Annotated in this window: 52 protein-coding genes, 1 tRNA gene and 2 riboswitches (2 of these 55 only partly in view); of the genes, 38 read left to right on the forward strand and 15 right to left on the reverse strand. The window is 67.5% G+C overall.

Annotated features, from left to right (window positions below; translation table 11 throughout):
• Nucleotides 1–575: the 5' portion of a phosphoserine transaminase gene (gene serC, locus ABIC21_RS07060; RefSeq protein ID WP_354349700.1), read on the reverse strand. It extends 553 nt beyond the left edge of the window; the window shows 575 of its 1128 coding nt (coding positions 1–575); its start codon is at nucleotides 573–575; the stop codon falls past the left edge of the window.
• 265 nt (nucleotides 576–840) lie between these two features.
• Between serC and ABIC21_RS07065 the strand changes: the two genes are divergently transcribed.
• The 9 genes from ABIC21_RS07065 to ABIC21_RS07105 all read left to right on the forward strand — a co-directional run bounded on the left by ABIC21_RS07065 (nucleotide 841) and on the right by ABIC21_RS07105 (nucleotide 11332).
• Complete coding sequence (locus tag ABIC21_RS07065) at nucleotides 841–1536, forward strand: iron-dependent transcriptional repressor DtxR (protein WP_354349701.1); 696 nt, start codon at nucleotides 841–843, stop codon at nucleotides 1534–1536.
• Between the two features lie 153 nt (nucleotides 1537–1689).
• Nucleotides 1690–1896: riboswitch (cyclic di-AMP (ydaO/yuaA leader) on the forward strand.
• Between the two features lie 4 nt (nucleotides 1897–1900).
• Nucleotides 1901–2722, forward strand: coding sequence for a M23 family metallopeptidase (locus tag ABIC21_RS07070; protein WP_354349702.1), 822 nt, complete (start codon nucleotides 1901–1903; stop codon nucleotides 2720–2722).
• Between the two features lie 148 nt (nucleotides 2723–2870).
• Nucleotides 2871–3029, forward strand: a riboswitch (cyclic di-AMP (ydaO/yuaA leader).
• 309 nt (nucleotides 3030–3338) lie between these two features.
• Complete coding sequence (locus tag ABIC21_RS07075) at nucleotides 3339–4073, forward strand: NlpC/P60 family protein (RefSeq protein ID WP_354349703.1); 735 nt, start codon at nucleotides 3339–3341, stop codon at nucleotides 4071–4073.
• 220 nt (nucleotides 4074–4293) lie between these two features.
• Entirely contained in the window at nucleotides 4294–4794 is a 501-nt protein-coding gene (locus ABIC21_RS07080) for an HNH endonuclease (RefSeq protein ID WP_307463529.1), read from the forward strand.
• A gap of 60 nt (nucleotides 4795–4854) precedes the next feature.
• Entirely contained in the window at nucleotides 4855–5580 is a 726-nt protein-coding gene (gene mobA, locus ABIC21_RS07085; RefSeq protein ID WP_354349704.1) for a molybdenum cofactor guanylyltransferase, read from the forward strand.
• Nucleotides 5564–5851 (forward strand): DUF6457 domain-containing protein, encoded by a 288-nt coding sequence (locus ABIC21_RS07090; protein ID WP_354349705.1) that lies wholly within the window; start codon nucleotides 5564–5566, stop codon nucleotides 5849–5851. Before mobA ends, ABIC21_RS07090 begins: the two co-directional genes overlap by 17 nt.
• Nucleotides 5848–7257 (forward strand): molybdopterin molybdotransferase MoeA, encoded by a 1410-nt coding sequence (locus ABIC21_RS07095; RefSeq protein ID WP_354349706.1) that lies wholly within the window; start codon nucleotides 5848–5850, stop codon nucleotides 7255–7257. Before ABIC21_RS07090 ends, ABIC21_RS07095 begins: the two co-directional genes overlap by 4 nt.
• 77 nt (nucleotides 7258–7334) lie before the next feature.
• Nucleotides 7335–8216, forward strand: a complete 882-nt coding sequence (gene fdhD, locus ABIC21_RS07100) for a formate dehydrogenase accessory sulfurtransferase FdhD (RefSeq protein WP_354349707.1) — start codon at nucleotides 7335–7337, stop codon at nucleotides 8214–8216.
• A gap of 92 nt (nucleotides 8217–8308) precedes the next feature.
• Nucleotides 8309–11332, forward strand: coding sequence for an alpha-mannosidase (locus tag ABIC21_RS07105; RefSeq protein ID WP_354349708.1), 3024 nt, complete (start codon nucleotides 8309–8311; stop codon nucleotides 11330–11332).
• A gap of 229 nt (nucleotides 11333–11561) precedes the next feature.
• Here the strand turns inward: ABIC21_RS07105 and ABIC21_RS07110 are convergent, their stop codons facing one another.
• The 4 genes from ABIC21_RS07110 to ABIC21_RS07125 all read right to left on the reverse strand — a co-directional run bounded on the left by ABIC21_RS07110 (nucleotide 11562) and on the right by ABIC21_RS07125 (nucleotide 13849).
• Nucleotides 11562–11933 (reverse strand): hypothetical protein, encoded by a 372-nt coding sequence (locus tag ABIC21_RS07110; RefSeq protein WP_354349709.1) that lies wholly within the window; start codon nucleotides 11931–11933, stop codon nucleotides 11562–11564.
• Nucleotides 11930–12265, reverse strand: coding sequence for a hypothetical protein (locus tag ABIC21_RS07115; RefSeq protein ID WP_354349710.1), 336 nt, complete (start codon nucleotides 12263–12265; stop codon nucleotides 11930–11932). Before ABIC21_RS07115 ends, ABIC21_RS07110 begins: the two co-directional genes overlap by 4 nt.
• Before the next feature lie 121 nt (nucleotides 12266–12386).
• Nucleotides 12387–13121: a hypothetical protein gene (locus ABIC21_RS07120; protein ID WP_354349711.1), complete on the reverse strand. Its 735-nt coding sequence runs from the start codon at nucleotides 13119–13121 to the stop codon at nucleotides 12387–12389.
• Nucleotides 13103–13849 carry a hypothetical protein gene (locus tag ABIC21_RS07125; protein ID WP_354349712.1) on the reverse strand — a complete coding sequence of 249 codons (747 nt, stop codon included), beginning with the start codon at nucleotides 13847–13849 and terminating at the stop codon, nucleotides 13103–13105. The genes ABIC21_RS07120 and ABIC21_RS07125 overlap by 19 nt, the downstream gene beginning before the upstream one ends.
• 228 nt (nucleotides 13850–14077) lie before the next feature.
• On the opposite strand from ABIC21_RS07125, the gene ABIC21_RS07130 reads away from it, so the two are divergent.
• Both ABIC21_RS07130 and ABIC21_RS07135 read left to right on the forward strand, forming a co-directional pair.
• Nucleotides 14078–15748 carry an ABC-F family ATP-binding cassette domain-containing protein gene (locus ABIC21_RS07130; protein WP_354349713.1) on the forward strand — a complete coding sequence of 557 codons (1671 nt, stop codon included), beginning with the start codon at nucleotides 14078–14080 and terminating at the stop codon, nucleotides 15746–15748.
• A complete protein-coding gene (locus ABIC21_RS07135) occupies nucleotides 15745–17658 on the forward strand; it encodes an ABC transporter ATP-binding protein (RefSeq protein ID WP_354349714.1) in 1914 nt (637 codons plus the stop codon). The genes ABIC21_RS07130 and ABIC21_RS07135 overlap by 4 nt, the downstream gene beginning before the upstream one ends.
• Before the next feature lie 12 nt (nucleotides 17659–17670).
• On the opposite strand, the gene ABIC21_RS07140 is transcribed toward ABIC21_RS07135, so the two are convergent.
• The 3 genes from ABIC21_RS07140 to ABIC21_RS07150 all read right to left on the reverse strand — a co-directional run bounded on the left by ABIC21_RS07140 (nucleotide 17671) and on the right by ABIC21_RS07150 (nucleotide 18658).
• Nucleotides 17671–18075 carry an NUDIX hydrolase gene (locus ABIC21_RS07140; RefSeq protein ID WP_354349904.1) on the reverse strand — a complete coding sequence of 135 codons (405 nt, stop codon included), beginning with the start codon at nucleotides 18073–18075 and terminating at the stop codon, nucleotides 17671–17673.
• A gap of 11 nt (nucleotides 18076–18086) precedes the next feature.
• A complete protein-coding gene (locus ABIC21_RS07145) occupies nucleotides 18087–18584 on the reverse strand; it encodes a DUF6314 family protein (RefSeq protein ID WP_354349715.1) in 498 nt (165 codons plus the stop codon).
• 1 nt (nucleotide 18585) lies between these two features.
• A tRNA-Arg gene (locus tag ABIC21_RS07150) sits at nucleotides 18586–18658 on the reverse strand.
• Between the two features lie 86 nt (nucleotides 18659–18744).
• On the opposite strand from ABIC21_RS07150, the gene ABIC21_RS07155 reads away from it, so the two are divergent.
• Nucleotides 18745–19518, forward strand: a complete 774-nt coding sequence (locus ABIC21_RS07155; protein WP_354349716.1) for a DUF998 domain-containing protein — start codon at nucleotides 18745–18747, stop codon at nucleotides 19516–19518.
• A 64-nt stretch (nucleotides 19519–19582) separates the two neighbouring features.
• Here the strand turns inward: ABIC21_RS07155 and ABIC21_RS07160 are convergent, their stop codons facing one another.
• A complete protein-coding gene (locus tag ABIC21_RS07160) occupies nucleotides 19583–19762 on the reverse strand; it encodes a hypothetical protein (RefSeq protein WP_354349717.1) in 180 nt (59 codons plus the stop codon).
• 423 nt (nucleotides 19763–20185) lie between these two features.
• Here ABIC21_RS07160 and ABIC21_RS07165 point away from each other — a divergent pair, with 423 nt between their 5' ends.
• Nucleotides 20186–20635 carry a DUF7793 family protein gene (locus ABIC21_RS07165; protein ID WP_354349718.1) on the forward strand — a complete coding sequence of 150 codons (450 nt, stop codon included), beginning with the start codon at nucleotides 20186–20188 and terminating at the stop codon, nucleotides 20633–20635.
• On the forward strand, nucleotides 20625–22157 hold the full coding sequence (locus tag ABIC21_RS07170) for a putative bifunctional diguanylate cyclase/phosphodiesterase (RefSeq protein WP_354349719.1): 1533 nt from the start codon (nucleotides 20625–20627) through the stop codon (nucleotides 22155–22157). Before ABIC21_RS07165 ends, ABIC21_RS07170 begins: the two co-directional genes overlap by 11 nt.
• A 117-nt stretch (nucleotides 22158–22274) precedes the next feature.
• On the opposite strand, the gene ABIC21_RS07175 is transcribed toward ABIC21_RS07170, so the two are convergent.
• Nucleotides 22275–22427 carry a hypothetical protein gene (locus ABIC21_RS07175; protein WP_354349720.1) on the reverse strand — a complete coding sequence of 51 codons (153 nt, stop codon included), beginning with the start codon at nucleotides 22425–22427 and terminating at the stop codon, nucleotides 22275–22277.
• A gap of 211 nt (nucleotides 22428–22638) precedes the next feature.
• Here ABIC21_RS07175 and ABIC21_RS07180 point away from each other — a divergent pair, with 211 nt between their 5' ends.
• Nucleotides 22639–23664 carry a hypothetical protein gene (locus ABIC21_RS07180; RefSeq protein WP_354349721.1) on the forward strand — a complete coding sequence of 342 codons (1026 nt, stop codon included), beginning with the start codon at nucleotides 22639–22641 and terminating at the stop codon, nucleotides 23662–23664.
• Between the two features lie 201 nt (nucleotides 23665–23865).
• Here ABIC21_RS07180 and ABIC21_RS07185 read toward each other — a convergent pair whose 3' ends face one another.
• Nucleotides 23866–24519 (reverse strand): hypothetical protein, encoded by a 654-nt coding sequence (locus ABIC21_RS07185; protein ID WP_354349722.1) that lies wholly within the window; start codon nucleotides 24517–24519, stop codon nucleotides 23866–23868.
• A gap of 102 nt (nucleotides 24520–24621) precedes the next feature.
• Between ABIC21_RS07185 and ABIC21_RS07190 the strand changes: the two genes are divergently transcribed.
• The 5 genes from ABIC21_RS07190 (at nucleotide 24622) to sucD (ending at nucleotide 32110) form a co-directional block, all read left to right on the forward strand.
• Nucleotides 24622–25479 (forward strand): inositol monophosphatase family protein, encoded by an 858-nt coding sequence (locus ABIC21_RS07190; protein WP_354349723.1) that lies wholly within the window; start codon nucleotides 24622–24624, stop codon nucleotides 25477–25479.
• A 301-nt stretch (nucleotides 25480–25780) separates the two neighbouring features.
• Nucleotides 25781–28297, forward strand: coding sequence for a DNA helicase PcrA (gene pcrA / locus ABIC21_RS07195; protein WP_502935972.1), 2517 nt, complete (start codon nucleotides 25781–25783; stop codon nucleotides 28295–28297).
• Nucleotides 28298–28305: 8 nt separating this feature from the next.
• Nucleotides 28306–29625: a glycosyltransferase gene (locus ABIC21_RS07200; protein ID WP_354349725.1), complete on the forward strand. Its 1320-nt coding sequence runs from the start codon at nucleotides 28306–28308 to the stop codon at nucleotides 29623–29625.
• Nucleotides 29626–30025: 400 nt separating this feature from the next.
• Nucleotides 30026–31195, forward strand: coding sequence for an ADP-forming succinate--CoA ligase subunit beta (gene sucC / locus ABIC21_RS07205; RefSeq protein WP_354349726.1), 1170 nt, complete (start codon nucleotides 30026–30028; stop codon nucleotides 31193–31195).
• 12 nt (nucleotides 31196–31207) lie between these two features.
• On the forward strand, nucleotides 31208–32110 hold the full coding sequence (gene sucD, locus ABIC21_RS07210) for a succinate--CoA ligase subunit alpha (protein ID WP_354349727.1): 903 nt from the start codon (nucleotides 31208–31210) through the stop codon (nucleotides 32108–32110).
• A 205-nt stretch (nucleotides 32111–32315) separates the two neighbouring features.
• Here sucD and ABIC21_RS07215 read toward each other — a convergent pair whose 3' ends face one another.
• Nucleotides 32316–32798, reverse strand: a complete 483-nt coding sequence (locus ABIC21_RS07215) for an SRPBCC family protein (protein ID WP_354349728.1) — start codon at nucleotides 32796–32798, stop codon at nucleotides 32316–32318.
• The gene (locus ABIC21_RS07220; RefSeq protein ID WP_354349729.1) at nucleotides 32795–33169 is read right to left on the reverse strand and encodes an ArsR/SmtB family transcription factor; all 375 of its coding nucleotides are present in this window, start codon (nucleotides 33167–33169) and stop codon (nucleotides 32795–32797) included. Before ABIC21_RS07220 ends, ABIC21_RS07215 begins: the two co-directional genes overlap by 4 nt.
• Nucleotides 33170–33435: 266 nt before the next feature.
• Here ABIC21_RS07220 and ABIC21_RS07225 point away from each other — a divergent pair, with 266 nt between their 5' ends.
• The 11 genes from ABIC21_RS07225 to ABIC21_RS07275 all read left to right on the forward strand — a co-directional run bounded on the left by ABIC21_RS07225 (nucleotide 33436) and on the right by ABIC21_RS07275 (nucleotide 47071).
• A complete protein-coding gene (locus ABIC21_RS07225) occupies nucleotides 33436–35016 on the forward strand; it encodes an alkaline phosphatase D family protein (protein ID WP_354349905.1) in 1581 nt (526 codons plus the stop codon).
• Nucleotides 35013–36314, forward strand: a complete 1302-nt coding sequence (locus tag ABIC21_RS07230) for an alkaline phosphatase family protein (RefSeq protein ID WP_354349730.1) — start codon at nucleotides 35013–35015, stop codon at nucleotides 36312–36314. The genes ABIC21_RS07225 and ABIC21_RS07230 overlap by 4 nt, the downstream gene beginning before the upstream one ends.
• Nucleotides 36315–36485: 171 nt before the next feature.
• On the forward strand, nucleotides 36486–36890 hold the full coding sequence (locus tag ABIC21_RS07235) for a tautomerase family protein (RefSeq protein ID WP_354349731.1): 405 nt from the start codon (nucleotides 36486–36488) through the stop codon (nucleotides 36888–36890).
• A gap of 217 nt (nucleotides 36891–37107) precedes the next feature.
• Nucleotides 37108–38109: a 5-dehydro-2-deoxygluconokinase gene (gene iolC / locus ABIC21_RS07240; protein ID WP_354349732.1), complete on the forward strand. Its 1002-nt coding sequence runs from the start codon at nucleotides 37108–37110 to the stop codon at nucleotides 38107–38109.
• Nucleotides 38106–39056 carry a Cgl0159 family (beta/alpha)8-fold protein gene (locus tag ABIC21_RS07245; RefSeq protein ID WP_354349733.1) on the forward strand — a complete coding sequence of 317 codons (951 nt, stop codon included), beginning with the start codon at nucleotides 38106–38108 and terminating at the stop codon, nucleotides 39054–39056. Before iolC ends, ABIC21_RS07245 begins: the two co-directional genes overlap by 4 nt.
• A 39-nt stretch (nucleotides 39057–39095) precedes the next feature.
• A complete protein-coding gene (gene iolD, locus ABIC21_RS07250) occupies nucleotides 39096–41024 on the forward strand; it encodes a 3D-(3,5/4)-trihydroxycyclohexane-1,2-dione acylhydrolase (decyclizing) (RefSeq protein ID WP_354349734.1) in 1929 nt (642 codons plus the stop codon).
• A gap of 48 nt (nucleotides 41025–41072) precedes the next feature.
• Nucleotides 41073–42584 carry a CoA-acylating methylmalonate-semialdehyde dehydrogenase gene (locus ABIC21_RS07255; RefSeq protein ID WP_354349735.1) on the forward strand — a complete coding sequence of 504 codons (1512 nt, stop codon included), beginning with the start codon at nucleotides 41073–41075 and terminating at the stop codon, nucleotides 42582–42584.
• A 99-nt stretch (nucleotides 42585–42683) separates the two neighbouring features.
• Nucleotides 42684–43595 (forward strand): sugar phosphate isomerase/epimerase family protein, encoded by a 912-nt coding sequence (locus ABIC21_RS07260; RefSeq protein WP_354349736.1) that lies wholly within the window; start codon nucleotides 42684–42686, stop codon nucleotides 43593–43595.
• A 27-nt stretch (nucleotides 43596–43622) separates the two neighbouring features.
• Complete coding sequence (locus ABIC21_RS07265) at nucleotides 43623–44636, forward strand: Gfo/Idh/MocA family protein (RefSeq protein ID WP_354349737.1); 1014 nt, start codon at nucleotides 43623–43625, stop codon at nucleotides 44634–44636.
• Between the two features lie 91 nt (nucleotides 44637–44727).
• Nucleotides 44728–45600 carry a sugar phosphate isomerase/epimerase family protein gene (locus ABIC21_RS07270; protein ID WP_354349738.1) on the forward strand — a complete coding sequence of 291 codons (873 nt, stop codon included), beginning with the start codon at nucleotides 44728–44730 and terminating at the stop codon, nucleotides 45598–45600.
• A 10-nt stretch (nucleotides 45601–45610) separates the two neighbouring features.
• Nucleotides 45611–47071 (forward strand): sugar porter family MFS transporter, encoded by a 1461-nt coding sequence (locus ABIC21_RS07275; protein ID WP_354349739.1) that lies wholly within the window; start codon nucleotides 45611–45613, stop codon nucleotides 47069–47071.
• 69 nt (nucleotides 47072–47140) lie between these two features.
• Here the strand turns inward: ABIC21_RS07275 and ABIC21_RS07280 are convergent, their stop codons facing one another.
• Nucleotides 47141–47590 (reverse strand): MarR family winged helix-turn-helix transcriptional regulator, encoded by a 450-nt coding sequence (locus ABIC21_RS07280; RefSeq protein ID WP_307463632.1) that lies wholly within the window; start codon nucleotides 47588–47590, stop codon nucleotides 47141–47143.
• Nucleotides 47591–47761: 171 nt separating this feature from the next.
• On the opposite strand from ABIC21_RS07280, the gene ABIC21_RS07285 reads away from it, so the two are divergent.
• Nucleotides 47762–49033: an MFS transporter gene (locus ABIC21_RS07285; protein ID WP_354349740.1), complete on the forward strand. Its 1272-nt coding sequence runs from the start codon at nucleotides 47762–47764 to the stop codon at nucleotides 49031–49033.
• Between the two features lie 54 nt (nucleotides 49034–49087).
• Here the strand turns inward: ABIC21_RS07285 and ABIC21_RS07290 are convergent, their stop codons facing one another.
• Nucleotides 49088–50800, reverse strand: a complete 1713-nt coding sequence (locus ABIC21_RS07290; RefSeq protein WP_354349741.1) for an HNH endonuclease signature motif containing protein — start codon at nucleotides 50798–50800, stop codon at nucleotides 49088–49090.
• Nucleotides 50801–51040: 240 nt separating this feature from the next.
• On the opposite strand from ABIC21_RS07290, the gene ABIC21_RS07295 reads away from it, so the two are divergent.
• From ABIC21_RS07295 to ABIC21_RS07320, 6 genes are all read left to right on the forward strand, one after another.
• A complete protein-coding gene (locus tag ABIC21_RS07295) occupies nucleotides 51041–52036 on the forward strand; it encodes a substrate-binding domain-containing protein (protein ID WP_354349742.1) in 996 nt (331 codons plus the stop codon).
• Between the two features lie 52 nt (nucleotides 52037–52088).
• The gene (locus tag ABIC21_RS07300; RefSeq protein ID WP_354349743.1) at nucleotides 52089–53138 is read left to right on the forward strand and encodes an ABC transporter permease; all 1050 of its coding nucleotides are present in this window, start codon (nucleotides 52089–52091) and stop codon (nucleotides 53136–53138) included.
• A gap of 16 nt (nucleotides 53139–53154) precedes the next feature.
• Complete coding sequence (locus ABIC21_RS07305; RefSeq protein WP_354349744.1) at nucleotides 53155–54069, forward strand: ATP-binding cassette domain-containing protein; 915 nt, start codon at nucleotides 53155–53157, stop codon at nucleotides 54067–54069.
• A 138-nt stretch (nucleotides 54070–54207) separates the two neighbouring features.
• Entirely contained in the window at nucleotides 54208–55329 is a 1122-nt protein-coding gene (locus ABIC21_RS07310) for a Gfo/Idh/MocA family oxidoreductase (RefSeq protein WP_354349745.1), read from the forward strand.
• On the forward strand, nucleotides 55329–56123 hold the full coding sequence (locus tag ABIC21_RS07315) for a TIM barrel protein (protein ID WP_354349746.1): 795 nt from the start codon (nucleotides 55329–55331) through the stop codon (nucleotides 56121–56123). Before ABIC21_RS07310 ends, ABIC21_RS07315 begins: the two co-directional genes overlap by 1 nt.
• Nucleotides 56120–56797 carry the 5' portion of a Gfo/Idh/MocA family protein gene (locus tag ABIC21_RS07320; protein WP_354349747.1) on the forward strand. Its footprint extends 357 nt past the window's final position, so only the first 678 of its 1035 coding nucleotides appear in the window; the start codon lies at nucleotides 56120–56122; its stop codon lies beyond the right edge, outside the window. The genes ABIC21_RS07315 and ABIC21_RS07320 overlap by 4 nt, the downstream gene beginning before the upstream one ends.

A 56797-nucleotide genomic window follows, 5' to 3' on the forward strand; every position in this document is an offset into this window, starting at 1 on the left:
TAGTAGACGTCCGCTTCAGCGACGTCGACATCCAGCCCGCCGGCAGCCGAGGTGGCGTCAACCAGGACCAGGGAGCCGGCATCGGCGCCGGCCACACGCTGGACCGGGGCGGCGACGCCGGTGGACGTCTCGTTCTGCGGCCAGGCGTAAACATCGACGCCGGCCTCGGCCTTGGCCGCCGGGCGGGTGCCCGGTTCGGACTTGATGATGGTGGAGTCCGCCAGGAACGGCGCCTTGTTGGTGGCGGAGGCGAACTTTGAGCCAAACTCGCCAAAGGACAAGTGCTGGGCCTTGTTTTCCACCAGGCCGAAGCTGGCGATGTCCCAGAACGCCGTCGATCCGCCGACGCCCAGGATGACCTCATAGCCCTCGGGGGCGCGGAAGAACTGGCTGAGCCCGCTCCGGACCGATCCCACGAGGTTCTTGACCGGCGCCTGGCGGTGGGACGTCCCCAGCAGCTGCGACGCCGCGGCGAGGGCTTCCATCTGCTCCGGACGGACCTTGGACGGTCCGGCGCCGAACCGGCCGTCCTTGGGCAGGAGGTTGGCGGGAATCGTGATGCTGGTGTCGCTCACAGTGGCTCCAATTTTCGGCTGGTACAAAAAGTGTGGCTCGGGAGGCGGCCCGGCAGCGTGGCTGCAGCGGAGTCTCGCGTTTCATTCTGCCTGACTGCCCGGCGGGGGAGGCAAAAATGCCCGTCATAGTCCGGTCACTGAGATTATCCGGAGTAATTCAAAATAGGCTAAGCTGGCCTGCGAACGTACGGCGGACCCCGCCAGGTCGCCTGCAGCACGCGGTACGGTGGGAAGCACGCAAGGACGGCGCTCGAGGAGCTGAGATATGACGGATCTGATCGATACAACCGAGATGTATCTTCGGACCATTCTGGAACTTGAAGAAGAAAACATCGTCGCCCTCCGCGCCCGCATCGCCGAAAGGCTGCGCCACTCCGGCCCCACCGTCTCCCAGACCATCGGCCGGATGGAACGCGACGGGCTGGTGGTTGTTTCCGGCGACCGCCACCTGGAGATGACGGAAACCGGGCGGAAACGTGCCATCGAGGTCATGCGGAAGCACCGCCTGGCCGAGCGGCTGCTGGCTGACGTCATCGGGCTCGACTGGGCCTACGTCCATGAAGAAGCCTGCCGCTGGGAACACGTCATGAGCGAGCGGGTGGAGCGGCGGATCTTCGAACTGCTGAACCATCCCACCGTTTCGCCCTATGGCAACCCGATTCCGGGCCTCGCGGAGCTGGGCGGCCCGCCTTCCCAGCCCTATGCCGACGGCGTCATCAACCTGCTCGAGGCCATGGCCGGCTACGGGCCGGATTCCCGGGTGAGGGTAAGCCGGCTCGCCGAGCCCATCCAGGTGGAACCGGAACTGCTCGTCCAGCTCGATGAGGGCGGGATCCGCCCGGGTGCACTGGTGTCGCTGGAGCGCGTGGGGGAGTACATCTCGGTGCGCGTGCCGGACATCGAAGGTGCCCTGGAGCTCCCGCCCGAGGTGGCGGCCCACGTCTTTGTTACCGTCGGTTAGCAGCCGCTCACCGGCAACTCGTGGGACAACCCATGAGTTGTGCACAGGGTCGATAACGGATTTATTACTGGGCGGCTTAATCCCCTATAGTTGAAGACTAGTACCGATACCAAAGCGTTATCTGATCCGAAGCCGAGCCCTGCCAGCGGATCAGTCGCAGAAACACCTCCTGGCAGGGGCGGGGGAACCACTTCCGGCTGTTCAGCAGCCTTGGGGTGAAGTCCGTCAGCTGCAAGCCCACTCCACTGGGGAATTCCGTTGGATTCCTCTGCGCCTTGATGCTTGCTACGGCGGACCGGGTCTTTGATCTCTCTGACCCGAATCCGACAGCTAACTCCGCAGGCTCTCCAGAGAGGAACCGTTTTTGACCACCCAGACCGTCAGGGGCCGCCGTCGTGCGACCGGTCCTGCTCCGGAGCCGCGTCCGGCTGTCGCCGTCCCGGCAGACCGCCCACGTGACGCGCACCGTGACGAACGCAGAGGCCGCCGCAGCCCCTTCCGCCAGGTTACCGACCTGGCCGCCGCCAGCGGCGTAGGGCAAAAAGCCGGCATTGCACTGGCTGCCACGGGTCTGGTCCTCACCGTCACTGTCCCCGCCACGGGCCCCGTCATGGCCACGGACGTCGGGTCCTCCGCCGGAGTCGTTTCGGCCGCTGTCCAGCCGGATGTCACCGCAGCCGAGGCCAAAATCGACTTTAACCGCACCGCCGTCACCACCCAGGGTGACCCGGACGGGAAGCTCAAGCAGCTGCTGAGCGCTCAGTCCGTCGGGTCCATCACCCGGGCAGCCTCCTCGGGCAGCCTCGCGGCGCCCCTGGACCAGCTGAAGACCGCGTCGCCCTTCGGATACCGCGTCAGCCCCATCACCGGCGGTTCCGGGGAGTTCCACCGCGGCCAGGATTATGCTGCCCAGTGCGGCACCGGCGTCCTTGCCGCCGCAAGCGGCACCGTGACCTTCACCGGGTGGCACCCCTACGGTGGAGGAAACCGGGTAGTGATCGACCACGGCAACGGCCTGGAGACCACGTACAACCACCTGTCCTCCGCCAGCGTCAAGGTGGGTCAGCAGGTCTCCCGCGGCGCTGTCGTAGCGATGAGCGGCACCACCGGAGCCTCCACGGGCTGCCACCTGCACTTCGAGGTCATGGTCAACGGCGAAGTCGTCGACCCGACCGGCTGGCTGTAAAAAAGCTGATGGGACGCTCTCGAATTCCTGTGACACGCCGTGATCTGAATGTGACATTGGGCCCCGACTGCTGTACCGTTTGACCTACGCCAACTTCTCCGAAGTTGGCGCTCTTGAGTGGATTGCCTAGCTCTGCCACCGCTCAAGGTCCGTTCGCATGACATCGTCTGGCAGGGGCGGGGGAACCAATTTTGGTCTTCGCAAGAAGACCTTGGGGTTAAGTCGCAAAGCTTCCCAGGAAGCGGCGCGGCCGGGTGACTCCCATCCGAATCCGACAGCTCACCTCGCAGGCATTGGGAGAGGCTACTTTCGTGTCTTCACGCCACAATGCTGCGCGTCACCGCGCTTGCGCGGCTCTAGCGAGCCCGCTGAAATCCAAAGTCCGCGTTGCCCTTTCCGGCGCCCGGAATGGATCTCACCCCGCCGTCTCAATCTCTGCTGAGTCCGGCCCGCAGGCCATGCACCTGCAAGCAGTTCCCGCTTTTGGCGCGTCTTCGCAGTACACCCTTCGCTAAGTAACCCATTTCGGGGCGATCCGGCGTACCCCCAAGATGCCGGAGCGTCCTCAGCCCGCGCCTGAAAAGCGCGGACCCAGGATCACGAAAGAGAGAACTTAATGACTACTCGTGCAAACGCACGGCACCGCGCCGAGGTCACCAAGACCAACTCGCTCGCCGTCATTGCCAAGGCCGTCGGCGACAACGCCGGTGGCATGGGTCGCCAGGCCGCAGTCATCGCTGCTGCCTCCGGCCTCGTCCTGACCAGCGGTATCGCAGCCAACGCTGCCGAGGCCAACGTTCAGCGCGAGTCCACCTCCGCTTCCACCCTCGAAGTCCAGTCGGCCGCCCCCGCGACCATCTCGGCTGAGTCCACCATCGCGATCTCTTACGAGAAGCCGGCCGTCACCACCTCCCCGGCCCCCGTCGTCGAAGCCCCGAAGCCCGTCTTGCAGGTACAGCAGACCGCCACGGCAGCAGGCACCCGCGTCGGCGCCAGCACCAAGGCTCCGGCCGTCGCCAGCGGCATGGGCGCCTCGATCGCCGCTGCCGCCTACGCCCAGATCGGCGTGGGCCAGGACTGCACCGCACTCGCCACGAATGCGCTGGCTGCTGCGGGCATCAACTACCACGGCTGGCCGGCAGGTTACTTGTCCCTCGGCCGTACCGTGAGCGCCGCCGCGGCACAGCCGGGCGACCTCGCCTACTACCGGAACGGCGGATCGGGCATGGCCCACATCGCTGTTTACGTCGGTAACGGCATGGCCGTCCACGGCGGCTGGAACGGCGGAACCACCTCCCTGCAGAGCGTCAACGTAGGCTCCGGCCCGGTCTTCATCCGCGTCGGCGGCTAAGACAACAACTGTTCGCAACGCAAAGGACCCCTGCCATTCGGCAGGGGTCCTTTGCGTTGCCGGAACATGAACTTCAGCGGACACGGGCCGGGCGGGCAAAAAAGATTCGGTGAATTGGCATCTCCATGTTTACTCTTGTTTTGTCGATCCATAGCCCGACCATGCAGAGGGCAGCCGGCCCTCGTGCCCCTGGCGGGTGCGGCCGTGAAGAGGTATGCGGATGCGCACTCTCGTTCTGAATGCTGGATATGAACCGCTGGCGGTTGTGACCTTCCGCCGGGCGCTTGTCCTTGTGCTGACTGGGAAGGCCAGCGTCGTGGCGGAAGGCGACGATCCTGTGGTTGGTCCTCAGGACGTACTGGGCCGGCCATCGGTGATTCTTTTGAATCGCTACATCAGGCCCCGGTACAACACCGTCACGGCCGTGAGCCGCCGCGGTGTGCTCCGCCGGGACGGACACCGTTGCGCCTACTGCGGCAAAGCCGCCCACACGATCGATCATGTCCAGCCCAAATCCAGGGGCGGAGCGGATTCCTGGGAGAACCTCGTCGCTGCCTGCCTGCGGTGCAACAACGCCAAAGGCGATCACACGCCGGGTGAAATGGGATGGAAGCTTGGCTTCAGCCCCGCGCCGCCGAAGGGCACGACCTGGCAAATCAAAGAGCTCGAGAAGCCGACGCCGGCCTGGGACCCGTTTCTCCTGCCGGAATCGGCTGCCTGACTGCGCGCTTCGGTGCGCTTCGGCTGCGTCGCCAGGGCCGGACCGCGCTAGGCTGGGCCGGTGGACTTCGATGCAGTCATTCTTTCCGGGGGCCGGGCGTCCCGGCTGGGCGGCGTGCCCAAGTCCGGGCTGCTGCACGACGGCGCCCCCCTCCTGGAGCATGCCCTGCACGCCGCGCGCGGCGCTGCCGCCGTCGCCGTCGTCGGGCCTGACCCCGGGACCCTGCCCGAGGGTGTGCTGCGCTGCCGCGAGGAGCCGGCCTTTGCCGGCCCCGCCGCCGCCGTCGCCGCCGGGCTCTCCGCCCTGGAAGGGTACAGCGGCCGCGACCCCCGGCATCCCGGGGCGGCGTCCCTGACTCTGGTCCTCGCCGTTGACATGCCCCGGGCCGGCGCAGCCGTCGAAGCACTGCTGGAGGCCGCGTCGGCGGCGCCTCCGGGCGACGGGCTGATGGCTGTGTCTTCCGACGGGCGCCGGCAACCTCTCGTCGGCCTTTATAGCACAGCTGCGCTACAACGCTGTGTGGCGGACGCCCGACAAGGCGGCGGGCTCGAAAATGCCTCGGTATTCGCCCTTCTTGCTAGGCTGGAGTTGCGGGAAGTCAGCGTCCCCAAGGGGTCTACGGATGACGTGGATACTTGGGACGATGCCTCCGCCTTGGGGGTGACCGGCCCGCCTGAAGGCCGCGGCTTCGACGGCCGTCACCGCGATAGCCACGGACCAGGCGGAAGGCCCGGGGTTCCCGCGCTGAACTCGACTTTGGAGGCAAACGGTGAAAAGCCAGGATGAAACACTCGAAGACTGGTGCCGCGCCCTGCTTCAGGCCCTGGAACTGGAAGACGTCGAGGTTGACGTGAATGCGGTCCTGGCCCTCGCCGGGGTGGCGGCGCACTCCGTGGTGCGCCCCGCCGCGCCGTTGACGACCTTTATTGCCGGGTTTGCGGCAGGACTGGCCGCGGGTACCGGCCAGGCCACGGATGCCGTCTCGATGGAAGCGGCGATGGGCGTCGCCCGGAAACTGGCCAAGGACTACGCGGCCAACGAAGTCTCCGGAGCATGACACCTGCACCCCCTCACGGCAGTACAGCTGCCCCGGGGGACGAGCCTGCGCCCCATCGGCACCTCGCGCACACCTGGCAGGAAGCCCGGCAGCTCGCCTTCGACTGCGCGACCCCCATCCCCGCGGCACCCGTGGTTCTTCGCGACGCGCTGGGGCGGACACTCGCCGCCGATGTGGAGGCGCTCGTCGATATGCCGCACTACGCCTCGTCCGCCATGGACGGCTGGGCCGTCAACGGCACCGGACCGTGGATCCTCGCGGAACCCGGCCAGCGGCTGGCACCGCACCAGGCCAGCCCGATCGTCACGGGCGGGCTGATTCCTCCCGGAGCGAGGGCCGTGCTGCGGAGCGAAAGCGGCACTATTGCCGCCGATGAGGACGGGCTGCCGGTCCTCCAGCTTGGCGGCGGCGCGAAGCCCGGCGAGCCCCGAAACGGCGAGCACATCCGGAAAGCCGCGGAGGAAGCCGCCGCCGGCGAAGTGCTGATCAAGGGCGGCACCGTGCTCAACCCCGCCCACCTGGCTCTCGCGGCCCTCGCCGGCCACGACACCCTTCCGGTCCTGGGCAAAGCCGTGGTCCGGCTGGTGTTCACCGGCTCGGAAGTGGTCACCGCCGGGATCCCCCGGCCGGGGGAAGTGCGCGACACTTTCGGTCCCCAGCTCGCCGGCGTCGTGGAAATGCTCGGCGGGATCTGTGCCGGCGAAACGAAAGTCGGCGACAGCTACGCCGAATGGCTCACCGCGCTGGAGGACACCGACCCGGAAGGGGAACCCGGGGCAGCCGAGGCGCCGCAGCCCCCCGCGCGGTCCCGCGCTGAACCGTTGCCCGCCGACGTCGTCATCACCACTGGCGGCACCGGTCGGTCCGGGACGGACCACCTGCGCCGTTCCGTGGCCGAACTCGGCGGACGGTTGCTGATCGACGGCATCGCCATGCGTCCCGGCCATCCGGCCGTGCTGGCCGAACTGCCGGACGGCAGGTTCATCATCGGGCTGCCGGGCAACCCGCTCGCGGCCATGATGGCACTGTCAACCATTGGCGCCCCGCTCCTGGCGGCGCTGGGGCACCGATCCCTGCCGCCCGTCACCGAGGTGCCCTGCGGCTCCATGATTGACGCTGACCCCGGCCGCACCCGGCTGATGCCCTTCCGGCTCCTCTACGGGATGGCGTCTCCGGCGCAGCACACCGGCCCGGGCATGATGCGCGGCCTGGCCGCGGCCGACGGCGTACTGGTGGTCCCGCCGCATGGAGTGCAGCTGGGGGAGACCGTCCCGGCGTTCGCCCTTCCCTGGGGCACCCCCCTTCCGGAACTGGCCGCGCCGAAAGACAAGCCCGCGCCCAAACGGCCCGCCCGGAAGCCTGCCGGTAGCGGCGGGCCCGTGGACTGGAGCGAACTGCTGGGGTAGCGCCCGGCCCTGAACCCAGCGCTGGCCACCCGGCCCGGCGCTTGCCATGATGGAGTTATGTTGGTTAGGAGTACCTGATGGGCCGCGTCACGCAGCGCCGCAAGGTGCATAAATATGTCCTGGACGGGTCGCCCCAGGCCCTCGAATTCCCGGTCCGGCACCGCGAGGACGTGCTTGCCGTGGAGGAGCCGCTGGAGATCCGGATCGGCAGCCTGTCCTTCTCCGTCACCATGCGGACCCCGGGGAACGACTTCGACCTCGTGGCGGGCTTCCTCGTCTCCGAAGGCGTCATCTGGAGCCCCGAGCAGCTCGTCTCGCTGCGGTTCTGCGCGGGGGAAGACGAGGACGGCGTCCAAACGTTCAACGTGGTGGACGCCCAGCTGAGGCCCGATGTCGTCCGCCCGGACACCGGCCGGAACGTGTATACCTCCAGCTCGTGCGGCATCTGCGGCACGGATTCCATCGAGGCCGTGCACAAGTCCTCACATTTCAGCCCGGCCGACGACCCGCTGACGGTGCCCGTGGCCACGCTCGCGTCCCTCCCGGACCGGCTGCGGGAAGCCCAGGCCGTCTTCGACGTCACCGGCGGCGTGCACGCCGCCGGCCTGTTCCGGACCGCCGACGACGGCTCCGCGGAGCTGCTGTGCCTGCGCGAGGACGTGGGGCGCCACAACGCCGTGGACAAGGTGGTCGGCTGGGCCCTCCGCGAGGGCATGCTCCCGCTGCGCGGAACCGTCCTCCAGGTCTCCGGCCGGGCGTCGTTCGAACTTGTTCAGAAGGCCGCCCTGGCCGGCATTCCGGTCCTCGCCGCGGTCAGTGCCCCGTCGAGCCTGGCGGTCGAGCTGGCCGAGGCCAGCGGCATGACGCTGGCCGGCTTCAGCCGCGGCACGTCGCTGAACGTGTATGCGGGCGCCCGCCGCGTGGGAGTGCCCGTAGGCTTGGCGGACAGCGCCCGCTGACAGCCACTTGGCTGTGGGCCGGCGGCGAAGTAAGTTTTATCCATCGATTGGATGCATTTCAGCGTCATCCACGCAGCGCTAAGAGGATCACATTGCACGACGACCGCCGTCTCACGGAAGTCCGGCTGGACCGCTTTGTCCGCGAACGCATCGTCCCCGCGGTCTATCCGCGCAGCGTGCCGCTCACCCTGAGCAGCTGGGATGTCCCGGACGAGCCGGTCCCGGTCATGGAGGCCCTCCGGCAGCAGTTCACGCCGCAGGAGCACGGGGCGGCCTGGGGGCGGCCGTGGAGCACCAAGTGGCTGCGGCTGCAGGGCCAGGTCCCGGACGCCTGGGGCACGGCAGTGGACACCTCGGTGGAAGTCATTGTGGACCTCGGGTTCAGCGGTGACCTCCCCGGTTTTCAATGCGAGGGAATCGCCTGGCGGCCGGACGGGACCATCATCAAGGCCATCTCCCCGCGGAACCAGTACATACCGCTGAAGCTGCTGGGCAGCGGGATGGCCGTCGACTTCTATGTCGAGGCGGCCGCCAACCCCGACCTGTCGCAGGGGTGGACGTTCGCGGCCACTCCCTACGGCGACAAGGCCACCTCCGGCAACGAACCGAAGTACCGGCTCGGCCGGATCGTCATCGCAGAACTCAACCAGACGGTCTGGGAACTGCAGCAGGACATCTGGACCCTCACTGGCCTGATGCACGAACTGCCGACGGAACTGCCCCGCCGCCACGAAATCCTGCGCGCGCTGGAACGGATGCTCGACGTGATGGATCCCGACGACGTTCCGGGGACGGCAGCAGCGGGGCGCGGGGCCCTGGCCGGCGTCCTGGCCCGGCCGGCGTACGCCTCCGCCCACCACCTGCTCGCCACCGGACACGCGCACATCGACTCCGCCTGGCTCTGGCCCGTCCGCGAAACCATCCGCAAATGCGCCCGCACCTTCTCCAATGTGGTGGCACTGATGGACGAGGATCCCGGGTTCGTGTTTTCCTGCTCCTCCGCCCAGCAGCTCGCCTGGATCAAGGAGCTGTACCCGGAGCTTTTCGGGCGCATCCGGGAGAAGGTCAAGACCGGACAGTTCGTCCCCGTGGGCGGCATGTGGGTCGAATCGGACACCAACATGCCCGGCGGCGAGGCCATGGCCCGCCAGTTCCTGGAGGGAAAGAGCTTTTTCCTCGCCGAGTTCGGGGTGGAATGCGAGGAGGCCTGGCTTCCGGACACCTTCGGTTATTCGGCGGCCATGCCGCAGATCGTCAAGGCCGCCGGGAGCAAGTGGTTCCTGACCCAGAAGATCTCCTGGAACCAGGTCAACCGGATGCCGCACCACACCTTCAACTGGGAGGGGATCGACGGCACCCGGGTCTTCACGCACTTCCCGCCCGTGGACAGCTACAGTTCGGAACTCAGCGGCCGGGAACTCGCCCACGCCGAGCGGAACTACCGGGACCACGGCCGGGGCACCGTCTCGCTGGTCCCGTTCGGCTATGGCGACGGCGGCGGCGGCCCCACCCGCGAGATGCTGGCTGCGGCGCGCCGCACCGCAGACCTGGAGGGATCGCCGAAAGTGGAACTCGGCTCGGCCGCCAGTTTCTTCGCGGGCGCCCAGGCCGAGTACGAGGCACTGCCGGTCTGGGTCGGTGAGATGTACCTCGAACTGCACCGCGGCACCTACACGAGCCAAGCCAAGACCAAACGGGGCAACCGGCGCAGCGAACACCTGCTCCGCGAGGCCGAACTCTGGTGTGCCACAGCCGCTGTGCGCGCCGGATACGTTTATCCGTCGGCCGAGCTCAAGCGCCTCTGGCGTTTGGTGCTCCTGCAGCAGTTTCACGACATCCTGCCGGGCAGCTCCATCGCGTGGGTGCACCAGGACGCCGAACGGAACTACGCCGCCGTCGGACGGCAGCTGGAAGCCATCATCGCCGACGCCGCCGGCGCGGTGCTGGGCGCCGGGGACACTGACTTCCTGCTCAACGCCGCGCCGCACGAGCGCCACGGCGTCCCCGCCCTGGCCGCAGCCGAGCCGGTCCCTGCCGGGCAGCCCGTGCTGGTCAGCGAAGCCGGCGGCGGGTACATCCTGGACAACGGGATCATCCGGGCCGTCTTGAACGCCGACGGCCTGCTGGAATCGCTGATCGACCATGCGAGCGGACGCGACGCCATCGCCCCCGGGCAGTTCGGGAACCTGCTGGAGCTCCACCGGGACACCCCAAACGAATGGGATGCTTGGGACATCGACGCCTTCTACCGGCGCAACGTCGTCCGCCTGACCGGCGCGCGCTCCCTGACGGTGGAATCCCGTGGCCGGGACGCCGTCGTTGTCGTGGAGCGGCTGGCAGGGTCCTCCGCTGTCACCCAGCGGATATCGCTGGAGGCAGGCGCCGGTTCCCTGGCGATTTCGACGGCGGTTGACTGGCAGGAAAGCGAAAAGCTGCTCAAGCTCGGATTCGCGCTCGACGTCCGGGCGGACCGCTCGGCGTCGGAGACCCAGTTCGGTCATGTGTTCCGCCCGACGCACCTCAACACCTCCTGGGAAACCGCGAAGTTCGAGATCTGCGCCCACCGGTGGATCCACGTCGCGGAGCCCGGCTACGGGGTGGCTGTGTCCAACTCATCAACGTACGGCCATGACGTCACCCGGACTATCCGGGAGGACGACGGCGGAACGACCACCACCGTGCGGCTCTCGCTGCTGCGCGCGCCCAAGTTCCCGGACCCCGCGGCGGACCGAGGCCGGCACGAACTGAACGTCAGCATCCGGCCGGGCGCCAACATCGCTGACGCTGTCGAAGAGGGATATCGCACGAATCTGGCGCCGCGCGTGGTCAAGGGCGCGCACGGCGTGGAGCCGCTCGTGGCCGTTTCCAACCCGGCCCTGGTCATTGAAGCCGTGAAACTCGCCGAGGACGGCTCCGGCGACGTGATCGTCCGGGTCTACGAATCGCTGGGGGAGCGGTCCAGGGGTGTCGTGACGGCCGGCTTCGCCGTCAGCGGCGTCCATGCAGTGGACCTGCTGGAGCGTCCGGCGGAGGCGCCCGGCGTGACTCCGGCGGGGGACGCGGCGGAACTGGTGCTCCGGCCCTTCCAGCTGGTCACGTTGAGGTTCGTGCGCTGACGCCCGTGGCCGGATAGGCTGTTAAACAGGCTGAGTGGGAGCGGTCCAACCGGACCGCTACCACTCATCCCCCCAATGGCGCTTGGGCGGCTGCCTCGGCTCCGCACGGATTGTCCCCGTTCACGAAGCGAATGCCGCTTTCACACATTCATGATTCTCTCACGGTCTAATGATTTTGTGAATGCCTGGCCGCGCTTCTGACGTAATGTTGCCCTAGCGTTACCTAGCGTTACCTGGCGGGCTCGCGATCAGCCCGCGAAAACCAGAACGCGACGAGGCCCAGTACGTAGCCCAGGACCGCCGCGTAGTTGACGAAATGCTGGGCGTCCGCCCAGCTGGGCGGCGTCAGGGCGGCCGGAAGGCTCAGGGCCGCGAAGACGGCGCCGAGCAGGACCAGCAGGGCACCGGCCCTGACGGTGCGCGGCAGTCCGCTCCGGACGGCCGCCAGCAGCGGAGGCACCAGGACGAGCGAAACGAAGGCGGGATAGGTGCGGCCGGCAGCCGTGAAATAGGAGGCAAGGTCCGCGTCCCCTACGCCGCCCGCCGCCTGCGCGTTCGGCGCCGCCGGTGAGCCGTAGCTGCCCATCAGGAAGAACGTCACCGCAACGGCCAGGCAGCCAAGCCCCAGCGCCCGGTTCCCCCGGCAATGAGTTGGTGGGCCGTGGCGGCGCCGAGACCCTGCGTCACCCGGAGGCCGACCAGCAGAACAGCCGCGAACACCAGGTAGCGCAGGACCAGACTCGTGAGAAGCCATCCGCCCAGCGCGCGGTCGATCGCGTCGTAGAGTTCGGAGACAGCGAGCACACTGCACAAGGTGCCCAGGAGGAGGATTCCGAAGACGGTCCGGTTCCGGCCCCGCACAGCGTCCGGCACACGCAGGAGGAGCGCCGCGCAACACACCAGCAGCGTCGCCCATTCCAGCGTCTCCATCATCACGGCTCTCCCATGTGGCTCCGCAGCTCAGCTTACGGTGGCTGTCCGGTTAACCAGTTCGCGTCTGTCTGGCCGCTGGCCTCGGCCGCCGAAGGCACGGCGGCGCGACGGCAAGGGCTGGTTACACGCGGGAAGCTCGCCTTTTCGCCATCAGGCTCGAGATCCAGACGAAGGCCAGCCCCAGGGCAAGACACAAGACTGCGGTGTAGTTGATGACGGCTTTCAGATACCCGGCTTCGCTCGGGATCAGGGGGTAGAAGGAGCCGAAGGCCATGGCGGCGAAAGCGACCGTCAGCAGCAATGCCCCGATGCGGATGGCAAAGGGTAGCCGCCGGCGGATCGCCAGGTATGTGGCGGGCAGGATGCAGGCGGCGACGAACGACGGGTACAGCCGGCCCGCCGCCGCGTACCATTCGATGAGTGCCGCATTCTCTGGGCTTCTCGCGGGAAGGGTGGTCAACCCGGTTACGGATCCTGTGGTGTCGGCCGCCAGGAAGAGGCCCAGGGTGGCTATCCCTATCACGGTGAGAACACCCAGGCCCGCGGGGCCGATGATGAGGCGGATGCTCGTCTGTGCGTCGAAGGCCTTGGCAATCCGGTATCCGGCCAGCAGCACCGTCCCGTAGACGACGAAGCGGAGGATGAGGTTCGTGTAGTTCTCGGATCCGAGCCAGGAATCGATGGCCAGATAGCTCACGTCGATGCTGAGCAGAATGGCGAGGGTCGAGAGCACGAAAACGCCGAAAATCGACCTGTTCTCACCCCGAAGGGCACTCGGAATGCGTGCGATCGCGACGAGTGCGCAGACCGCCAACGTGGTCCATTGCAGGATCGCGATCATCCGAGGTTCTCCCATATCTTTTTGGTTTGTTCGTGTTCATGTTCCTGGCGGCGCAGGTTTTTACCGAGGGCCTGCAGCCGCTCGCCGGCGAGGGCCGTGAGGTCGCCGTCGGACAGGGCATCCAGCGCGGCCTGCTTGGCCTCCGGGGCCCAGCCGGCCTCCGCCTCGGTTAGCAAGCCCGTAGCGACGAGCCCGCCCGTGAAGCCTACGCCAGCGGCGCGGGCGGTCGCGACAGCCAACTCCGGGGACAGCCGGTTGGCGGTCAACTGGGCCGAATAGTTCTGCGGCGCGATTCCGGTGGCGTCAGACACCCGGTGCCTCAGTTCGCCGTCATCGATCGCGTCCACCCAGTTCCGGACCGAGGTGGCGTGGGGTGCGGGGCCGAGCGCCGGCGTCATCGTACTGCCGTCGTCCCCGTAGCCTCCGTATGCCGGGGCCGAGCGGGAAATGACAGCCCGCAGCAAATCCATGGTGGCAATCTGGCTGACCAGTTCGGCGGGGGTGGGCGGCTGCGGCCGCCCGGCAAGTTCCGCATAGCTGTCAAACGAGGCAAGGTCCGCCAGAGGGCTGCGGTTCAGGGCCCGGCTGATGCTGACGAGGGTGGTTTCCGCGACTTTGCCGCGCACCAGCTGCTGGGCGAGCGTCGTGCGCTTGATCCCGGAGATCCTGCAGATGTCGGCTGTGCTCGCGCTGGGAGCGACGACATGGAGCCATTGTTGAAACGCCTTGGCGGGTAAGGGCATTTACGGCTTCCTGCAGAGTCGAATGGAGGTGCGGCTTCTGAAGTTCGGTGGAGCAGCGACTGTGGTGAGTTTACGGGAGGTCCTGATTCAACTATGCTAAATGCTCGAACCCGCTGGTCCGTACACCCCCCAAGTCCGGACCAGCGGGTTCTTTTATGCCCGGCGGCCGGTGGCCGCCGGGTACGCCGTGTGGCCGTCTGCTCCGGGCCGCGGTGAGAGAATGGACTAATGACTGCAACCCTTGTTGCCAAGGACCTCTCCGGTGGCCACGACCACCGCACCCTCTTCTCCAAACTCTCCCTGACCGTCGCACCGGGCGACGTTGTTGGCGTGGTGGGGGCCAACGGTGCGGGCAAGTCCACCCTGCTCCGGCTCCTGGCCGGCGTCGACCAGCCGCAGGATGGCACCATCAGCCTGGCCCCGGCAGACGCGTTCGTGGGCTGGCTGCCCCAGGAACACGAACGGATCGCCGGCGAGTCGGTGGCCGGCTACATCGCACGGCGCACCGGCTGCGCCCAGGCCACGCTGGACATGGAATCCGCCGCAGACGCCCTTGGCAGTGGCGCCCCGGGCTCCGACGACGCTTACTCCCTCGCGTTCGACCGCTGGATGGCCTCCGGCGCCGCCGACCTGGAGGACCGCATCCCGGCCGTCCTCGCGGACCTCGGCCTCGACGTGGGACCCGACGCCGACATGACCGGGCTCTCCGGCGGCCAGGCCGCCCGCGTGGCGCTCGCAGCGCTGCTGCTCAGCCGCTTCGACATCGTGCTCCTGGACGAGCCCACGAACGACCTGGACCTCAACGGACTGGCCAAACTCGAGGCCTTCGTGCAGGGCCTGCGCGGCGGCGTTGTGCTGGTTTCCCACGACCGCGAGTTCCTCGCCCGCTGCGTGACCACCATCGTGGAACTGGACCTCGCGCAGAACTCCGTGGCGGTCTACGACGGCGGCTACGAGGCCTACCTGGAGGAACGGGCGGTGGCACGCCGGCATGCCCGGGAGCGGTACGAGGAGTTCGCCAACACCAAAGCCGACTTGGTCTCCCGGGCCCGCACCCAGCGCGAGTGGAGCTCCCAGGGTGTCCGCAATGCCATGAAGAAGAACCCGGACAATGACAAGATCCGGCGCGCCGCCAGCACCGAGTCCTCCGAGAAGCAGGGCCAGAAGGTCCGCCAGATGGAATCCCGCATCGCCCGGCTGGAAGAGGTCGACGAACCCCGCAAGGAATGGCAGCTGCAGTTCAGCATCGGCCAGGCGCCGCGTTCCAGTGCCGTGGTGGCGACTCTCCGCGACGCCGTCGTCCGCCAGGGTGACTTCACCCTGGGGCCGGTGAACCTGCAGCTCAACGCCGGGGAGCGGATCGGCATCACCGGCCCCAACGGCGCCGGCAAGTCCACCCTGCTCCGCCTGCTGCTGGGCGTCCAGCGGCCCGATTCCGGCGACGCCTCCATGGGCGCCTCCGTGGCCGTCGGCGAGATCGACCAGGCCCGCGGGCTGCTGGCCGGCCCGCTGAAACTGGCTGACGCCGTCGAAGCCGTACTGGCGGACCAGACCCCGGCCGAAGTCCGGACCCTGCTGGCCAAATTCGGTCTCAAGGCCGACCACACCTCCCGCCCGGTGGACTCCCTGTCGCCGGGGGAACGGACCCGGGCCGCGCTGGCCCTGCTGCAGGCCCGCGGCGTGAACCTGCTGGTTCTCGACGAGCCCACCAACCACCTGGATCTGCCGGCAATCGAACAGCTCGAGGAAGCCCTCGAAAGCTATGACGGCGCCCTGCTGCTGGTCACCCACGACCGCCGGCTGCTGGAAAACGTGCGCCTTGACGCGCGCTGGAACGTGGACAACGGCGTCGTCACCGAGCTCCTGGGCCACACCGCCCCGAAAGGCAACAACAGATGAGCATGGACCGGGTAGCCTGGAGCTCGCTTTACAACATCACGCGCGCCTCGAGCGGTTCGAAACCGTTCTCGAAGGAGACGCTCAAGCGGGTGTTCAGCTTCGCCCGCCCGCACCAGGGCAAGCTGATCGCCTTCGTGCTGCTGTCGATCGTGATGGCCGTGCTGGCCGTCGCCACCCCCGTGCTCGCCGGCCAGGTCGTGGACGCGATCATCGCCGGCGCGGCCACCGACGTCGTGGTCTGGCTGGCCGTGCTGATCGCCATTGTGGCGGTCGCCGAGGCCGGGCTGGGACTCGTCACGCGCTGGCTGTCCTCCACCATCGGCGAAGGCGTGATTGTGGACCTGCGCACCAAGGTCTTCGACCACGTTCAGAAGATGCCGATCGCGTTCTTCACCCGCACCCGCACCGGGGCGCTGGTGAGCCGGCTGAACAACGACGTGATCGGTGCGCAGTCGGCCTTCGCCGGGACCCTGTCCGGTGTGGTCAGCAACGTCGTGGCCCTCGCCCTGACCCTGGTGGTGATGCTGGGCAAGTCCTGGCTCATCACCGTGCTCGCCATGATCCTGCTGCCGATCTTCCTGATCCCGGCCCGCCGGATGGGCTCCAAACTGGCCGACCTGCGCCGCGAAGCCGCGGAGCACAACGCGTCCATGGGCACGCAGATGACGGAGCGCTTCTCCGCCCCGGGCGCCACCCTCGTAAAGCTCTTCGGCCGCCCCGATGAGGAATCCCGCGAATTCGCCGTCCGCGCCGGGCGCGTCCGGGACATCGGCATCCGCACCGCCATGCTGCAGTTCACCTTCGTGACCGCCCTGACGCTCGTCTCGGCGCTGGCTCTGGCCCTGGTCTACGGTCTCGGCGGCTTCCTGGCCCTGCAGGGGCAGCTGGCCGCGGGCGACGTCGTCGTGCTGGCCCTGCTGCTCACCCGCCTGTATGCGCCGCTCACCGCGCTCTCCAACGCCCGGGTCGAGATCATGAGCGCCCTGGTCAGCTTCGAGCGGGTCTTCGAGATCCTGGACCTCAAGCCGCTCATCCAGCAGAAGCCCGACGCGGTGTCATCCCCGGCCGGGCCGCTGTCCGTGGAGTTCGACGAGGTCCGCTTCTCCTACCCCTCGGCGGACAAGGTTTCGCTCGCCTCGCTCGAGGACGTGTCCACCCTCGACACTCGCGGCGGCGAGGAGGTGCTGCACGGCATCAGCTTCCGGGTCGAACCCGGCCAGACGGTCGCGCTTGTGGGCTCCTCGGGTGCCGGCAAGTCCACGATCGCGCAGCTGCTCTCGCGCCTGTACGACGTCGATTCCGGTGCGGTCCGCTTCGGCGGAGCCGTGCCCGGCACCGGGGTGGACGTCCGTGACCTCACCTTCGATTCCATGCGGCATACCCTCGGCATGGTGACCCAGGACGGTCACTTGTTCCACGAAAGCATCGCCTCCAACCTGCGCCTGGCCCGCCCGGACGCCAGCGAAGAGCTCATGTGGGATGTGCTGCGCCAGGCCCGCCTGGAAGACATGATCCGGTCGCTCCCGGACGGCCTGGACACGGTCGTGGGGGAGCGCGGCTACCGGCTCTCGGGCGGCGAACGACAGCGCCTCACCATCGCCCGCCTGCTCATCGCCCAGCCTCGCGTCGTGATCCTGGACGAGGCCACCGCGGCCCTGGATTCCACCAACGAAGCCGCCGTCCAGGAGGCCCTCGGCGCCGCGCTTGAGGGGCGCACCGCCGTCGTGATTGCGCACCGGCTGTCGACCATCCGGGCCGCCGACGCCATCCTGGTCGTGGAGGACGGCCGGATCGTGGAGCGCGGAACACACACCGAGCTGCTGGCCGCCGAGGGCCGCTATGCGGAGCTGTACCGCACCCAGTTCGCCGAGGCCAGCGCCGTGGCGGAAGAGGCCGTTCCCGGGCTCTAGAGTTCCGGGGGTCTAGCTGGGCCGGCCCCAGAGGACGGGCAGGATGTGGTCGGTCAGCAGCGGGGCGAGGTCGCCCGGCAGCTCCGCCGCCCGGTCCAGCCAGCGGATCTCGGCGATCTCCGCGGACGGCCGGGCGTGCCAGACCCCCGGGGCCGTGAAGACCGTGGCCTGGATCTGCGTCGCGGGCTCATTGGCGGCGTCCGCGAGCCAGATGCCCAGGAGCACCAGTTCTTCGGCCGCGACGACGATCCCGACTTCTTCCGCCAGCTCCCGCGCAGCCGTCTGCGCGGCGGTCTCGCCGGCCTCCGGCTTGCCGCCGGGATGCATGAACTTGTCCGTGCCCCGTTTGCGGACCGTGAGCAGGCGTCCGGCCCCGTCGAAGACACAGACCGCGGAGACAACGATGAGCGGGTTCATGCCCGGCGCGTTCATGCTGCGGCGTCCGTGGTCCGGCGCAGCACGGACGTGAGCAGCTGGTCCTTCGCCGGGCCGGTGACATCCCACTGGTAGCGGAATTCGTCCTGGCCCGTTTGGGTGTAGCTCACGCGGTAGCTGTCCGGGTCGCACCAGTGCTGGTCCTGGCTGCTCCGCGGGCCAAAACCCATGCGGTGGAACGGCCGGCCGTCGGGGAAGAACATGTCCATCGTGTCCGGCGCGCCGGTGGGCCGGAGCAGGTACTCCCGGCTGGCCGGCCCGGTAAACGGTGTGCCGGCCGGGCCGCCGGGGACCGACGCCCAGGAAACGGTGCCCTCTTCGCGGAAGCGGAGGCCGTCGTCGTCGTCCGTTGTGGTAAAGCGGACGACGCCGGTGAAGGTCCCGCGCGTGCCGCTGGACCTGTCCAGCAGGGTCCGTTCCACGGTCCAGTTGCCCAGCAGGTAGGCGCGGAGGTCGAAGTCCGGAGCGGCGTCCGGGGACTGGGGGTTCAAGTGCCCTCGATTGGAATCGAACCAACGACACCGGCTTTAGGAGAGCCGTGCTCTATCCACTGAGCTACGAGGGCGGGCGTCCGTGCTGGTCGGCCGCGGGCCGGCCCGTTCGGACACGGATATAAGCATACAAGGTGAGGGGCCGTACTACGCTCTTGGCATGACCGCCGCAGCCGACTCGCCGTCCAGAGACATCATCTACATCCCTGCCTTGCCGTCCACCCGGTTCTACGCCGGAGCGCTGGCACTGCTCAGCGTGCTGCAGTATTTCGTGGCGGAGGCCGCCGTGATCGGAGCGTGGGCGGGGCAGCAGCCGTACAGCCGCCGGACCGGTTACATCAGCGACCTGGGCGCCGTGGGCTGCGGGGTTTTCGACGGCCGGGACGTCTGCTCGCCGGCGCACGTGCTGATGAACGCCTCGTTTGTGGTCCAGGGCATCGGCATGATGGTCGGTGCGCTGCTGCTGGGTACGGCGCTGCTGTGCACGGCGGCGCGGCCGGGCGCCCGGGTCACGCTTGGCCCGTCCAGCCGGATGGTGTGGATTGCCGCGATCTCCGCGCGGGCTCTCACCGCCGCCGCCGGCGCCGGGACTGTCCTGGTGGGGCTGGTCCCCGAGGATGCAGGCTCCGTGTGGCACGCGGTGGGAGCCATCCTGTACTTCGCCGCCGGCGGCCTGGCGCTGGTGCTGCTGGGCTGGCTCTGGCTCCGGCAGACACCGCTGAGCTGGCCCATCCTGGCCTGCGGCCTGGTGTCCCTCGGGGCCCTCATCGCCGGCGGCGTGACCGGGATGGACGTTCCGGAGCCCGGCACCCTGGAGCGGCTGATGGGCTACCCCATCACGATCGGCACGGCCGCCGTCGGGCTGGTGGTCGCCCAGCGGGTGGGGGAGCAGCGGGCCGCCGTGCGGCGTGCCCGGTTGGCGCTGGCGCACTGACGCTCCGCTCCCGGGGCGGGTGTCCCGGGTGTCCCGGGCGTCCGGGGTGTCCCGGCCGGGACGGCTACTTGCCGAGGAAGGTCCGGTAGCTGGTCAGGGATCCGGTCCCGGAATACCCCACATCGGCGGGCGAGACCGCCGATGCTCCGTCCGCGGAGATCACCTGGATCGCCAGATTTACGTCGGGGTCGCCGGCCGCGGCGTCCACAATCGCCGGGAAAGCTTCCTTGAGGACACTCATCATGGTTTCCCGGTCCGAGGTATCGGCGTGCAGAAAGACAGTACGGTGACAAGTTTTCGCATGTTCCGACCCTCGGCATTCTTATCGGCCGACGCCGGATGCTGCTGACGTGTTTCACGCGTGAACGTCTGGTGCGACGCCCATGTGGGAAACTGGGGCAACGTGGCATTCGACTCGAGGAACGCCATCCTGGCGGCCGGGGCAATCCGGGCGGACACCGGAGTGTTCAACTCTGTGGTGGATGTGTTCCTCGATATGGTCAAACTGGCTACATGTCAGTCCGCGACCGATGAAAGTGAAGGAGGGCCTCGTGGTTGAGAAGACAGCCGCGGAAGCCGACCGGGAGACCATTTTTTACCATGGCGACCGTCGGCTTACCCGAGACCCCCGCGGGTCGGCGGTCCGCCGTCGTCGAATTGCCGGCCGTTGAGCATCGACGCCCTGGCCGGGCCCGATGAGCTGATGCCCGGGGAGGCCCCGGGGCCCGCCCCTGCGGAGGTGGCGGCGCCGGTTGGTGTTCCGATCGGCGTCCGCATGCGCGACGGCGGCATCATCGAAGTCGCGCTTCCCGCCAACGAGGAAATCGCCGGTCCCCAGGCCCGCGTAGCCGGGGCAGCGGTCCGGGCCCTGGCCAACGGCCGGCGTGTGCCGGTGCTCCTGGTCATCACGGGTGTGGTGGGCGTCAGTGTCGAGGCGCGGCACGTCTACAGCACCTCGATCGCGGCGTCCGCCTTTGCACTGGTGGGTGAAAGCCCCGTCGACCGCGTGATTGCGCACTACCTGCTGCGGTCGAGGACCGAGACCATCCCGGCGCAGTTCTTTCTGTCCGAGGCAGAGGCTGTCGATTGGTTAAGGCAGTACACGAGTGAATACTGATCCGCCGGACCCCAGGCTGCATGCCCTCGTCGAAGGCATCGTCCGGATCGCCGGCGGTGACCTGACGACCCGTATCCCGCACTCCGGTGCCCGGGACGACGTCGCCGCGGTCATTGCCGGGATCAACCTGATGGCCGATGACCTGCAGACCATCTACCAGGAACTCGAGGAACGCGTCGAAAGCCGAACGGCGATGCTGCGCGAAGCCCAGGTCGAGCTCGAACGGATGGCGCTGACCGACCCGCTGACCCAGCTTGCCAACAGGACGGCGCTCAACTCGGTCCTGAGCCACGCCCTTGCGGAAACGAGCCGGGGCGAACTGCCGCCGGCGCTGCTGGTCCTCGATCTCGACTCCTTCAAGGGCATCAACGACACGTTGGGCCACAGCGCCGGCGACGACGTCCTCCGGGTGATCTCGCGGCGGCTGCAGCAGGCCGTCCGCGACACGGATACGGTTGCCCGTCTCGGCGGCGACGAGTTTGCCGTGATGCTGCCGAAGTCCAACCTGGTGAGGGCCCGCCGGGTTGCCAACAGGATCCTCAAGGCCCTCGGCGAGAGCCTGGAAATCGGGGACCTGCGCATTACCTGCGGCACCAGCATCGGCCTGCGGGTCGCGGAGCCAGGGCAGTCAGTCGACGATCTGGTCATGGAAGCTGACACCGCGATGTACGCCGCCAAGGCCCAGCCGCACAGCAGCATCAAGGTGTTCGAGCCGGCACTGCTCTATGCCCGCAGGCTCCAGAGCGTCATGATCACCGAACTGCGCGAGGCGATCCGCCAGGACCAGCTCACCCTGCACTACCAGCCGGTGGTGGAACTTGCGACCGGCAGGATCGAAGGCGTTGAAGCGCTGGTGCGCTGGAACCACCCGGAGCGCGGCCTGCTGATGCCCGATTCGTTCATCCCGCTGGCTGAAGAGACGGGGATGATCGTGGACCTGGGCCACTGGGTGCTGCGGAACGCCGTGCGCCAACTGCGGCGCTGGCAGCAGGAGCTGAACGTGGACGACAGCTTCAATGTCCGCGTCAACATCTCAACGACCGAGTTGCAGAACCTCGACCTGATCGATCATGTCCGCGATATCCTCCGGGAGACAGGGGTGGACGCGGCCAACCTGATTGTCGAGCTCACGGAGTCCATGGCGGTCAACGGCGGTGACGTGGACCAGTACTCCCTGAGCGGGCTGCGGCGCCTGGGCGTGCAGCTCGAAATCGATGATTTCGGCACCGGCTATTCATCCATCAGCTACCTGCGGAAACTGCCGGTCAACGTGGTCAAGATTGACAAGAGCCTGATCGCCGGACTGGGCTCGGACGAGGAGCAGAGCAACTTCGTCGCTGCGGTGCTGCACCTCATCGACGCCTGCGGGCTCACCGCGGTTGCCGAGGGCATCGAGACGGCGGAGCAGGCCGCCGAACTGGTTCGTTTGGGCTGCGCGAGCGGGCAAGGCTACTACTTCAGCCGGCCCGTGCCGGCGGCGCAGATCGAGGCGCTGATTAGCCCGGGGGCGCCAGGGGAGTAGGCGCCGCTGCCCGCATTGTTGTTGTCAGGCCTTGTTTGCGGGGTGTTAAAGCAAGAACGGCGGGTACCGGAAGTTTCCTTCCAGGACCCGCCGTTCCCGCAGTTTCCGTTAGTACTTCTAGTACTTCGGAGTGGAGTTGGGCCACCAGTACACGGCGGAGATGGAGCCCTGACCGGAGTTGTCGCCGCTTGCGGAAACTGCGGCTCCGGCGGAGAGACCCGCGGCTGCGATGGCTCCAGTGACGAGGAGCGTTGCAAGGATTTTCTTCATGAAGGACTCCTGTTACGTAAGTGGCTGATGAGACTCATGTGATGCTAGTTCAGTATAGAGGCTTTGGACACGCCGTGAACGAAACAATCTCCCCGTTGCGTTCGAAATCGTGTTATTCGCGCGAAGTTGATCGATTCCTGCGCGAAAACTGCGCGGCTCCTGCATTTGTGACGTGTCCAGATATGGTTCGGCGGCAACGGATAATGGAGTCATGCCATTGCACTCCGTTTCGCCGTTATACGCTGCCGCTGAATTGCGCGCATACGAGCACCGGATCAACCATGCCTTTGTTCAAGCAGCTCGCAGCGCCCACGAAGCGGCCGAAATTGCCCGCAATGACGGTGATCTGGATGCTTGGTGGAACATGACTTTCCTCCAGGCCGAGAATCTCCTCGACGCGGAGGAATTTGAAGCCTGCGCAGCACTCGCCTCAGACCTAGTTGACGGTCCCCACTCCACGATGGAACCGCAGGCAAAAGCGCTAACCTACATTCTGGCGGCCAAAGCCAGGCAGGGTGCTGGCTTGCTGGAAGAGGCTGCGGACGCCGCGCGGGCAGCGTCTCTCTTGTTGGCGGACGACGACGACGTCGAGATCCACGTCAAGGCCCGCCAGGCCCTGATCGCAGCTCTGGCAGACAGCGGAAGGCTGGATGAGGCGTGGGCTGAATGTCTGGGACTGGCGGAAGTGGTTTCCACGGAAGTCGACGACCAGCTGATCGGCAAGGTCTACTGGGTCATCGGGAATGTGGCATTCCTTTGTAACAAGGTGCAGGAAGGGCTCGAATATCACGAGCTCGCCGCGGCGACCTTTTCCCCGGCAAGGAACCTCGATGTCTGGGCGAAATTCAACAAAGCATCCGCCGCCATGCGGCTCGCAGCGGAAGTCGCGGACGCCGACACCTTGCGCTGCATTGAACGGGCAGAGCTGGCCACTGACGTTGTCGGCGGTAGCGTCAGCGACCTGCTGCTTCTTAGGCTCAACCGCGGGCATTGGACCTTTCTGGCAGGCGATGTGGAGGCAGCGATCCCGATACTTGAAGGAATCTGCGTTGAGGTGGACAATACCGGACCCCAAATTCTCGGCGAAGCGTGCCTGCTGCTGGGAAGGGCCAAGGCCGCTATGGGAGACCATTCTGCCGCCCAGGAGCAACTTCAGAAGGCTGCGGATCACTTCGAGATGGCCGGCGCCCACCATCGCGCGGAACAGGCCCGCCAGTACCTCGCAGTCCAGTCCTGAGCCCGCCTGGCTGACTCTGCAGGCCATCTCCTTCGCCCCCGCGTTGGACATGCCCTCCGGGTTCCGCGGCGGATGGACATAGCGGGACTATGCCCGGTGGCTGCGCCTAGGACTGGGCATGTCCCGCGGTGGGTGCTGTTGAGCATGACCTCCGGGTTCCGCGGCGGATGGACATAGCGGGATTATGCCTGGTGGCTGCGCCTAGGACTGGGCATGTCCCGCGGTGGGAGCCGCGGCCGGGGCGCGCTTGCGGCCCAGGAACACTGCGGCGACGCCAACCACCAGGCTCAGCACCAGCAGCACCCAGCCTGCGACGGTGAGGCCCGAGGCCAGGGCAACCTGGCCGGCGTCGACGGTGTCTGCGGACATCATCGAATCGATGGCCGCGTTGCCCCACAGCCGGACGGCCGCGAACAGCAGCGGCACGGCCCACAACGCCCAGCGGAGCCCCTTGCGCGCTACGTTCGTGCCGATCAGCAGCAGCCAGGTGAAGCCGAAGATCAGCGGGAAGAGGGTGCCGGCCGTCTTGTGAATGTAGTTGAGCTGCCCGAGGGCTGCCTCGTCCATCGCGAACCGCAGCTGCTCCACGAAGCCTTGGTCGAAGCCTCCGACCAGGGAGTCCGGCATGGCGATGCCGGCACTGAGCTGCGTGAGCTGGTTCAGGGTGAGCAGATGGAGGTACCAGAACAGGAACAGGCTGGCCACGACACCGGCGATCAGGATCAGGCTGCTGTTGCTCTGCGCCTTCTGCGGGGTCCGGCTGGTGCTGGGGTTGATCACCGACGGCAGCTGGTGCTGGGGGACGACTGCGTTGGCGCCGTGCTTCTTCATTCGCTGTGCGGGTGTCTTGGCCATGGCACCATTATCGCCCGTCCCGACCGGAAGGCCGGGCGCGGGCCGGTGCGGGGCCGGACTGCCGCCTGTTCACTGCCGGTACGCGCCGATAGGCTGGGGCGCGTGACCGAACTAGGAAAGCACCGGCTCGGCCGGCACAGCACCGCTGAACTCAACCCCGCACTGGACGACTACCAGCTCGCCGAGGCCCTCGTGCGCGAGGCCGGGACCCTGGCGCTGCTCATGCGGCAGGCCGGGCTGGAAGGCCGGCAAAAGACGTCCGTTTCCGACGTCGTCACCGCCGCGGACCACGCGGCCGAGGCCTACGTGCTCGAACAGCTCCAGCGCTGCCGGCCCGACGACGGCATCCTCGGCGAAGAGGGCGCGTCCGTGGCGGGCACCAGCGGAAGGACCTGGGTGATCGACCCCGTCGACGGGACCTACAACTTCCTGCACGGCTCCACCTACTGGTGCTCCGCCATTGCCCTCAAGGACTCATCAGGGGTTCTGCTCGGCGCGATCTTCCAGCCGGAGGAGGACAAGCTCTGGCTCGGCGGAACAGACCGCGCCGCCACGCTCAACGGCGAACGGCTCACCACCTTCGGGCCGGACGGCAGCCCGGGCGGAGGCCGCTCACACACCCCGCTGTCCGAACTTGGCGCCGCGACCTACATCCACCCCACCTGGCTCGCCGACCCGATGTGCGCCATGCCCTGGCACGCCGCCGCGACCTCCGCCGCCGCGCTGCGCATGTTCGGCTCCGGCTCCTGCGACCTCAGCCGGGTCGCCGACGGCGGACTGGGCTGCTGGTTCCAGCACAGCTGCCCGGAATGGGACTGGCTGCCGGGCAAGGCGATCGTCCTTGCGGCGGGCGGCGCCGCCGACGTCGTCCGGGTCAACGGACTGGACTGGTTCGTCGCCGGAGGTACGACGGCGGTCCGGCAGCTCCGTGCCGCCCTGGAATCCGGCTCCGCGGGGTAGGTCCGGGCGCACAACACCCCGTCCCCACGGGACATGCCCAATCTTCGCCTGGCCCGCCAAGGGACATGCTCATTGGTGGCCGCGGGGCGTGGGCATGTGGGCATTGTGTCCAGTGGCTGCGGGCAGGGGAGGGCATGTCCCGCGGGGGGCGCAGTGAGGGCCCGAGGGACATGCTCATGGTTGGCCGCGGGGCGTGGGCATGTGGGCAATATGTCCAGTGGCTGCGGGCAGGGGAGGGCATGTCCCGCGGGGGCGGACGCCGGTGTCAGTGGCACCGCCTAGACTTGTTAACACCATGGATATGTTGTTTGACCCCTACGCCGACGGACCCTTCCAAGCTGCCTCGAAGACGGCGGCGAGCACGAAAACGCCCGCAGGAACGGGGACCGCGACCCTGCATTCCGCGGGAAATGCCGGGCACCACGGCGCCCACGGGGACGGCCCGGCAGGGGACGCGGACCACCACCGGCTCCCGGGCGCGGCTGACCTCCTGGAGGGCCTGAACCCGCAGCAGGAAGAGGCCGTCAAGCACGCCGGCAGTGCCCTGCTGATCGTCGCCGGAGCCGGCTCGGGCAAGACCCGGGTGCTGAGCAACCGGATCGGCTACCTGATCGCCACGCGGCGCGCCCACCACGGCGAGATCCTGGCCATCACCTTCACGAACAAGGCTGCCGCCGAAATGCGGGAGCGCGTCGAGGCCCTCGTTGGCCCCCGGGCCAAGACCATGTGGGTCTCCACCTTCCACTCCTCCTGCGTCCGGATCCTGCGCCGCGAAGCCAAGAACGTCGGCCTGAACTCCAACTTTTCCATCTACGACTCCGCCGACTCGCTGCGCCTCATCACACTCGTGGCCAAGACCCTGGACCTCGACCCGAAGCGCTTCGCTCCCAAGGCCATCCAGCACAAAATCTCCGCGCTCAAGAACGAACTGATCGACGCGGACAGCTACTCTTCCAGCGCCAACCACAACGACCCCTTCGAGCAGGCCGTCGCGGAGGTCTTCAAGGGCTACACGCAGCGTCTGCGCCAGGCCAACGCCATGGACTTCGATGACCTGATCGCCGAGACGGTCTACATGTTCCGCGCCTTCCCCGCGCTCGCCGAGTCCTACCGGCGCCGCTTCCGGCACGTCCTCGTCGACGAATACCAGGACACCAACCACGCCCAGTACGCGCTGGTGCGCGAGATCGTCGGCGAAGGCCCCGGAGCGGCCGAGCTGACCGTCGTCGGCGACTCGGACCAGTCCATCTACGCCTTCCGCGGCGCTGACATCCGGAACATCGTGGAGTTCGAGAAGGACTACCCGGACGCCCGCACCATCAAGCTCGAGCAGAACTACCGCTCCACCCAGACCATCCTCAGCGCCGCCAACTCGGTCATCTCCCGCAACCCCAACCGGCCGGAGAAACGGCTGTGGACCGCGGAAGGCGACGGCGAGAAGATCGTCGGCTACGTCGGCGAGAACGAGCACGACGAAGCGCAGTTCATCGCCAAGGAAATCGACCGCCTCCAGGACGAAGGCGACCTGCGTCCCGGCGACGTCGCGATCTTCTACCGCACCAACGCCCAGTCCCGCTCGATCGAGGACGTCCTGGTCCGCGTCGGACTGCCGTACAAGGTGGTCGGCGGCACCCGGTTCTACGAGCGCAAGGAAATCAAGGACGCGCTCGCCTACCTGCGGGTCCTGGTCAACCCGGACGATGACGTCAACCTGCGCCGCATCCTGAACGAGCCTAAACGCGGCATCGGTGACCGGGCCGAGGGTGCCGTGGCCTCCCTCGCGCAGCGGGACCGGATCTCGTTTATGGCCGCGGCCCGCCGCGCCGACGAGGCCCCCGGCATGGCTACCCGCTCCGTCAACGCGGTCCAGGGTTTTGTGAAACTGCTCGACGACCTCGCCGAGGTGGCCTCCGGCTCCGGCGCGTCCGCCGCCCTGGAGGCCGTCCTTGAACAGACCGGCTACCTCGCAACCCTGCGTGCCAGCACCGACCCGCAGGACGAATCCCGCGTGGAGAACCTCGCAGAACTCGTCGCCGTCGTGCGGGAATACGAGCGGGACAACCCCGAGGGTTCGCTCGGCGCCTTCCTGGAAGGGGTCTCCCTCGTCGCCGACGCCGACCAGATCCCGGACGCCCCCGCGGGCAGCCCCGACCAGTTGGCCGCCGCCGTCGCGGAAGCCAAGCGGCTCGGCGTCGTCACCCTCATGACTTTGCACACGGCCAAGGGGCTCGAGTTCCCGGTGGTGTTCCTGACCGGCATGGAGCACGGGCTGTTCCCGCACCAGCGCTCCGCCACCGACCCCAAGGAACTGGCCGAGGAACGACGGCTGGCGTACGTGGGCCTGACCCGCGCCCGGAAACGCCTGTACCTGACCCGCTCCGAGGTGCGCAGCATGTGGGGCCAGAGCCAGTACAACCCCGCGAGCCAGTTCATCGAGGAAATCCCCGCCGAACTGGTGGAGTGGAAGCGCGAAGGATCCACCCGCCAGGCCGGCGGCTGGGGCAGCGGCGCCGCCATCGGCTCCAGCCGGTACGGCGGATCGTTCTGGGGCGCCGGCACCGCCCGCGGGGCCGAGGCCAGCCCGACCGCCGGCTTCAACGCCGACGTTCCCGCCGCCATCGCCAAGAACCGCGTGCAGCCGCAGAAGGAGATCGTCGCCGTCAGCGTCGGCGACAAGGTCAACCACACGAGCTTCGGCAACGGCACCGTGCTGGCCGTCGAGGGCGCGGGGGACAAAACCGTCGCGAAGGTGAAATTCAGCATCGGCGAAAAGAGGCTTCTGCTCCGCTATGCCCCGCTGACGAAGCTCGACGCCTAGACTCAGGCATGAAAGTTTTGCTGGCCAGCCAGGCCATCGCCGGACACTTCAATCCCATGACCGGCATCGGCGTGCGCTTGAAGGACGAGGGCCACGACGTCGGCTGGTACACGGGCCGCACGCTCGCCGGCAGGCTGGACGAGCTGGGCATCCCGCACTACCCGTTCGACCGCGCGATCGAGCACACCGGGGACAACCTCAATGAGCTCTACCCGCAGCGGGCCAAGCTCAAGGGACCGATGGCCATCCGGTTCGACGGCGAACGGATCTTCGCCAGCAACGTCACCAACTTCTTCGAAGACATCAGGGACGTGCACCAGCGGTTCCCGTTCGACGCCGTCGTGATGGACAGCAGCATGTTTGTCCAGCGGCTCGTCGCCGTGGTGCTGGGCAAACCGGTGGTCAGCTTCGTCGCCATCGGCAACATGGAAAGCGATCCGCTGGTGCCGCCCTTGTTCTTCGGCTTCTCCCCGGCGCGGACCCCGGCCCACAAAATCCTCCATGCCGGCGCACGGCTGGTCTCGGACCAGCTCGTCACCAAGCCGGCGCGGACCAGCTACGCGCGGCAACTCCAGGGCTACGGTCTCGTGACCCCCAAGGGGACCCCGATCACCGACGAGACCTACCGGTGGTCGCACGCGATCATCCAGACGGGCACCGCGTCCCTGGACTTCCCGCGGCGGAACATCAACCCGAAAGTCCACTACGTCGGCGCGCTGCTGCCGCACCGGCCCGGAGCCGCCACCGACCCGACCACTGCCGCCGCCGACCCGGCCGCGGACACCCGGCAGCCGACGGCCGCGCCCGGCACCTACCGCCGTACCGTCGTCGTCACCCAGGGGACCGTGGACAACAGGGACCCGGCCAAGCTGATGATCCCCACCATCGAGGCGCTGAAGGACACGGACTCCCTCATCGTCGTGGCGACCGGCGGTGCGAACACCGAAGACCTGCGGCGGCGGTATCCGCAGCCCAACGTCGTCGTCGAGGACTACGTCGACTTCGCCCGGGTCTTCCCCTTCACGGACGTTTTTGTCACCAACGGCGGATTCGGCGGGGTGCTGCTGAGCCTGTCCCACGGCGTTCCCCTCGTCACGGCGGGCCTCAACGAGGGCAAGAGCGACGTCAACGCCCGGGTGGCCTACGCCGGCGTCGGGGTGAACCTGAAGACCGAAACACCCAGCGCCGCCGCGGTCCGCGCCGCCGTCGAGACCATGCTGGGCGACCCGGCCTGGCGGGAACGGGCGCAGGCGATGCGCGGGCAGTTCGAGGCGGAAGACAGCGTCGGCGCCGCCGTCGAGGTCATCAAAGCCGCCGTCGCGGGCTGAGACAGGCACACGGAAGCACCCCGCCTCGGGGGGCTGCTGATGCGGCAGCCGTAAGGCCCCGCGTCCCGACTCCGCCGGCGTCGCGCTCTGCATGTCACGCCAGCGTTACGAACTGATCTCCGGCGCAGGCAAAACAGCCGCCCAGGGGCCCTCAACCACTCCAAAAACCCCGTAATCTAGCGGTTTTTCTACGCTCAATAGAATAGTGTCCTTACTCACATAAGGGGTACTCTGGGACGGGCCCCTCCCAAGGAAGGGCTAGAGTTCGAAAGAGGAGCATTGCGCCTTGTGGCTCGTTTCCAAGCCAGCCGCAGGGTGCGTTTATTCCGCAGCCCGGTAACCGCGATAACGTGGGGTCCGGCTGTACAGAAACTACTTCGACGTAGAAGGACACTAAACCGTGGACCTGTTTGAATACCAGGCGCGCGATATGTTCGAGGCGCACGGTGTACCCGTGCTTGCTGGCATCGTGGCGCACACCCCTGAAGAAGCAAAGGCAGCTGCCGAGAAAATCGGCGGCGTAACTGTCGTAAAGGCGCAGGTCAAGGCCGGAGGCCGCGGCAAAGCCGGCGGCGTCAAGGTCGCCAAGACCGCTGACGAGGCGTTTGAACACTCCACCAACATCCTCGGCATGGACATCAAGGGCCACACCGTCCACCGCGTGATGATCGCCCAGGGTGCGGACATCGCCGAGGAATACTACTTCTCCGTTCTTCTGGACCGGGCCAACCGCAACTACCTGGCCATGTGCTCGGTAGAAGGCGGCATGGAAATCGAGCAGCTCGCCGTTGAGCGCCCCGAAGCCCTGGCCAAGATCGCCATCGACCCGGCCGTCGGCATCGACCAGGCCAAGGCCGACGAAATCGTCGCCGCTGCAGGCTTCGCCGAGGAACTGCGCGGCAAAGTCGCCGGCGTCATCCTGAAGCTCTGGGACGTTTTCAAGAAGGAAGACGCCACCCTCGTGGAGGTCAACCCGCTGGTCCTCACCGGCGCCGGTGAGATCGTTGCCCTCGACGGCAAGGTCTCCCTCGACGAGAACGCCGACTTCCGCCACCCCAAGCACGCGCACCTTGAAGACAAGGACGCTGCTGACCCGCTCGAGGCCAAGGCCAAGGCGCAGGACCTCAACTACGTCAAGCTGGACGGCTCCGTGGGCATCATCGGCAACGGTGCCGGCCTGGTCATGTCGACCCTCGACGTCGTTGCGTACGCCGGCGAGAACCACGGCAACGTCAAGCCCGCCAACTTCCTGGACATCGGCGGTGGAGCTTCCGCCGAGGTCATGGCAGCAGGCCTCGACGTCATCCTGGGCGACCCGCAGGTCAAGTCCGTCTTCGTCAACGTCTTCGGCGGCATCACCGCCTGTGACGCCGTCGCCAAGGGCATCGTCGGTGCACTGGCCGAGCTGGGCCACTCCGCGAACAAGCCGCTGGTAGTCCGCCTCGACGGCAACAACGTTGAGGAAGGCCGCCGCATCCTGGCCGAGGCCAACCACCCGCTGGTTACCCTGGCCGCCACCATGGACGAGGGCGCCGACAAGGCTGCCGAGCTCGCCAACGCAGCGAAGTAGAGGGACTCGACTATGTCTATTTATCTGAACAAGGACTCCAAGGTCATCGTCCAGGGCATCACCGGCGGCGAAGGCACCAAGCACACCGCCCTGATGCTCAAGGCCGGCACCAACGTTGTCGGCGGCGTCAACGCCCGCAAGGCCGGCAGCACGGTCCTGCACGGCGACACTGAGATCACCGTCTTCGGCACCGTCAAGGAAGCCATGGCCGAGACCGGCGCTGACGTCTCCATCGTCTTCGTCCCCCCGGCCTTCACCAAGGACGCCGTCGTTGAGGCCATCGAGGCCGGCATCGGCCTGGTCGTCGTCATCACCGAAGGCGTGCCGGTCCAGGACTCTGCCGAGTTCTGGGCACTGGCCCAGTCCAAGGTCGACGCCAACGGCAAGCAGGTCACGCGCATCATCGGACCGAACTGCCCCGGCATCATCACCCCCGGCGAGGCCCTCGTGGGCATCACCCCGGCAAACATCACGGGCAAGGGCCCCATCGGCCTCGTCTCCAAGTCGGGCACCCTGACCTACCAGATGATGTACGAACTGCGCGACCTGGGCTTCTCCACCGCCATCGGCATCGGCGGCGACCCGGTCATCGGCACCACCCACATCGATGCTCTCGAAGCATTCGAAGCTGACCCGGAGACCAAGGCGATCGTGATGATCGGCGAAATCGGCGGCGACGCCGAAGAGCGTGCCGCCGACTACATCAAGGCCCACGTCACGAAGCCGGTTGTTGGCTACGTGGCCGGCTTCACCGCCCCGGAAGGCAAGACCATGGGCCACGCAGGCGCCATCGTCTCAGGCTCCGCGGGCACCGCCCAGGCCAAGAAGGAAGCCCTCGAGGCTGCCGGCGTCAAGGTCGGCAAGACGCCGTCCGAGACCGCCAAGCTCCTGCGCGAGGTCTTCGCAGCCCTCTAGGGCCGAAGCACCACCAGCACCAAGACACAACGCGGGGTCACCTACGGCCCGTCCCAGTCACTGGGATGGGCCGGAAGTGACTCCGCGTTGGTTGTTTAAGCACGACGGCGGCAGGTCGCCATCCCCGGCATTCGCCCGGGAGGCGGCCTGCCGCCGTCGTGCTGGGCCTGTTGAGACTGCTGGGCCGGCCTACCGGCGCCGCGCCTCAGACTTTGGCGCCGGCGAGGAGCTCGTCGAGCCGCTCGTAGCCTTCGGTCAGCCCGCCTTCCATACCGGACTGGGCCATGCCGTCGCGCGCCTCCATGCTGGGATACACCCCGTGGGCCTTCAGCCGGGTGCGGCCGCCGCCCAGATCCTCGAAGGTCAGGAACTCGATGCTGACGACGTCCGGGTAGCCGTCGAACTCGAAGGTCTGGATGGCGAAGTCGTTTTCCCGGACCGTGTGGAAGACGCCGTTGAAGCCGTAGACGTCGCCGTCCGGTCCCGTGTGCGTGTAGCGGTAGCTGCCGCCGGTCCGGAAATCGTAGTGGTCGATGTCCATCGTCAGCCGCCGCGGACCGAGCCACTGGGCGACGAGTGCGGGCTCCTTGTGGGCCCGGAACACGTCGGCGACGGGAAAATCGAACTCCCGCTCGCAATCGATGAAGGGCAGTCCCTCCGGGACACTGAGTTTCAGGGCGTTGGTCATGATGAATCCTTTGCCTGTGTGCCGCGTGCCGCGGCGTTTGATTGGAGCACGGCGTCAAGGCTACGGAACTGCTCCTCGCGGACCAGCCGGTACTGGTCGATCCATGCGGTGAGCGCCTCCAGCCGTGCGGGATTCAGGTGGACGGGCCGGCGCTGGGCGTCACGGGTGCGCGTGACCAGCTGCGCCTGCTCGAGGACCTGGATGTGTTTCGAGACCGCCTGCTTGGTGATCGCGAAAGGTTCCGCCAAATCATTCACGGTGGCCGGACCCCGGCTGAGCCGGGCGATGATGCGGCGGCGGACCGGGTCGGCGAGGGCCAGGAAGGCCGAGTCGAGCTGCTCGTCGTCGCGTTCGTGCACCGGGTACCCCACCTCCCATCCTGGCTTGTAATCAATCTAATGATTGATCAACCATGTGGTTGTTTAAGAGTAGAACGAGACCCGCAGGAGGGCAAGAGGTGTAGCGCTCCGACGGCGGAAATGGGCACTGCGGCACCGATAACTCTTGGCGAACGTGCGGTTAACTGCGGGCGGAACCGCCGGTTTGTTGCGGAATCATCCGGATACTGGAAGGCATGACTACCTTTACTCGTCGTCAAGTACTGCGTTCAGCAGGAGTCGCCGCCGTGGCCGGAGCAATGGCTGCAGGCACTCCCGCAGGCGCGTTTTCAGCCTCCCAAACCGGCCTTTTTGGCCACGGGATCGCCTCAGGAGATCCCATGCCGGGGAGCGTGCTGCTATGGACCCGCGTCACGCCCACCCCGGAATCACTACCCGGCAGCGGTGCCGGCCCGGACGTTTCCGTCCGATGGGAAATTTCCGCCGATGCTGCGTTCACGAAAGTCGTGGCCCGCGGTACCGCCTCCACCGGCCCGGCCCGCGACCACACCGTCAAGGTCGTGGCGGACCGCCTGCTGCCCGCCACGAGCTACTGGTACAGATTCACCCTCGGGCAGGAGATCTCACCCGTGGGCCGCACCCGGACCGCACCGGCCGCAGGGGCGGTGGTGGACCGGCTTAAATTCGGTGTGGTGTCCTGCGCGAACTGGCAGGCGGGATACTTCTCCTCCTACCGCCACCTGGCCGCACGGGGCGACCTCGACGCCGTCCTCCACCTGGGCGACTACCTCTACGAATACGCGCCCGGCGACTACCAGGCCCGCGACGTGGTGGTCCGTCCCCACGATCCGGCCTTCGAGATGACCCAGCTCGGGCACTACCGCCGCCGCCACGCCCAGTACAAAACGGACCCCGACCTTCAGTCGCTGCACGCTGCGGCCCCGTTCATCGTGACCTGGGACGACCACGAATCGGCCAACGACGCCTGGCAGGGCGGCGCCGAAAACCACACCCCAGGCGTCGAAGGCGCCTGGAATGAACGCTTCGCCGCCGCGCACCAGGCCTACGCAGAATGGATGCCCGTGCGCTACGAGCCTGGCGGCCAGCTCTACCGCCGCCTGGACTTCGGCTCCCTGGCCAGCCTGTCCATGCTGGACCTGCGCTCCTACCGTGACCAGCAGGCCGCCAACGGCGCCGATCCCTCGATCAGCAGCCCCGCCCGCACCATCACGGGCGCCGCACAGATGGACTGGCTGCTGGGCAACCTCACGTCCGCGGGCCCGCAGTGGAAGCTCGTGGGCAACCCCGTCATGATCGCGCCCGTCCGCGTTCCCTCGACCCTCAGCACTGCAGAGCTGGCCGGCGTGCAAAAACTGATGGGCGGGACAACCATCAACGGCGTGCCCTACAACGTGGACCAGTGGGACGGCTACGAGGTGGACCGCAACCGCGTGGTCCGACACCTGCGGGATAACGCCGTCAAGGACACCGTGTTCCTCACCGGCGACATCCACTCCGGCTGGGCCTGCGACATCCCCGCGGATCCGGCCACCTACCCGGCCACCGGCGATTCCGTGGCAGCCGAACTCGTCTGCACCTCCGTCACGAGCGACAACCTCGACGACATCCTGAACGTTCCGCCCCGGACCGGATCCATCGCCGTGGAGAACGCCATCAGGGCGGCCAACCCGCACGTGAAATACCTGGACTTTGACTCGCACGGCTACTCTGTCCTGGACGTGACCGCCGCAGGCGTCCGGATGGACTGGTACGTCCTCGCCGAACGCACCTCCGCCGGCTCCGGCGCCACACTGTCCACATCATTCAATGTTCAAGCCAACACCGGCAAGGTCGCGCAAACGCAGGGAGGACTCCAGTGAGCCGTTCTCCACAGCAGGGCACGCCCGCGGGCAACAGGCGTTCGACGCCGGGGCGCCGGCAGTTTCTGCAAATCGCAGCTGCCGGCGGGGCCGCCGTCGTCCTTTCGGCAGCGCAGGGCACCGCCTGGGCTGCCCCCGCCGCCGGACGAACGCGAAGCTACGTGCTGGTGGTGGACGGCTGCCGGCCGGATGAGATTACGCCCGCGCTGACGCCGAGGCTGGCCGCGCTGCGCGATGCCGGCACCAATTTCCCCGCGGCTCGCTCGCTGCCGGTGATGGAGACCATTCCCAACCACGTCATGATGATGACGGGGGTGCGCCCGGACCGGTCGGGCGTGCCGGCCAACTCCGTCTTCGACCGGGCGGAGGGTGTGGTCCGCGACCTCGACCGGTCCACGGACCTGCACTTCCCGGTCCTCCTGGAGCGGCTGCAGGAACACGGCCTCACCACCGGATCGGTGCTCAGCAAGAAGTATCTCTACGGCATCTTCGGTGCCCGCGCCAGCTACCGGTGGGAGCCCCAGCCGCTGCTGCCGGTGACCGGCCACGCGCCCGACGCCGCCACCATGGACGCCCTGTTGGCCATGGTGAGCGGCCCGGACCCGGACTTTGTCTTCACCAACCTGGGCGACATCGACCGCGTGGGCCACTCGGACGTTTCCGGCACCACATTGCGGGCAGCACGTGAGACCGCACTGGCGGGCACAGACCTGCAGGTGGGCCGTTTCATCGACCATCTCAAGAACACCGGAAAATGGGACTCCAGCGTGGTGATGGTGCTCGCCGACCATTCCATGGACTGGTCCATCCCCAGCAACGTCATTTCGATCGACCTCATCCTCCAGTCCCGTCCGGAGCTGCAGTCTCACGTCACGATTGCTCAGAACGGCGGGGCGGACCTGCTCTACTGGACCGGCCCCGAAGCGGACCGCGCCGCCGGACTGGCCGCCGTCGAACAACTGGTCAGCGCACATGAGGGCGTGCTTTCGGTCAACAGGCCGGCAGACCTCCGGCTGGGCGAAGAGGCCGGAGACCTGGTGGCCTACTGCCGCGCGGGCTGGCGCTTCTCCGACCCGTACGTGGCGTCCAACCCGATCCCCGGCAACCACGGGCACCCCGCCACGGAGCCGATTCCGTTCTTCATCTCCGGCGGCAGCCCGCTGGTGGTGAAGGGATCGGTGTCCTCCGAAGCCGCCCGTACCGCCGACGTCGCGCCGACCGTCGGCGGGATTTACGGGCTGAAGCCCCCTGCCGGCGGCTACGACGGCACGGCCCGGAGGTCCGCCTTCACCGGGTAGCCCGGCCTGCCTCACCTGCTCCCGTTCAGACAACGCGGGGTCACTCCGCGCCCATCCCATGCCCCGGGATGGTCGCGGCGTGACCCCGCGTTGCTGTTGAACGGGGGAAAGCCTTGCATCGACCGTTCACCATTTGTTAGTATGTCAGGACAAACAACGAAGGAGTTTCGAGTGCCACTCGTGCGAATCGACGTCAACCAGGGCCGGACCCCGGAGCAGCTCCAGGCGCTCAGTCGGGGAATCCATGACGCCATCGTGGCCGAATACGGCATTCCGGAGCGGGACTACTTCCATGTCCTGACCGAACATCCCGCGGGGCAGATCCTGGCCCAGGATGCCGGCCTCGGCTTCGAGAGGACGCCGGACGTCGTGATGATCCAGATCTTCACGCAGGCCGGGCGCAGCCAGGAGGCCAAGCAGTCACTGTTTGCCGCCATTGCGGGCAGGCTGGCCGCCGTCGGGGTCGCCGGTGAGGACGTCTTCATTGGCTACGTGGAGAACACTGCGGGGGACTGGTCGTTCGGTTTCGGGCGGGCGCAGTACGTCACCGGAGAGCTGGGCGTGCCCAGCCGGTAGCCCGCAGGGAGGCGCGGCCGGCCGCCAAAACGGCCGCGCCGCGGGGCTATTCCGGCCCTCCGTGTCATGTTGTAAATATGTCAGTACAAACCTTTGACAGTACATAGATTCTAGGGCAGAGTAGTGGATGTGGCCCGGCTCACGCCGGCTTCCTAAGCACCGAAGCTAAGGCTGCGCAAAAGGTACCGAGTTCACACCAGAAAGGTCCGCGATCACCGTGACCCACGAACTGCTCACGATCGGGCGCATCAGCGTTGATATCTACCCGAACGACATCGGGGTGGATCTGGAGGACGTCACGTCCTTCGGAAAGTACCTTGGCGGATCACCGTCCAACGTAGCCGTCGCCGCCGCCCGCCACGGCCGCCGCACCGCTGTTATCACCCGCACCGGCGACGACGCCTTCGGCACCTACCTGCACCGCGAACTGCGCAAGTTCAACGTCGACGATTCCTTCGTCACCGCGGTCAAGGAATGGCCCACCGCCGTCACGTTCTGCGCAATCAAGCCGCCCGAGGACTTCCCGCTCTACTTCTACGGACGCTTCCCCACCGCCCCGGACCTGCAGATCAAGGCCGAGGAACTGGACCTGGACGCCATCAGGGACGCCGGGATCTTCTGGTCCACCGTCACCGGCCTCTGCCAGGAGCCCAGCCGCACCGCCCACCTCGCGGCCCACCAGGCGCGGCCCCGCACCGGGCTGAAGCCCGGCCAGTTCACCATCCTTGACCTCGACTACCGGCCGATGTTCTGGGCCTCCGAAGCCGAAGCCCGGGAGCAGGTCGCGAAGATCCTCCCGCACGTCACCGTGGCCATTGGCAACGACAAGGAATGCGCCGTCGCCGTCGGCGAAGGCACACCGGATGAGCAGGCGGACCGGCTGCTCGCGGCCGGCGTCGAGATCGCCGTCGTCAAGCTCGGCCCGGAAGGCGTGATGGCGAAGACCCGCACCGAGCGCGTCGTCTCCGCCCCGGTGCCGGTGGAAACCGTCAACGGGCTGGGCGCCGGCGACTCCTTCGGCGGAGCGTTCTGCCACGGGCTGCTCTCCGGCTGGCCGCTCGCCCAGGTCCTCGACTTCGCCAACGCCGCCGGCGCACTCGTCGCCTCCCGGCTGTCCTGCGCCGACGCGATGCCGACGCCGGACGAAGTCACCGGCCTGCTCGCCGAACGCGGCCGCCTCGTGCCGGGCGCCTACGCTACCGAAGGAGCAACGCTGTGAGTGTCACCCCCGCTTCCGCCACCCTCGCGGTGGACGATGATCCCCGCCGCTACGAGCACCTGAGCATCATCCGGCTCGAGGATCCCGCCGCGATCGCCCGCGCCGCGAAGGCCCGCCGCCACCACCCGGGCGTCAAGGCCGGCAAACAGAACTTCATCGTCGCAGCCGACCACCCGGCCCGCGGCGCCCTCGCCGTCGGCAGTGACCCCGTGGCGATGGCAGACCGCCGGCAGCTGCTGGACCGGCTCCAGATCGCCCTGGCCAACCCCGACGTCGACGGCGTGCTGGCCTCCCCGGACATCATGGACGACCTGCTCCTGCTCGGCGCGCTCGAAGGCAAGCTGCTGTTCGGCTCGATGAACCGCGGCGGGCTCTCCGGCCTGGTCAACGAATTCGATGACCGCTTCACCGGCCACACCGCTGCCGCCCTCGAGGCGCTGGGCGCCGACGGCGGCAAGATGCTCACGCGCATCTGCCTCGGCGACCCGGACACCGTCGCCACCCTGGAAGCCACCGCCAAGGCGATCGATTCCCTCGCCGAGCGCAAGCTCATCGCAATGGTGGAGCCGTTCCTCTCCGTCCGCGAGAACGGCAAGGTCCGCAACGACCTCTCTACCAACGCCGTGATCAAGTCCGTCGCCATCGCCGAAGGCCTCGGCTCCACCAGCGCCTACACCTGGATGAAACTGCCCGTGGTGGCCGGGATGGACCGCGTCATGGCGTCCACCACCATGCCCACGGTGCTCCTCGGCGGCGATCCCGACAGCAGCCAGGGCGACGTCTTTGCGAGCTGGGAAGCAGCCCTCGCGCTGCCGGGCGTCCAGGGCCTCACCGTCGGCCGGACCCTGCTCTACCCGCACGACGGCGACGTGGCCGGCGCCGTGGCAACCGCCGCCTCGCTGCTGCACCACACCGCATCCACCCGCCCCGCAGAAGTATCGGAGTAACGTCCCATGGGAACCAGAACTGCCGCAGGAACACGCAGAATGACCGTCGCCCAGGCCGTCGTCGAATACCTGTCCCAGCAGTACACCGTCGATTCGATTGGCGGCCAGGACTTCCGGGAACGGCTGATCCCGGGCACCTTCGGCATCTTCGGCCACGGCAATGTCGCCGGCGTCGGCCAGGCCCTCAAGCAGTACCAGCAGCTCGATCCCACGATCATGCCCTACTACCAGGGCCGGAACGAGCAGGCCCAGGCGCATCAGGCCGTCGGCTACGCCCGCCACACCCGCCGCCGCCAGACCTTCGCGATCAGCACCTCGATCGGCCCGGGTTCCTCGAACCTGCTCACCGGCGCTGCCCTGGCTACCACCAACCGGCTGCCCGTGCTCCTGCTGCCGAGCGACACCTTCGCCACCCGCGCCGCGGACCCCGTCCTGCAGCAGCTCGAGCAGCCCTACGCCTACGACATCACGGTCAACGACGCCTTCCGGCCGCTGTCGAAGTTCTTCGACCGCGTGTCCCGGCCCGAGCAGCTGTTCTCCGCGTTCCACCACGGACTCCGGGTGCTGACGGACCCGGCCGAGACGGGCGCCGTGACCATCTCCCTGCCCCAGGACGTCCAGGCCGAGGCCTTCGACGTGCCCGAGGAGTTCCTCGCCGAGCGCGAATGGCGGATCCGCCGCCCCGACGCCGACGATGAGGACATCCGCCGCGCCGCCGACGCGATCCGCGCCGCCAAGCGCCCGCTCATCATCGCCGGCGGCGGCGTCCTGTACGCCTACGCCAACGAGGAGCTCGCGAAGTTCGTCGAGCTGACCGGCATCCCGGTCGGCAACACCCAGGCCGGCGTCGGCGTCCTGCCCTGGGACCACAAGTTCTCCCTCGGCGGGATCGGCTCCACCGGCACGACGGCGGCCAACGCCATCGCCGCCGAAGCGGACCTGATCATCGGGATCGGCACCCGCTACGAGGACTTCACCACCGCGTCCCGGACCGCGTTCCAGAACCCGGACGTGAAGTTCATCAACATCAACGTCGCCGCGATCGACGCGTACAAGCACGGCACCTCCCTGCCGATCGTCGCCGACGCCCGCAAGGCCCTGATCAAACTGAACCAGGCCCTCGGCGGCTACCGGATCGGCGCCGACCTGGAACAGCGGATCGCGGCCGAAAAGACCCGCTGGGACGCCACCGTGGACGAGGCCTTCGGCACCCGGTTCACCCCGCTGCCGGCGCAGAACGAGATCATCGGCGCCACGAGCCGCGCGATGGACGCGCAGGACGTAGTGATCTGCGCCGCCGGGTCCCTCCCGGGAGACCTGCACAAGATGTGGCGCGTCCGGGACCCGTTCGGGTACCACGTCGAATACGCCTACTCCTGCATGGGCTACGAGATCCCCGGCGGCCTCGGCGTCAAGCGCGCGGCGCTGGCCGAAGCCGCGAAGGGCGGGGCGCAGCGCGACGTCGTCGTGATGGTGGGGGACGGTTCCTACCTGATGATGCACACCGAGCTGGTCACCGCCGTCGCCGAACGGATCAAGCTGATCGTGGTCCTGATCCAGAACCACGGCTACGCCTCGATCGGCTCGCTCTCCGAATCGCTCGGCTCGCAGCGCTTCGGCACCCAGTACCGCGCCCTGGACGAGGAGCACCACAGCTTCGACGACGGCGAGCGGCTTCCCGTGGACCTGGCCCTGAACGCCGAAAGCCTCGGCGTGAAGGTGATCCGGATCGAACCGGGGGAGAAAGTCATCGCCGAACTCGAGCAGGCCGTCCGCGACGCCAAGGCGGCGCCCGAACGCGGCGGCCCGATCGTCATCCACGTCGAATCGGACCCGCTGCTGGACGCCCCCAGCTCCGAATCCTGGTGGGACGTCCCGGTCTCCCAGGTCTCCGAGCTCGACTCCACGAAACAGGCCTTCCAGACCTACGTCGACCACAAGAGCCGCCAACGCAAGCTGCTCGGCTGATCCCGGCACCCTGAGCCATCCCAGATTCCAACCCCCAAGGACATTCCCATGACCACCGTCACCGCCACCAAAACCATCCACCACTTCATCAACGGCGTCGAGTCGGCCGGCGAAGGCAGCCGCACCCAGCCCGTCTACAACCCCGCCACCGGCGCCGTCACCGCAGAGCTGCGGCTGGCCAACCGGGCGGACCTGGACGCCACCGTCGCCGCCGCCCGCGCCGCCGCCGACAGCTGGGGCGACATCTCCCTCGCCAAGCGCACCGGTGTGCTGTTCAAGTTCCGCGAACTCGTCGCGGCCCACATCGACGAACTCGCCGAACTGATCACCGCCGAGCACGGCAAGGTCCTCTCCGACGCCAAGGGCGAAATCGGCCGCGGCCTGGAGGTCATCGAATTCGCCTGCGGCATCCCGCAGCTGCTCAAGGGCGACTACTCGGACCAGGTCTCCACCGGCATTGACGTCTTCTCCTTCCGCGAGCCGCTCGGCGTCGTCGCCGGCATCACCCCGTTCAACTTCCCGGTCATGGTGCCGCTGTGGATGGCGCCGATGGCGATCGCCACCGGCAACGCCTTCATCCTCAAGCCCTCCGAACGGGACCCCTCCGCCTCGATGCTGCTGGCCAAGCTGTGGAAGGACGCGGGCCTGCCCGACGGCGTCTTCCAGGTCCTGCACGGGGACAAGGAAACCGTCGACGGCCTCCTGACGCACCCGGACGTGGACGGTATCTCCTTCGTCGGCTCCACACCGATCGCCCAGTACGTCCACGAGACCGCCACCAAGCACGGCAAGCGCGTCCAGGCCCTGGGCGGGGCGAAGAACCACGCCATCATCATGCCCGACGCCGACCTCGACAACGCCGCCGACCACCTCGCCGCCGCCGCCTTCGGCTCCGCCGGTGAACGCTGCATGGCCATCTCGGTCGCGGTCGCCGTCGGCGAGGCCGCCGACCTGCTGGTCAAGAAGGTCGAGGAACGCGCCCTCGCCGTCAAGGTCAACAACGGCACCGTGCCCGACGCCGAAATGGGCCCGGTCATCACCCCTGCGTCCAAGGACCGGATCGTCCGGATCGTCACCGAAGCGGAGTCCGCCGGAGCCGCGATGGTGGTGGACGGCCGCGTCCTCGTCGTCCCCGGCCACGAGGACGGGTTCTGGGTCGGCCCCACCGTCCTGGACCACGTCAAGACCGAAATGACCGCCTACAGCGAGGAAATCTTCGGACCCGTCCTCGTCGTCGTCCGCGTCGAGGACCTGGACGCCGGCATCGCGCTGATCAACGCCAACCCCTACGGCAACGGCACCGCCATCTTCACCTCCTCCGGCGCCAACGCCCGCAAGTTCCAGCGCTCCGTCACCGTGGGCATGATCGGCATCAACGTGCCGCTGCCCGTCCCGGTGGCGTACCACTCCTTCGGCGGCTGGAAGGCCTCGCTCTTCGGCGACAAGCACATGTACGGTCCGGAGGGTGTGTCCTTCTACACCCGCGGCAAGGTGGTCACCTCACGCTGGCCCGAACCCACCCACGCCTCCGGCGCCTCCTACAACTTCCCGTCCAACTAGCGACTAGCGACCCAACTACCCACAATCGACTGCTCCACAACCGCCGTTTTGAGCGTCCATAACGGCACTTGCGGAGCAGTCGATGAGAAGGAAATGGCAATGACTGAGAACAAGCTGATCATCGGCACCGCGCCGGACTCCTGGGGTGTCTGGTTTCCGGATGACCCCAAGCAGACCCCGTGGGAACGCTTCCTCGACGAGGTCGCCGAATCCGGCTACAAGTGGATTGAACTCGGCCCCTACGGCTACCTCCCCACCGACCCCGCCCGGCTCGCCGAGGAGCTCAAGGCCCGCGACCTGCAGATCTCGGCCGGCACCGTGTTCACCGCCTTCCACCGCGGCCTCGACCAGTGGGAATCCGCGTGGGAGCCGGCCCGCAAGGTCGCCGAACTCACCGCCGCGATGGGCGGGGAGCACATCGTGGTCATCCCCGCGATGTGGCGCGACGACGTCACCGGCGAGGCGGTGGAAAGCGGCGAGCTGACCGAAAAGGCCTGGGCCGACCTCTTCGCCGGGCACAACCGCCTCGGCAAGACCCTGTTGGAGGACTTCGGCCTGAAGCAGCAGTTCCACTCCCACGCCGACTCCCACGTCGGTGCGCAGGAGGACATCGAGACCCTGCTCGCCGCCACGGACGGCCAGTACCTCAACCTGTGCCTGGACACCGGGCACGCAGAGTACTGCGGGGCCTCCAGCCTGGAACTGATCAAGAACTACCCGGACCGGATCGGCTATTTGCACCTCAAGCAGATCAACCCGGACATCCTCAGGAAGGTCAACGCGGAGAACATGACCTGGGCCGCCGCCAACCTGGCCGGCGTCATGACCGAACCGCCGAACGGGCTGCCGGACCTGCGCGCCGTCATCGAGGCCGTCGAGGCGCTGAACCGGCCGATCTTTGGCATCGTGGAGCAGGACATGTACCCCGTGGCCTTCGATGTCCCGATGCCGATCGCCAAGCGCACCCGGAACTACCTGCTTTCCTGCGGCTCCCGCACCGCTGTCAACTAGACGTCAACCAGAACTGAGGACAAGACCATGACCAAGACCCTCCGCGTTGCTGTCATCGGCGCCGGCCGTATGGGCGCAGACCACATCCAGCGGCTCAACACCCGCATCCGCGGCGCGGAAGTTGCCGCCGTCGTCGACGTCGACCTCGCCCGTGCGCAGGCCGCGATCGAAGGCATCCCGGGCGCCGTCGCCCTGGCCGACGCCGACGAGGCCCTCAACAACGGCGACGTCAACGCCGTGCTGATCGCCACCCCCGGCTTCCTGCACGAGGACATCCTGCTCAAGGCGATCGCCAAGGACATCCCGATCCTCTGCGAAAAGCCGCTCACCCCGGACGCGGCGTCCGCCTGGAAGATCGTCCAGGCCGAGGAACAGCTGGGCCACCAGCGCATCCAGGTCGGGTTCATGCGCCGTTTCGACGCCGAATACGCCGCCCTCGGCAAGATCATCCGCGACTCCGAGCTCGGAGAGCTGCTGATGCTGCACCACCAGCACCGCAACCCGACGACCCCGGCGGGCTTCACCAACGAGATGCTGATCAACGACTCCGTGGTCCACGAATTCGACGCGATCCGCTACTTCACCGGCGAGGAAATCACCTCCGTCCAGGTCCGCCTCGGCAAGGCCACCCGGAACGCCCCGGCCGGCCAGCACGACCCGCAGCACGTGCTGGTCGAGACCGAATCCGGCGTCCTGGCCGACGTCGAAATCTACGTCAACGCCAAGTTCGGCTACGAGGTGGCCACGCAGGCCTCCTTCGAGGACGGAATTGTGAGCATCGGCGGGGACAAGGGCCCGTACACCCGCAGCAACGGCCGCTGGGGCGGCGAGGTCACCCCCGGCTTCGAGGAACGCTTCGGCGCCGCGTACGACGTCGAAATCCAGTCGTGGGTGGACGCCGCCCTGCGCGGTGAGATCGGCGGCCCGACGGCCTGGGACGGATACGCCACCGCGGCCTGCTGCGAGGCCGGCGTCGAGGCGCAGAAGAACGGCGAAAAGGTCGCCGTGAAGCTGAACGCCAAGCCTGACCTCTACCGCTAGCCGCCGCGAAGAACGGGAAGGGGGCCGCGGCCCCCTTCCCGTTCCTGCCGGTCCCGCACAACCTGACCGATCCACCATGGAGTGTTCCGAAGTGAAAATCGCCCTTGATCCAACGCCCTTCCACCACTCGCACAGCCTGCTCGAGTTTCCCCGGGTGGTGGCGGACCTCGGCTACAAGTACATGCAGATGACCCCGCACGCCGATTTCATCCCGTTCTTCAACCACCCGAAGGCCGACGACGAGCTGGTGGGCCTGCTGGCCAAGGCCTGCAAGGACGCCGGGATCGAAATCGCCTCCGTCCTGCCGGTGTTGCGCTGGTCCGGCCCGGATGAGGACGCCCGCGAAGCGGCCGTCCGTTACTGGAAGCGTGCCATCCAGATCGCCGTGGACCTGGGCGTCAGCACCATGAACACCGAATTCAGCGGACGCCCGGAGAAGGCCGAGGAATCCGAGCGCGCGTTCTACCGCTCCATGGAGGAACTGCTGCCGATCATCGAACGCGAAGGCATCGACCTGCTGATCGACCCGCACCCGGACGACTTCGTCGAGGAGGGCCTGGCTGCGATCCGGGTGATCCGCGGCCTGAACTCCAAGAACGTCGGCCTGGTCTACGTCGCCTCGCACAGTTTCCACATGCAGAACGCGCCGCTGGAGATCATGCGGGCCGCGGGGGACAAGCTCCGCCTGGTCCACGTCGCCGACACCATGGACCACCACGCCTCGCACGGGCTGCGCTACATCACCAACCCGCCCGGAAACCCGGTCCGGGTCCACCAGCACCTGAAAATCGGCGAAGGCGACGTCAACTGGGACGAGTTCTTCGGCGGCCTCAAGGAGATTGGCTTCCTCGACCGGGAGGACACAGTGATGGTCTCCAGCGTCTTCGCCGAGGACGACAACGCCGCCGAGGTCTCCCGCTACCAGCTGGACACGATGAACAACTACATCGAAAAAGCACGGTAGCGGCCGCACTATGCAGAAAACGGACAACACACTCACCAGCTCTTCGACCCCGTCCCCGGGAGGCCCCGCCGGCCCGGCCGGTGCCGGCGCGAACCCCAGGAAATTCATGCGGCGGGTCGCGCTGTTCTCGACCTTCGGCGGCCTGCTCTTCGGCTATGACACCGGGGTCATCAACGGCGCCCTGCCGTTCATGCAACGCGACCTCGGGCTGACACCGCTGACCGAAGGCCTGGTCACGTCGACCCTGCTGTTCGGTGCGGCGTTCGGCGCCATCACCGCCGGCCGGCTGTCGGACCGTTTCGGCCGCCGCCGCACCATCATGGGCCTGGCACTCATCTTCGCCGTCGCCACCGTCGCGTGTTCCCTCGCCCCCACGACGGAACTGCTGGTGCTGGCCCGGACCGTCCTGGGCCTGGCCGTCGGCGGGGCATCGGTGATCGTGCCCGTGTATCTCGCGGAAATGTCACCGGCTGCCCAACGCGGGCGGATCGTCACGCAGAACGAGCTCATGATCGTCACGGGGCAGTTCCTGGCCTTCACGTTCAACGCCGTCCTGGGCAATGCCTTCCCCGAGGCCTCCCATGTGTGGCGCTGGATGCTGGTCATCGCGACACTGCCGGCCGTTGTGCTGTGGTTCGGCATGCTGGTCCTGCCCGAAAGCCCGCGCTGGCTGGCATCGGCCGGACGCTTCGGCGAGGTCCTCGAAGTCCTGCGCAAGACCCGCGCGTCGGCCGATGTCTCAACGGAATTCGATGAGGTGCGGCAGGCGGCCCGGGAGGACTACAAGTCCAAGCTCGGAACCTTCCGCGACCTCACTGTGCCGTGGATCCGCAGGATTTTTGTGGTGGGACTGGGCATGGCGGTCATCAACCAGATCAGCGGCGTCAACGCCATCATGTACTACGGCACCTCGATCCTCTCCAGCTCAGGCTTCGGGGACCAGGGCGCACTGATTGCCAACGTGGTCAACGGCGTCACCTCCGTGGTCGCCGTCGTCGTCGGCATGTCCCTGATGACACGGGTCCGCCGGAAGCCGATGCTGGTCGTCGGCCTGATCGGGACGTCGTCATCGTTGCTGGCCATTGGCCTGATCTCGATGCTGATCCCGGAAAGCACACTCCGCGGCTATCTGGTGCTGCTGTTTATGGTGACGTTCCTGGCCTCTATGCAGTCCTGCATCGGCACCGTGACCTGGCTGACGATGTCAGAAATCTTCCCGATGCATGTCCGCGGGATCGGCATGGGCATCTGCGTGTTCGTGCTGTGGATGATCAACTTCCTGATCGGATTCTTCTTCCCGCAGATGGTCGCCTGGATCGGCGTTTCCATGACGTTCTTCATCTTCGTGGCCATGCAGCTGGCGGCGATCGTCTGGGTGAAACGCGTGGTCCCGGAAACCAAGGACAAGAGCCTGGAAGACCTGGAGCACTACTTCAAGAACGCGGCCGCCAAGCAGCCCGTCAGCGCGTAGCCGTATACGCACAAAGCCCTGTCCCCGCGATGTGACGCGGGGCAGGGCATTGTGCGTGTTGCAGCGTGGCTAGACGTGCGCGTGCAGCGTCGGCAGTGCAGCGACCAGGGGCGCCAGTTCCGGCACCTCCTGCGCCTCGGCCAGCGCACGCTCCAGCGTGGCGTCATGGCTGGGCCGGGCCTCCTCCAGCAGCTTGATGCCACTCGGGGTGAGCTCGGTGTAGATCCCGCGGCGGTCATCGGCGCACAGGATCCGGGTCAGCAGTCCACGGTCCTCCAGCCGGTTGACCAGGCGTGTGGTGGCGCTGGCGCTCAGCGCCGTGGCCCGGGCCAGTTGCTGCATCCGCATGTGCCAGCCGTCCTGCCGGCTCAGCGCGTCCAGCACCGTGTACTCCACGACGGACAGCTGTGCCACAGCCTGCAGCGAGCGCTCCAGCTCCGCCTCGATCAGTCCGTGCAGGGCCGCCAGGGTCCGCCAGCCTTGCGCCCGGACCTCGACGGCGTCGTCCTTGATGCCCATCAGTTCTTCCCTTCAGATCAGCCTGCCCCGCCCCAAAACCCCGGAGCGCAGGCAGCCCACAAATTAGTTGCTTGCGCGGCATAGTTGCTTGTGCAACAATAAATAACGCGTCTGCAACTAATAGCTTACGCTTCGCTTTTCTTTCCGTACAGTTTTTGAAGGAGCTCCTCCATGCCAATCGGCCTGATAGCACTCGCCCTCGGCGGGTTCGGGATCGGACTCACCGAGTTCGTCATCATGGGCCTGCTGCCCGAAGTGGCCGCAGACTTCCAGGTCAGCGAGGCGACGGCGGGCTGGCTCATCTCCGGCTACGCGCTCGCCGTCGTCGTCGGGGCCCTGCTCCTGACGGCCGCCGTGACACGCTTTGAGCGCAAGCCGGTGCTGGCCGTGCTGATGGTGCTGTTCATCGCCGGCAACCTGGTCTCGGCCGTCGCGCCCGACTACTTACTGATGATGATCGGCCGCATCATCGCGGCACTCGCGCACGGCGCCTTCTTCGGCATCGGCGCGGTGGTCGCCGCCAGCATGGTCGCCCCCACCAAAAAAGCCGGTGCGATCGCCATCATGTTCACCGGGCTGACGGCGGCCAACGTCCTGGGCGTTCCGTTCGGCACGATGCTGGGCCAGGCCGCCGGCTGGCGGTCCACCTTCTGGGCTATCACGGGGATCGGTGTGCTCGCCCTGGTCGGCATCCTCACCCTCGTTCCGAACACCGGTTCGGGCCAGGACGCCGATGGGTCTGCCGGCGGCGGACTCCGCGGGGAACTGCGCGCCTTCCGCTCCGGCCAGGTCTGGTTGTCCATCCTGGTCACCATCCTGGGCTACGGCGGCATGTTCGGCGCCTTCACGTACATCGCTTTCACGCTCACCGAGGTGACCGGGTTCTCCGCCTCCACCGTGCCGTGGCTGCTCATCCTCTTCGGCGTGGGCCTGTTCATCGGCAATACCGTGGGCGGTAAGGCGGCGGACCGGAACGTGGACCGCACCCTGCTCGTGGCGCTCGCCGTGCTGGTGGTGGTCCTCGTGGTCTTCGCCCTCACCGCCGGCAACCAGCCGATCACCATCGCCTCCATGGTGCTGCTGGGCGGCTTCGGCTTCGCCACGGTCCCCGGGCTGCAGATGCGCGTCATGAAGTACGCCACCACCGCCCCCACCCTGGCGTCGGGCGCCAACATTGGAGCCTTCAATGTGGGCAACGCGCTCGGTGCGTGGATGGGCGGCGTGACCATCACTGCCGGCCTCGGCTACACCTCGCCCATCTGGGCCGGCGCCGGGATTACGTTGCTGGGCTTGGGGGTCATGGTGTTCGCGGCGGCCGCTGCGAAGCGGCACGACGCCGGGCGTACCGGCGGGCAGGCCGGGCACGACGGCGGCGCCTTCGGATCCCGTGTCGGCGTCGGCGCGGAGAGCGAACAGGAGAGTGTGGAACTCCAGCGAACCTAGGTCCCGTGTGCCTCCAGCTTGGTGGAACTGCCGCGTCGAAACGATAAGCAACGGTCAACCCGCAGATAGAAGCAGGAGCCATTGCGGGAGATGGTCCTCGAGGGGCTCTGGCCAGGGCAGGTCCTCCATGTTTGCGGCGGAGAATTCGTGTCCGGCTGTGAATAGGTGCCCGTCCGGGAAGGGGTCCGGCGGCGGGTCGAGGTCGGTATCCCAGCCTGGATACGCGGGCAGGCCTGAATCCATCAGTGTGTCCGGGAGCGTCTCGGCGGCCAGGATGCCGGGTGGCCAGTGGGGTGGTTCCCAGTCCTGTTGTTCGCTGGGGTAGTACCGGCCTGAGGGTGAGGTCCAGCCGGGTGGTGTGTCTTTGTTGGCCCCGGAGGGTGTCCAGGCTGAGGCGTGTTTGAGGCGGTGGTGTTTGCGGCAGGGCTGTCCGAGGTTGGAGATCCCGGTGGTGCCTCCGTCGGCCCAGGCCAGGAGGTGGTCGGCGTCGTTGTCCAGGGACGGGTTGTTGCAGCCGGGGAAGGGGCATCTGCCGTCGCGGAGCCGGAGCCATTGGCGCATCGTCTTCGTGAGGCGGTAGCTGTTCCGGCCGATTTCCAGCGGGGCCCCGTCCCGGGGGTCGATCAGGACCCGGTGGAACGAGCCGGCGCCGTCGGCGACCAGCCGCCGGGCCATCGACGGCGGGATCGGACCGTACCCGTCCAGCATCGCCGGTTCCTCCGTGGCGCCGAGGAGGGACAGGACGGGCACGGTGATGAGGACCTGTGCGCGCGGGACCGGCACCTCCCCGCAGGCACCCTCGCACCCGCCGGCACCGTTGTCCGCACCGCCGCCGGCCGGGCTGCCCGAAGTCCCGCCGCAAATGCAGGGGCCGGTGTTGAGGAGCAAGGTGGCGGCGATGTCGGCGCGGAGCTGGGTCAGGGTGCGTGTCTCGTCCGGGCCCTGGAGGGCGCGGGCGGCGGCGGTGGTCCGGTCCCAGATCCCCGCGGCGGTATCTGCCGGCAGGTACGCGGAGAACCAGGCCATCCCGTCAGAGTCGGGGCGGAATTCGACCCGCCGGTCTTTCGCGCTTCTGGCGTGGCGTTTCTCGATGCTGTCCGGGTGGTGGCGTTCCCGCCAGGTGCGGGCCTTGCTGCGGAACCGGTACGGGACGAGTTCCCCGGCCGGGCAGCCCCGGGCCGGGTTGGGCGCGTCGGGGTCCAGGAAGTGCGCCTCCAGCGCGGCCGCCCCGGCCGGGTCCAGGTTCGCGGTTTCATCCACCATGGCCCGGGCGTGGTCCCAGGAGATCGTCCCGGCACCCAGCGCCGCCAGGGTCAGCGGCAAACGGTTCGTCAGGGCCAGACAGTCGCCCAGAAACGCCCCGGCGGTCCCCGCTCCCACCGTCAGGACACACGCGACCTCAGCAGTCACCGCCATCTCCTGGCACCTGGCGTCCTGCAGGGTGACCGCCGGTGCCGCCAGGGCGTGGGTGGCCCGCACATAGGCCGCCGCCAGCAGCACCTTCAACGCAGCAAACCTCGCCTCCACCTGGGCCATGTCGCCCAGGCCGTCCAGGCAGGCATCCGCCAGATCCCGCAACGGATCGTCCCACAACGGGCCAGCCCCGGACGGACCAGTCCGATCAGAAAAAGACGGACCAGTCTGATCAGAACAGGACAAATCAGCGCGGTCAGCGCCGCCCCCGGCGACGGAATCCAGCGCCGCAGTCAACGCCGCGACGGCCGCCAGTGCCTCCCTTACCTCCGCACTCCAGTCCGTGCTTTCCATGAACCCATCAAATCAGGAGGCTACGACAATTCTGATGCTGCATCCGCGGTCTGCCTTAGCCCTGCACCTAGGGGCCGTCCGGCGGCTTCTTTACGAGCTGAACTGATTTAGTTACGTGTTTACATCCTAATGTCAGGACAAACTATTGACATGAGTGAGCTAAGTCACCATGATCGAGATAGGCATTATTCCGGCGGCTGCAAGGTAGCAGCCCGGAGCTGAAATCAAAGGAGATTCACGGTGGCTAAATTTTCCTGGCGCAAGGCGACCCTGGTGGCAGCGGTTGTGCCGATGTTGGCAATGAGTGCATGTTCAAGCACCGGCGGCAAGCCCGCGGATACCGGCAACGCGGCCGGCGGCGGACAGGTCGCCACAACGGAACGGATGAAGATCGCCCTGATTACCCACGCCGCAGCAGGGGACACCTTCTGGGACATCGTTCGCAAGGGTGCCGAGGAGGCATCGGCGAAGGACAACGTTGAGCTCCTCTACACGTCCGATCCCGAAGCCGGCCGGCAGGCCCAGCTGATCCAGCAGGCCATCGACCAGAAGGTCGACGGCATCGCGGTCACGCTGGCCAAGCCCGAAGCCCTCAAAGATGCGCTGCAGAAGGCCACCGCCGCCGGCATCCCGGTCGTCAGCCTCAACGCCGGTGAAGGGGTTTCGACGCAGCTCGGAGCGTTCACCCACTTCGGTTCCAACGAGCAGCTCGCAGGCCAGGCCGTCGGCGCCAGGCTCGCGGCGGAGAACTTCAAACATCCGGTCTGCGTGATCCAGGAGCAGGGCCACGTCGGACTCGAAGCACGGTGCGCCGGCGTCAAGGCGAAGGTGCCCGGAACGGAAATCCTTTACGTCGAGGGCAAGGACATGACCTCAGTCCAGTCCACCGCGACGGCCAAGCTCCAGGCTACCAATGACGCCGACGTCATCATCGGCCTCGGCGCCCCCATCACCCTGACTCTCCTCAAGTCGGTCACGGATGCCGGCAGCTCTGCCAAGGTTGCAAGTTTCGACCTGAACGCGGATCTCGCCCAGAAGATCGTGGATGGTGCAGTTCTGTTTACCGTGGACCAGCAGCCGTGGCTGCAGGGCTACGGAGCCATTGACGCGCTGTGGCAGAACAAACGCGGCGGATTCAGTATTGGCGGCGGTCAGTCGGTCCTCACCGGACCGAGCCTCGTCGACAAGTCAAATGCGGCCGAAGTCCTGACCTTCGCCCAGCAGGGTATCCGCTAACAGCCCGCTGGCCGGGCCGGTACACGCCGGCCCGGCAGCAAGGAGATCTATCATGACCATGACCCAGACCAAGACAAAGTCGCCGGCGCCTGATGAGCGCGTCGCCAAGCGCAGTCCGTTCCAGAAGCTGCTCGGACGTCCCGAGGTCGGTGCCCTGGTGGGCGCGATCGTCCTCTTCATCTTCTTCGCGTTGGTGTCCCCGACCTTCACCCAGCCCAGCGCCCTTGCGACCATTCTCTACGGTTCCTCCACGATCGGGATCATGGCCGTGGGGGTCTCCCTGCTGATGATCGGCGGGGAATTCGACCTCTCCACCGGTGTCGCGGTGATCTCCTCGGCCCTGACGGCGTCGATGTTCAGCTGGTACTTCAGCACGAACGTCTGGGTCGGTGTCCTCCTGGCCCTGGTGGTGTCGCTGTCCATCGGTTACATCAACGGCTGGATCCTGATGAAGACCAAGCTGCCCTCCTTCATCGTGACCCTGGCGACCTTCCTGATGCTGACCGGCCTGAACCTGGGCCTGACCCGCCTGATCGGCGGCTCGGTGTCCTCCCCGTCGATCTCCAACATGGACGGCTTCGCCTCGGCCCGGGCGGTGTTCGCCTCCTCGGTGAGCATCGGCGGCGTCGACGTCAAAATCACCGTGTTCATCTGGTTCGCGCTTGTCGCGGTCGCGACCTGGGTGCTGATGCGGACCCGGGTAGGGAACTGGATCTTCGCCGTCGGCGGGGACGCGAACGCCGCCCGCGCCGTGGGTGTCCCGGTCAAGGCCACCAAGATCGGCCTCTTCATGGGCGTCGGGTTCTGCGGCTGGATCCTGGGCATGCACAACCTCTTCGCCTTCGACACCGTGCAGTCCGGTGAAGGCGTGGGCAACGAATTCCTCTACATCATCGCCGCGGTCATCGGCGGCTGCCTCCTGACCGGCGGCTACGGCTCGGCGATCGGCGGCGCGATCGGTGCGTTCATCTTCGGCATGGCCAACAAGGGCATCGTCTACGCCCAGTGGAACCCGGACTGGTTCAAGTTCTTCCTGGGCCTGATGCTGCTGCTGGCCACCATCGTCAACCTCATCGTCAAGCGCCGCGCGGAACTCAAGTAAAGGGGCCATAAGCGAAATGAATGCCAAAGAAATCGACCAGCAAACGCTGCTGCAGCACGAAAAAGACCCCCTCACCCACACCCCCGTGCACCTGCTCTCCCTCGAGGGCGTCGGCAAGCACTACGGCAACATCATCGCCCTCTCCGACGTCACCATGGCCGTGGACAACGGCCGCGTCACCTGCGTCCTGGGCGACAACGGCGCCGGCAAATCCACACTGATCAAGATCATCGCCGGCCTGCACCAGCACGACGCCGGGGTCCTGAACATCATGGGCGAAGAACGCAAATTCTCCTCCCCCCGCGACGCCCTGGACGCCGGCATCGCCACCGTCTACCAGGACCTCGCCGTGGTGCCGCTGATGCCGATCTGGCGGAACTTCTTCCTCGGCTCCGAACTCACCAGCGGCTTCGGCCCGTTCAAGAGCATGGACGTCGAGAAAATGAAGGAGATCACGCTCAAGGAACTCGCCGAAATGGGCATCGACCTCCGCGACGTGGAACAGCCCATCGGCCAGCTCTCCGGCGGTGAACGCCAGTGCGTCGCGATCGCCCGGGCCGTGTACTTCGGTGCGAAGGTCCTGATCCTGGACGAGCCCACCGCCGCGCTGGGCGTGAAGCAGTCCGGCGTCGTGCTCCGCTACATCCTGCAGGCCCGTGACCGCGGCCTTGGCGTCATCTTCATCACCCACAACCCGCACCACGCCTTCCCCGTCGGCGACCGGTTCCTGCTGCTCAAACGCGGCAAGTCGATCGGCTACTACGACAAGAAGGACATCACCCTCGACGAGCTCACGGCGCAGATGGCCGGCGGTGCCGAACTCGCCGAACTCGCCCACGAACTCGAACAGCTCGGCGGCCACGGCGATGTGGTCAAGGAAGTCCAGGGCGAAGTGGCCGAGGTGGCGCAGACGACCGGCAAGACTTACTAGCAGCACGGGGAGCAAGGCCAGCCCGTCCGGGCACGGCCCTGCTCTTTCCTGCGGCCGAGCCGCTGCGCGGAGACCTCGGCCGCGGCCCCGCACCGGCCCCACCCTCACACAGTCGTGAATTATTGAAAGGACGAGCCCATGGCTTACCTGAATCGGGAGTCCACCAACCTTCCCCTGCCCGTGCGGATCGGGCTCATCGGCTCGGGCTGGATGGGTGCCTTCCACGCCGAGAGCATCGCGCGACGGGTCCCCGGCGCCGAGCTCGCGGCCATCGCCGACCCCAATGTGGAGTCCGCAGCGGCGCTGGCCTCCGTCCTGGGCGCCGGCAAGGTGACGGCCGACGCCGCCGACATCCTGGCCGACCCGGAAATCGACGCCGTGATCATCGCGAGCCCGGCGCGCTTCCACTCCTCGCTGATCGCCCAGGCCGCCGCCGCCGGAAAGCATGTTTTCTGCGAGAAGCCGGCCGGACTGGGGCTTGACGAGCTCGACGCCGCCCTGTCCGCCGTGGAGGCGGCCGGCGTGCACTTCCAGATCGGCTTCAACCGCCGGTACGCGGACGACTTCCAGGCCGCCAAGAAGGACCTCGCCGCCGGCACCGTCGGGACGCCGCAACTGCTGCGCTCCCTGACCCGGGATCCGGGCACGGGCAGCATTCCCAATGCGGCCAGGGTCCCGGCCTGGACCGTCTTCCTGGAAACCCTGATCCACGACTTTGACACCCTGAACTGGTTCAACGAAGGCGCCGAACCGGTGGAGGTCTACGCCATTGCCGATGCGCTGGTGGAACCCGGGCTGCGCGACCAGGGCTTCCTGGACACGGCTGTTGTGACCATCCGCTACAGCAACGCTTCCATCGCGGTGGCCGAGGCGAACTTCAGCGCCCTCTACGGCTACGACATCCGCGGGGAAGTCTTCGGCTCCAAGGGGATGGTGCAGGCCGGGCGGGCCACGGAAACCGCAGCCCGCCGCTACACCGCCGACGGGATGTCGGCCGACACCCCGCGGCTCAACGTTGAGCTCTTCCGGCAGGCCTACACGGACGAACTCGCCGACTTCGCCGATGCCGTCCGCGCGCGGCGGGACGGCACAGCGCCGTCGTCGTCGGCCGCTTACTCCCTCACGCCCGGCGCGGCCGACGCCCGGCGCGCGCTGGCCATGGCGCTGGCCTGCATCGAATCGGTCAAGCGCGGCACCCCGGTCGCCGTCAATACGGCGACGGGCAACACGGTTGCCGTCAACGAGACGGCGGTCCTCTGATGCGCCTTGCCGTCTGCGCTGAGATGGTCTTCACCGAGCTGCCGTTCACGGAGCGGGTGCGCCGGATCCATGAGGCCGGTTTCGACGTCGAGCTCTGGGACTCGCGGACCAAGGACATTGGCGCGCTCAAGGCCACCGGCGCGGTGTTTTCCTCCATGACCGGCTACACCGCCGGCAGCCTGGTGGATCCCGACACGGCGGACGAGGTGGTGCGGACGGCGGAGTCGCTCATCCCGACGGCCCTGGAGCTCGGCGTGAGCCGGATGGTGGTGCACCCGGCTGAACTCATCGACGGCCAGGCAGCCCGTCCGGTCTACCGGTCCAGCGGCCACATGTGGACCACCGGTGCCAGGACCCTGGAACGGCTCGGCAGGCTCGGTGAGAAATACGGGGTGACGTTCTGCCTCGAAAACCTCAACACGATCCTCGACCACCCCGGCATCCCGCTGGCCCGCGCCAAGGACACCCTGGCGCTCGTGCAGGCGGCCGGGCACCCGAACGCCAGGCTCATGCTGGACCTGTACCACGCCCAAATGGGGGAGGGGAACCTGATCGAGCTCGTCCGGAGCGCCCTGCCGTACCTCGGCGAAATCCAGGTGGCGGATGTTCCGGGCCGCTGCGAACCCGGGACCGGGGAAATCAACTACGCTGCTGTCGCCCGGGCGCTTGCGGAGGCCGGCTACGACGGCACCGTGGGCATGGAAGCCTGGGCCAGCGCCGACAGCGACGCGGCCCTGGCGGCCTTCCGGGCGGCATTCACCGTGCCCGCACGACACACGAAAGTTGAAGTATGAAAGACGTCATTCTGGGACTGGTCGGGGTGGGGCGGATCGGCGTCATGCACGCCAACAACATCGCCGCACTCAACGGAGTCCTCAACCCGCAGGGCATCAACGTCCGGCTCCGGCTCACCGACGTCGCCGAAGACCACGCCCGGGGCATCGCCGCGGGGCTCGGTGCCGAGTTCCTGCCTTCGGTGAAGTCGCTCCTCGCGTCCGGGCTGGACGGACTCGTCATCGCCACCGGAACCGGGACCCACCCGGAGCTGATCAAGGCCGGTGTGGACGCCGGCATCCCGGTGTTCTGCGAGAAACCCGTCGCCCTGAACGTGGCGGACGCCCTGCCCGTGCTCGACTACATCCGGGAGCGGCACGGCGTCGTCCAGATCGGCCACCAGCGCCGGTTCGACGCCGGCTACCAGGAGGCCCGGCGTGCCTACCAGGCCGGGGAGCTGGGCTGGATCCACTCGCTGCGCGCTGTCACCTGCGATATGGCACCGCCGCCGGTCGAGTTCCTGGCCAGCTCCGGCGGGCTGTTCCGGGACTGCTCGGTCCACGATTTCGACATCCTGCGCTGGCTCACCGGCCGGGAAATCGTCGAGGTCTACGCGAGGGGCTCCAACAATGGGGACCCGGCCATCGGGGAAGCCGGCGACGTGGACACCGCCCTCGCGCTGGTGACGTTCGAC

This window comes from Pseudarthrobacter sp. PvP090 (assembly GCF_040547365.1).
Lineage (GTDB): Bacteria > Actinomycetota > Actinomycetes > Actinomycetales > Micrococcaceae > Arthrobacter.

What these genes read in the sequence shown, in the direction of transcription:
- sucD (WP_354349727.1), top strand. Translation starts at nt 31,208, where the DNA reads ATGTCTATTTATCTGAACAAGGACTCCAAGGTCATCGTCCAGGGCATC.
- ABIC21_RS07180 (WP_354349721.1), top strand. Translation starts at nt 22,639, where the DNA reads ATGCCATTGCACTCCGTTTCGCCGTTATACGCTGCCGCTGAATTGCGC.
- ABIC21_RS07305 (WP_354349744.1), top strand. Translation starts at nt 53,155, where the DNA reads ATGAATGCCAAAGAAATCGACCAGCAAACGCTGCTGCAGCACGAAAAA.
- ABIC21_RS07300 (WP_354349743.1), top strand. Translation starts at nt 52,089, where the DNA reads ATGACCATGACCCAGACCAAGACAAAGTCGCCGGCGCCTGATGAGCGC.
- ABIC21_RS07315 (WP_354349746.1), top strand. Translation starts at nt 55,329, where the DNA reads ATGCGCCTTGCCGTCTGCGCTGAGATGGTCTTCACCGAGCTGCCGTTC.
- ABIC21_RS07280 (WP_307463632.1), bottom strand. Translation starts at nt 47,590, where the DNA reads ATGGGCATCAAGGACGACGCCGTCGAGGTCCGGGCGCAAGGCTGGCGG.
- ABIC21_RS07185 (WP_354349722.1), bottom strand. Translation starts at nt 24,519, where the DNA reads ATGGCCAAGACACCCGCACAGCGAATGAAGAAGCACGGCGCCAACGCA.
- ABIC21_RS07080 (WP_307463529.1), top strand. Translation starts at nt 4,294, where the DNA reads ATGCGCACTCTCGTTCTGAATGCTGGATATGAACCGCTGGCGGTTGTG.
- ABIC21_RS07075 (WP_354349703.1), top strand. Translation starts at nt 3,339, where the DNA reads ATGACTACTCGTGCAAACGCACGGCACCGCGCCGAGGTCACCAAGACC.
- ABIC21_RS07125 (WP_354349712.1), bottom strand. Translation starts at nt 13,849, where the DNA reads ATGCCCTTACCCGCCAAGGCGTTTCAACAATGGCTCCATGTCGTCGCT.
- ABIC21_RS07225 (WP_354349905.1), top strand. Translation starts at nt 33,436, where the DNA reads ATGGCTGCAGGCACTCCCGCAGGCGCGTTTTCAGCCTCCCAAACCGGC.
- iolD (WP_354349734.1), top strand. Translation starts at nt 39,096, where the DNA reads ATGACCGTCGCCCAGGCCGTCGTCGAATACCTGTCCCAGCAGTACACC.
- ABIC21_RS07115 (WP_354349710.1), bottom strand. Translation starts at nt 12,265, where the DNA reads ATGATGGAGACGCTGGAATGGGCGACGCTGCTGGTGTGTTGCGCGGCG.
- ABIC21_RS07310 (WP_354349745.1), top strand. Translation starts at nt 54,208, where the DNA reads ATGGCTTACCTGAATCGGGAGTCCACCAACCTTCCCCTGCCCGTGCGG.
- pcrA (WP_502935972.1), top strand. Translation starts at nt 25,781, where the DNA reads ATGTTGTTTGACCCCTACGCCGACGGACCCTTCCAAGCTGCCTCGAAG.
- ABIC21_RS07290 (WP_354349741.1), bottom strand. Translation starts at nt 50,800, where the DNA reads ATGGAAAGCACGGACTGGAGTGCGGAGGTAAGGGAGGCACTGGCGGCC.
- ABIC21_RS07265 (WP_354349737.1), top strand. Translation starts at nt 43,623, where the DNA reads ATGACCAAGACCCTCCGCGTTGCTGTCATCGGCGCCGGCCGTATGGGC.
- ABIC21_RS07260 (WP_354349736.1), top strand. Translation starts at nt 42,684, where the DNA reads ATGACTGAGAACAAGCTGATCATCGGCACCGCGCCGGACTCCTGGGGT.
- ABIC21_RS07135 (WP_354349714.1), top strand. Translation starts at nt 15,745, where the DNA reads ATGAGCATGGACCGGGTAGCCTGGAGCTCGCTTTACAACATCACGCGC.
- ABIC21_RS07255 (WP_354349735.1), top strand. Translation starts at nt 41,073, where the DNA reads ATGACCACCGTCACCGCCACCAAAACCATCCACCACTTCATCAACGGC.
- ABIC21_RS07095 (WP_354349706.1), top strand. Translation starts at nt 5,848, where the DNA reads ATGACACCTGCACCCCCTCACGGCAGTACAGCTGCCCCGGGGGACGAG.
- ABIC21_RS07200 (WP_354349725.1), top strand. Translation starts at nt 28,306, where the DNA reads ATGAAAGTTTTGCTGGCCAGCCAGGCCATCGCCGGACACTTCAATCCC.
- ABIC21_RS07140 (WP_354349904.1), bottom strand. Translation starts at nt 18,075, where the DNA reads ATGAACCCGCTCATCGTTGTCTCCGCGGTCTGTGTCTTCGACGGGGCC.
- ABIC21_RS07275 (WP_354349739.1), top strand. Translation starts at nt 45,611, where the DNA reads ATGCAGAAAACGGACAACACACTCACCAGCTCTTCGACCCCGTCCCCG.
- ABIC21_RS07160 (WP_354349717.1), bottom strand. Translation starts at nt 19,762, where the DNA reads ATGATGAGTGTCCTCAAGGAAGCTTTCCCGGCGATTGTGGACGCCGCG.
- ABIC21_RS07065 (WP_354349701.1), top strand. Translation starts at nt 841, where the DNA reads ATGACGGATCTGATCGATACAACCGAGATGTATCTTCGGACCATTCTG.
- fdhD (WP_354349707.1), top strand. Translation starts at nt 7,335, where the DNA reads ATGGGCCGCGTCACGCAGCGCCGCAAGGTGCATAAATATGTCCTGGAC.
- ABIC21_RS07215 (WP_354349728.1), bottom strand. Translation starts at nt 32,798, where the DNA reads ATGACCAACGCCCTGAAACTCAGTGTCCCGGAGGGACTGCCCTTCATC.
- ABIC21_RS07175 (WP_354349720.1), bottom strand. Translation starts at nt 22,427, where the DNA reads ATGAAGAAAATCCTTGCAACGCTCCTCGTCACTGGAGCCATCGCAGCC.
- ABIC21_RS07155 (WP_354349716.1), top strand. Translation starts at nt 18,745, where the DNA reads ATGACCGCCGCAGCCGACTCGCCGTCCAGAGACATCATCTACATCCCT.
- ABIC21_RS07130 (WP_354349713.1), top strand. Translation starts at nt 14,078, where the DNA reads ATGACTGCAACCCTTGTTGCCAAGGACCTCTCCGGTGGCCACGACCAC.
- ABIC21_RS07285 (WP_354349740.1), top strand. Translation starts at nt 47,762, where the DNA reads ATGCCAATCGGCCTGATAGCACTCGCCCTCGGCGGGTTCGGGATCGGA.
- ABIC21_RS07120 (WP_354349711.1), bottom strand. Translation starts at nt 13,121, where the DNA reads ATGGGAGAACCTCGGATGATCGCGATCCTGCAATGGACCACGTTGGCG.